Here is a 57,671-nt window from a genome sequence, read left to right as displayed (position 1 = left end):
ATCAATTTGATAAAAAGTGGCTCGATGAATTAAATACACTTGAAAATGCCTATGTATCAGCCACAGGACATGAAATCAGCCATGACGATCACTATCGTTATTTCAGTATTTCTGAAAGTGCTGAACAAGAATTAATTCGCGCAACCAATGAATTACATTTAATGTATTTACATGCTACTGATAAAGTCTTAAAAGATGATCGCTTATTAGTTAATTTTAATATTCCTGAAATATTATGGCCCAGACTCCGACTGTCATGGCAACAACGTCGCTATCAAATGATCACAGGACGATTAGATTTTTGTATGGATGAACGAGGTTTTAAAGTTTACGAGTATAACGCTGATTCCGCTTCTTGTCATACTGAAGCTGGACATATATTAGAAAAGTGGGCGATTCAAGCAGGATTAAATGTTGGTGTGAACCCAAGTTGTGGTTTACTCAATTCTTTGGCTAACTGTTGGACACATAGCGATGCACAAGCTTTTGTTCATATCATGCAAGATAATGATAGTGAGGAAAATTATCACGCCTTGTTTATGCAAACAGCCTTAACTCAAGCAGGGTTTAATAGCAAGATTCTACGTGGACTTAATGGGTTAAGATGGGATAAGCAAGGTCGATTAGTCGATGATGAAGAGCGGCAAGTCACATGTGTGTGGAAAACATGGGCATGGGAAACCGTTTTAGAGCAACTACGAGAAGAAAGTGAAGCTCAAATTGCCGGTTTACCAATTCGTACTTGGCATCCTGAAAATGCTGTAAGGTTAATTGATGTGCTTTTACGACCTGAAGTGTCAGTCTTTGAGCCTCTGTGGACAGTTATTCCGAGTAACAAAGCTATTTTGCCTGTTTTGTGGTCTTTATTTCCTAATCACCGTTATTTATTAGAATCAACGTTCAAACTTAATGATAGCTTGATTAAAAAAGGTTATGCCATCAAACCAATAGCAGGGCGTCGTGGAAGTGATATTCAATTAGTTAGTAGTCAAGAACAAATTCTCGATAAAACCGTAGGGCAGTTTGCTAAGCAAGAAAATATTTACCAAGAACTTTGGTGTTTGCCGAAAGTTGATGATCGTTATCTACAATTATGTACCTTTACAGTAGGCGGGCATTATGGAGGAGCATGTTTACGTTCTGATCCCTCTTTAGTTATAAGAGGTGAAAGTGATATGCAACCATTACGAGTTTTAACTGATGAAGAGTTTTTAAAACAATTACAATAATCCCCTTCATCATCAACAGTAATCGAAATTGAGAGGATAAAAAAATAGATTGGAAACGTTGGCTGATATGGATGCTTGGTTTGTTGCCTTTATTATTGCTTGTATTTGCAATATTTAGGTTACGAGGATGTTGGCAAATTGGATATTTCGGTCCATCAGGAGATTGCAAAGAAAATAATATCAATCAACTTTCGTTAACCGATAAAAAACAAGATATAAAAGAGGTGATGGCGAAAGATCCCGTGATTGATAGGCAAATTGATGTAAATAATGGCACAAAAAATAATGCAAAGTATACAGTTGAAACCAACGGTGTACCTATTAGTACTGATGTTTTAGTAGATGCTCTTAATACGGTTGATTCAAATGTAATACCAAATAATATTGAAAATAATGGTGGTATTAATCAAGTTTCAAACACTTTAAGTAATAAAAATGACAAAGTTGGTAACTTGTACTTAGCAAAGCCAGATAAAAAAGTCGATAATTTAACTTTATCTCCAGCTCAAGTAACACAAAGATCAACTAACTTTTTGAATGGACAATGGTCTGTGAGTGGAGGTATTCAAGATAAGGCTACAGGTAAACCATTACAATTGAGCTATGAATTTAAAAATAGGAATGGTCAAGTTACTGTTACTCGTAGCGATGGAGTTAAATGTCTAGGTCAAGTTGATAGTGGTATTCAAAATGCTAACTTGAGTATTGTCGGTAATAACCAAGCTATTTGTAGTGATAATACCAAATATCAATTACCTAAGATTCAGTGTAAATTAGGCAACAATAATCAAGCTGATTGTCAGGGAATTTATGACAACGGGGCTTTGTTCCCCATTACGATGAAAAAACAATAAGGTTGTATATGCTTCCAGAAACACATAACTATGGTCAAGAAGTTACACTTATAATGAATTTTGGAATTCAATTTATTGATTTTTAGTTAAAAATAGATTGAAAAGATAGTCAATGGCGCAATAAAATTAATGGTAGTTTTATCGATCCTTCTGAAAGTGGGGCACTAGTTAGATTAATTGAAGATAGCAATAATGGTAAATTTTTTGAACCGGGTAATCACTTTTTTATAGTTACCCCTACACCAGAGATTAGTGTTGACCAATCACTAAAAATGTATGATGGTATTTGGTTGCCTGTTTCTGTTTTAAGATCAATACCCCTTGAACGCTTTGATATAGGATCTCATAACTGGAGACGTGTAAGAATTGTTAGCATTCCAGAAGGAGACGAACCTGATGACAATACACATCGTGTAACTTTTGCATTTGATACTAAAATCTTTGCAAATATGCAATACGTTGTTTATTTAGCTCCTAATGAGAATGATGTAAAAAAAGGTTCAGTATTTAGTCTGGCACATTGCTCAGATCAGATTTCTTGGTATCTAGAGCTAAAATGGATAACAAGTTGGTTAATTGACTTATTCCAAGAATTAGCTCCTCAGCCAGAACGACTAAAATTACATAAAGAGAATATTGAATTAGAAATAATTAAGAAATCTTATTATGGCCATTATCTGAACATTCTTAATTTGCTTGTAGATTCAATACAACTACCAACAATCAAAATTGTATCAAATTCTCGAAAATTTTTTTGGAGATGGTGGAATGTGTTATTATTAACTCTATTATTATCCGCATTAGGCGCTTCATTGTTCTTTTTTTATCCATTTAGCAAGGATAAATTCTCAGAAACCATACCGAAAATTATTATTATTTCTCCTGTATTGATTAGAAAAAACACTTTAACCAATTATTGAACCTTCTAAAGAAGAACCTAGATTCATAGAAGAATTGAAGTATGAAAAGTTACCAATTGAAGATACAAACTCTGGTATCAGGATAGAAAAGGCACCTAAACCATCGCTAGAAAACAAAAATTTCACGAATTGTATTACTAAAGAAGAGATACAAAATAATCCTAATCCATCAAGAATGATCATTGTGTTTGATAACTCTTTATCCATGATGGCAACGTTAGTTGAACCGCCTCACGAAGTAGAACAGTTTTTAGAATATATAAGTTACGGTTATCCAAATTATATATCAGAATAAGAATAAAAAAACCAGACATTTGTCTGGTTTTTTTATTTATTTTATTGAAAAAACAATTTTAAAAATCTAGATTAGCTGCCTTTAAGGCATTTTCTTCAATAAACAATCGGCGAGGTTCAACCTCATCACCCATTAATGTGGTAAAAAGTTGATCTGCTTCTATAGCATCTTTGATAGTCACTTGTAACATACGGCGACTAGTTGGATCCATGGTGGTTTCCCATAGTTGTTCGGGATTCATTTCTCCGAGACCTTTATAACGTTGAATAGTAAGTCCCCGACGAGATTCGCGGATTAGCCAATTAACCGCTTCTTCAAAGGAATTAACAGGCTGTTTACGCTCTCCCCGTTGAATAAATGCACTCTCTTCAAGAAGATCTTTTAATTGCGATCCTAAATGGCAAATATTTCGATATTCATTACTATGAATAAATACTTGGTCTAATGCATAATTAGTATCAACGCCATGTGTTCTTACTTTTATGATTGGTATATATAATTGCGTTTTTTCATTAAAAGAGGCCGAATAACCATAGCTACTACCGTGTTGTTCTTTACTTGATAATTTTTCTACAATGGTTTTTGCCCAATTTTCAGCTTTTTGTTGGTCTTTTAGTATATTTTCTTCTAATACTTCATGATAAACCATTTCAGAAAGCAGCGCTTTAGGGTAGCGTCGTTCCATTTTAGTAATTAGCTTCTCAACTTTTTGATATTCAGCAATAAGCTTTTCTAATGCTTCGCCAGCTAATGCTGGTGCATGATCATTAACATGTAATGATGCATCTTCAAGAGCTAAGGCGATTTGAAATTGAGTCATCGCATCATCATCTTTAATATATTGTTCTTGCTTGCCTTTTTTTACTTTATATAAAGGTGGCTGAGCTATATAAACATAACCACGTTCAATAATTTCTGGCATTTGACGATAAAAGAACGTTAATAGCAATGTACGAATGTGTGAACCATCGACGTCGGCATCGGTCATGATAATGATACTATGATAACGCATTTTATCAGGATTATATTCGTCACGACCAATTCCGCAACCTAGAGCGGTAATTAATGTTGCTACTTCTTGAGAAGAAAGCATTTTATCAAAACGTGCTTTTTCAACATTTAGAATTTTACCTTTAAGCGGTAAAATGGCTTGATTTTTACGGTTACGACCTTGTTTTGCCGATCCACCTGCAGAATCCCCTTCCACTAAGTAAAGTTCTGAAAGTGCAGGATCTTTTTCTTGGCAATCAGCGAGTTTCCCCGGTAGTCCTCCTAAATCTAAGGCGCCTTTCCGACGGGTCATTTCACGTGCTTTACGTGCAGCTTCACGGGCTCTAGCTGCATCAATGATTTTACCAACAACAATTTTGGCATCCGATGGGTTCTCAAGTAAGTATTCAGCTAATTTTTCACCCATAACAGATTCTACTGCTGATTTAACTTCTGATGAAACCAATTTATCTTTGGTTTGTGATGAAAATTTAGGATCTGGAACTTTTACAGATACTACAGCAATTAAACCTTCACGAGCATCATCTCCCGTGGCACTGATTTTTGCTTTTTTACTGTATCCTTCTGTTTCCATATAATTATTAAGCGTTCGAGTCATGGCGCCTCGAAAACCAGCTAAGTGTGTACCACCATCCCTCTGCGGAATATTATTAGTAAAACAATAGATATTTTCCTGATATCCATCGTTCCACTGTAATGCTATTTCAACACCAATGCCGTCTTTTTCAGTACTAAAATAAAAGATTTTAGGATGAATAGGATTTTTATTTTTGTTTAAGTATTCAACAAATGCTTTAATCCCGCCTTCATAGTGATAATGTTCACTTTTACCGGTACGTTCATCAAGTAGTCTTATCGATACACCTGAATTTAAAAATGATAGTTCTCGTAGACGTTTAGCTAAAATTTCATAGATAAACTCAATATTAGTAAAAGTTTCTGGACTTGGCCAAAAACGAACATACGTACCTGATTCCGTTGTTTCACCAATAACTTTAAGCGGTTCTTGTGGAACCCCAAGTTTATAGATTTGGCGATGAATCTTTCCATCACGGTAAATAATTAATTCTAATTTGTTTGATAAGGCATTAACAACCGAAACACCTACACCATGTAAACCACCAGAAACTTTATAAGAATTATCATCAAATTTACCACCAGCATGCAATACAGTCATGATAACTTCAGCTGCTGAAATTCCTTCTTCTTCATGAATGCCTGTTGGAATACCTCGACCATCATCTCGCACAGAAACAGAGTTATCAGGATGAATAGTGACTTCAATATGATGACAATAACCGGCTAATGCTTCGTCTATGGCATTATCGACTACTTCAAAAACCATATGGTGAAGTCCTGTTCCATCATCAGTATCACCAATATACATCCCTGGACGTTTTCGGACAGCATCAAGCCCTTTGAGTACTTTAATACTAGAAGAATCGTAAGAATTAGACATGAATTTCTCGACTTATTTGATTGTTTATATCGTTCTGTATATCTAAGAAATTATACCAGATTTTATGTGAAAAATCTTATCATTTTCATTGATCATATGGGTAATCTGATCTTGGCTAACTGCAGTAATAAATACTTGTGAATTAGCTAATTTTAAACGTTTTGCCAATAATTCTCGTTTGGTATTGTCCAATTCTGAAGCGAAATCATCTATCAAGTAAACGCAAGGTTGTGAGTTTTGTTTTGAATAGTACTCACCTTGAGAAAGACGTAAAGCGCACATTAATAATTTTAACTGACCTCGAGACAACATATCTTCAACGGGAATATTATCAATACGTAATCGAATATCAGCTTTATGAGGTCCAACCGATGTATAATTAATGAATTTGTCTCTTTCATATTGTTTATTTAATATTTCTGAATATTCAATACCGTGTTCCCAGCCTTGATAATATTGACAATTAATTTGATATTCAGGTAAAAAATCCTGACAAGTATGAATAATCTCTGGAAAAATATGTTGTGAATAATTTGCTCTAATCTGACTTATTTTCTCAGCTATTGGGGTTAGTTCTTTATCCCAAGGTAGTAATTGATTATAGCTATTACATTGTTTAAGTAAAGCATTACGTTGTTTTAACAAACGCTTCAAATTGTTCCAAAGATAAATAAATTCGGGATAATGATGAAAGCATCCCCAATCAATAAATGAACGCCGATATTTTGGGCCTCCAGTTAATAAATCAAAACCTTCAGGTGTAATTAACTGAATTGGCAATAGTTTAGCCAAATCTGTTAACCGGAAACCTTCATCACCATCAATTTTTATTTTATTATCATTATTACGATTTTTTGCTAGACCAATTGTTCGAATTTGCTGATTGATTGATTTAATTTGGCTGAATAAAACTAATTCTGGTTGTTCGTGTTGTATAATTCGATTGGATTGAATATGTCTAAATGCACGTCCATGTCCAAGCATATAAATGGCTTCAAGTAGACTGGTTTTACCACTACCGTTATCACCTATGATATAGTTGAAATGATGAGATAATGATAACTCAGCATTATCAATATTACGAAAATGATGAATTTTGATTTGTGAAATTGTCATATTAATGAATAAAGCTTCTGATCATCGTCAGAAGCTAAATGAGATTTGATTATAAACGCATTGGCATAACAACATAAGTGGCTGATTGGTCATTAATGTCTTCAATCTGAACACTTGATGTTGCATCAGTTAATAAAAGCTGTACGCTATCACATTTTAATGTATTTAATATATCTAATAAATACGTTACGTTAAAGCCAATTTCAAGTTCTGCTGATTCATATTTTACATCAATTAACTCTTCGGCTTCTTCTTGTTCTGGATTATTTGCTGTGATTTTTATTTGATTATTATGTACATACAATCTTATTCCGCGGAATTTTTCATTAGATAAAATTGCTACGCGAGATAAAGCATTCCTTAATTCATCACAAGATACTTCTAGAGGTTTATCTGGATTTCGAGGTAGTACTCGTTTGTAGTCTGGAAATCTTCCATCAATTAATTTTGAAGTAAAAGTAAAATCACCAAGATTAACACGTAAATTATTATTACCAATTTGTATGTTAATCGGTTCCTCATTATCACCAACAAGTTTCGCAAGTTCAATGACGCCTTTTCTTGGAAGAATAACTGAGCAAGCAGTAGAAATATTTTGCCCAACAGGCTGAGCACAAAATGCTAAGCGGTGACCATCAGTCGCAACCGATTTTAATAAACCATCTTCAATTTCAAATAGCATACCATTTAAATAATACCTTACATCTTGATTAGCCATTGAGAATTGAACTGCATCAATAAGTCGTTTTATGGTTTTTTGTGGAACGGAAAGATCAATATCACTTTGCCAATTTTCAAGATTAGGGAAATCGCTAGCAGGTAGTGTTGTTAATGAAAATTTACTTCGACCTGATTGAATAATTAATCGGTTATCGTCAACAGTTATTGAAATTTGAGCATTGCTGGGTAAATTACGACAGATATCGAGAAATTTTTTCGCGGGAACTGTTGTTGCACCCGGTTCGCTTGCTTCAATCAAAGGTAAATGAGAAATCATTTCAATTTCAAGATCTGTACTTGTCATTGATAAAACATTATCACTCACTTGTAATAATAAATTACCTAAAATTGGTAGTGTTGGGCGACTACTTAGTGGTGCGCTAACAAGTTGCAATGGTTTGATAAGTTTTTCGCGATCGATAATAAATTTCATAATGTTGATTCTTTTTTAGGTTGATAATGTTCGTATTAAATTGGAATAATCTTCTTTAATATCGTTGTTTTCTTCTTTTAATTCTGCGATTTTACGACATGCATGTAATACTGTTGTATGATCTCTTCCTCCAAATCCATCACCAATTTCAGGAAGACTTTTGTTTGTTAATTCTTTCGCTAATGCCATTGCAACTTGACGTGGTCTTGCAACAGATCGTGAACGACGTTTTGATAACAAATCAGATACTTTGATTTTATAATACTCAGCAACTGTCTTTTGTATATTTTCAATAGTAACAAGTTTCTCTTGCAAGGCGAGTAAATCTTTTAGAGCATCTTTTACAAAATCAATAGTAATTGATTTGCCAGTAAAATTAGCGTTAGCAATAACGCGATTAAGCGCCCCTTCTAATTCACGCACATTGGAACGTAAACGTTTAGCAATAAAAAAAGCAACCTCTTCAAGCAGTTTAATATTATTTTCTTCTGCTTTCTTCATTAAAATTGCCACACGGGTTTCAAGTTCCGGTGGCTCTATTGCTATTGTTAATCCCCAGCCAAAACGTGATTTTAAACGATCCTCTACGCCATTTATCTCTTTTGGATAGCGATCTGAAGTTAATATAATTTGTTGGTTACCCTCTAGTAATGAATTAAAAGTATGAAAGAATTCTTCTTGAGAACGTTCTTTATTCGCAAAAAATTGTATATCATCAATAAGTAATGCATCAACAGAACGATAATAGTTTTTAAACTCTTCAATTGCATTATTTTGTAAGGCTTTTACCATATCTTGCACAAAACGTTCTGAATGCATATAAACAACTTTTGCATTATCTTTTTCATCAATTATTTGATTACCAACAGCATGCAATAAATGAGTTTTGCCTAATCCAGTTGAACCGTATAAAAACAATGGGTTATAAGCCTTGCCTGGATTCTGGGCAACTTGTTTAGCAGCAGCAACAGCAAGTTGATTAGATTTGCCTTCAACAAAGCTATTAAATGTGTGCTTATGATTAATACCTGAGTGATAAGCGTGATTGCTATTAGTTTCTTTAGTCATTTTCCAAGCAGGAACAAGTTCTGCTTTTGGTTGTTCATTTTTGATTTTTTTATCCATCGAAAGTGTTGAACCAACTTCGAGATGCAATTTCAAAGAATCATTATTAAAATGCTTATTTAGTAATTGAGATATTGTTGTTAAATATTTATTTCTGACCCAATCTAACACAAATCTGTTAGGGGCATAAATATAGAGTTTGTTATCAACCATTTCCGCTTGCAATGGTCGAATCCATAAATTAAATTCAGTTGTTGGAAGTTCTTCTTGTAATTGAGAAAGACAATCTTGCCAAATAGCGGTAGGCACAGCAACTCCTTTAATTTTAATTACTAACAATGCTTCTGTAATTATAATCTTTTTTGTGGGTAATTTATAGATAGGGGTGACTATATAATTTGATGAATAAAAATTATATAGATAAAAAAACCCAGTTTAACTGGGTTTTTCAAGTAGAAGTAATAATTAATTTGTTGTATCAATAACTTTAACTTCTTGAATATTACGTGCTTTAACTTCAATTTCAACACGACGATCTGGTGCTAAACATGCTTTTAAGTTAGCGCCACGAAGTGCATTACATTTAGTACCTGTAACTGGTTGTGTTTTACCCACACCACGTGCACTGATTAGATCAGCTGGAACACCTTTTTCTACTAGGTATTTCATTACTGAATGTGCGCGTTGCTCAGAAAGTTTTTGATTATAGGTATCTGAACCAATACGGTCAGTATGACCAATTACAACGATAGCGCTTTGAGTTGGGTTAATTTTAACAAGTGATGTTAATAAGTTGTCTAATGCTTGACGACCTTCAGCTTTTAAGTCAGATTTCGCATAGGCAAATAATACATCTTCATTTAATACATAACGATTTTCTTGTGTTTTAACTTCAACTTCGGGTGCTGCTACAACAGGTGAACCTAAACGGTAAGTAATACCTAAAGTTAATAAACCGGCGTCTGGTGATGCATTAGTTTTAGTGTGGATATGTTGAACATATTGATATTCTAAACGAGTAGAGAAGTCTTCATCAAAGCGATAGTCAAGACCTAATGCATAAACAGGAGATAAGTCAGTTTTAGTTCCGCCGTGTCCATTTACATCTTTAACTAAGCCGCTATTTTTCCACTTAGCAATAGTTACCATTCCACCTGCACGAGCATAAATATCAAGGTCATCAGAAATGAATGATATTGGATAACTTAATTTACCAGTTAAAGAAACACCTTGTGCTGAAACTTTACTGTGACCTAGATCACTGTGAGTGCCTTGATAATTGTAAGTCTTTTTATATTTAGCAGAACCCAACCAGTCATATCCTAATTCAAATGCAAGATAAGGATTTGCTTGGAAACCAAGAAAAGCACCGCCGCCGATATTGCTACGATCAGAAGTGCTAACACCAACGTTAGAGTTTTCACGAATTTTATTTGCATCTAATCTGTAGAGTTCTGACCAACCTAATTTAGCACCTGTATAAAAAGTGTTATCTTCATATGCTGCATTAGCTGCAGTAGCTGTTAAGCTTGCAACTGCAATTGCTAGAGCTAGAGTTGTTTTTTTCATTTTTTTGCCTCAACTTTAATGTTGTTATAGACGATGTTTAGTTTCCTTTTGTTTAAATTTCACTTTAAATAAAAGAACAATTACTTATTGTTGTATTAATTATGCTATACATAATCCTAGTTGATTATAGCATATCTTGTATACAAATCTATATCTAATGATATCGCCTTTAAAAAATTTAAACAATGTTATCAAAATATTTTGTTAATCACTGTAGTAAAATCATTTACCGTATTGGATAACACTTTTGACATAATAAAAAAGTCAGCTTCAAGTCGTTTATCAAATTCATCTGAGCTTATATCTTCATTTTCATCTAGTATTATAGAATCAAATTTTATTCGTTTAAATGTTAGGTCAGAATTGACGATAAAGTTAACACCTCTCTCATCGACAATTTTCATTTTTGTAATCCATTTACCCGAATCAAAATGAACGCGCATTTCATCGCTTGTGATTTCTTGATTTTTACAGCTGATAATTCCATTACCTTCGAGCGGATCTTTTAGTTCAGCTTGATCACCTAATATAAAGGGTGAAAAATTAAGCTTTTCTTTAACCCATGAGGTCATAATCTGTTCAAGTGGTTTGTCAATTGATAGTGGAGTTAATGCTAATGAACCAAGTTCTTTGCGTAAAATCGCGAGAATATCTTCAGCTTGTTTAAAACTACTACAATCAACAATAATACGTTTATTTTCAGTATCAATCCAAAGCCAATAATGGTTATATTTACTAAAAGCCCTTGGCATTAAGTCAATTAAAACTTCATCTTTTAAGCTAGCCTTCTCGTTTTTTGTAAGTCTTCTACTTAGAGCTTGTTCTTGTTTATCAATTTTTTCTAATAAAGTTTGTTTAATGACTGGCGCTGGTAATATTTTGGTTTCTTTTTTTATACGTAATAATAAATGACCTTGCATATCGACAATAAAATCATTTTGGTTATTGTCATGATAGGGTGAAACCCAGCCCATTTTTGTTGTATCTAAGTTGCCACATGGGGTAAACATTTGAGATTTAATTGCTTTTTCAATAGCATCTTTATTGAGTAACGTGTCATTATTTAATTGATAAATAATGGCATTTTTAAACCAAAGCATGGATTTATCGTTCCTAAAATGTGTTTATGGTTATTATTTTAGCATGTTTAGTTTTTATTAACTGCCTGTAAATTGTAAAACAGTCATAGTTTTATTATTGTGCTTAGATTCAGCATGTTTCTAAGGTTAGAATTTATAAGATATGCCCATATAAACTGATGTTACTGTACTATTATCAACCATTGGACTGTCCGCAGCATCACCAGTTAATTTATCAATATGTACACTACCAAATGTAGCAATGTTGTCAGTTAATAAATATTGTGCTCCTATTTCAGCGTAAGGCGTAAATGAGCTGTCAACATTAAAGTAATGTAATTTTGAACGCGATGATTCTTTATGAGAAATACCATAGTAATAATCGTTATGTTTGCTGTTTGCCCAATTTACACCTATAGTTGGAACAATTATTAAGTTACCTTGCATATAAGGAATACTATAATCAGCATTGGCTAATAAACTATTACTTTCATCTAGTATATCAGCTCCTATACTACTAGAAAAACTTCCAAAATTAGTATCTATAGAGTATTCAATTTCAGCCAATAGGGTTGAGTGACGGTTATCAAGAAGTTTTAATTGATGATTATTGGAGTCATTTGGTTTGAATTCGTTAGATAAGTAACGTGCTCCAATGGATAAACTTTGATTATTTGTATTATAAGCATAAATGCCAGCTGATAAATCATCGATAAAAAATAGACCATTGTCATAATCAATATGAGGAACTGGATAAAACTTTGAACTGTAACTTTTATACGGAGAATTCCCCCAACCAATACCTAATCCAATAGATGTTGGATTGGCAGATACAGTTGGTATAGTTGATAAAGTAATTATTGATAAAATAGGAATTGAACAAAATGTTTTTTTCATCTTTTTTATATCCATTTAAGTAATAACGCTATCATCTAATCGAATATTATTCATCTGGAGTCTTGGTCACACAATCAATACATTAATTGTACATTGTAACAAATGAATTTCCTTAATAATAATGCCACATTTTGTCATATTTGAATATGGATTAGTGAGATAAATTATGAGTAAACCAACTTTAGAAATGATTAATAGTCGGCCCGACGATGCAACGTTATTGGCTGATGAAGCAAAATATTGTTCATTTGGTGATACCGTGCATTATGTTGAACCACCAAAGATTTTTGATGGCTGTGAAGGTAGTTACATGTATGATAAAGAAGGTAAAGCCTTCCTTGATTTACAAATGTGGTACTCTGCTTGTAACTTTGGTTATGCTAATGAACGTTTAAATAACGTACTTAAAAAGCAAATTGATACTTTACCACAATGCGCTAGCCAGTATTTACATCCTACTAAAATCGAATTAGCCAAAACAATTGCTCAAGGTATGGAGCAGCGATTCGGTTACCAAGGGCGAGTTCATTTTAATGTTGGTGGTTCACAATGTATTGAAGATTCATTAAAAGTCGTTCGTAATGCTACTGGTGGTAAATCTCTGATGTTTGCATTTCAAGGTGGTTACCATGGCCGTACTTTGGGTGCATCTTCAATTACCTCAAGCTACCGTTACCGTCGTCGTTATGGTCACTTTGGTGATCGTGCAATGTTTGTACCATTCCCATATCCGTTTCGTCGTCCAAAAGGAATGACAGCAGAAGAATATGGTGAACATTTAGTTGCTGAGTTTGCTCGTTTATTTGAAACTGAATATCACGGTGTATGGGATCCAAAAGTAGGACAGGCTGAATATGCTGCATTTTATGCCGAACCGTTACAAGCAACGGGTGGTTATATTGTTCCTCCACGTAATTACTTTAAAGGTCTGAAAAAAGTTTTAGATCAATATGGTATTTTATTAGTTGTTGATGAAATTCAAATGGGCTTTTATCGTACTGGTAAATTATGGTCAATTGAGCATTTTGATGTTAAACCTGATGTGGTGGTATTTGCGAAAGCATTAACTAATGGTTTAAATCCATTAGGTGGCTTATGGGCTCGTGAAGAGTTAATCAATCCGGAAGTATTCCCAGTTGGCTCAACTCACTCTACGTTTGCTTCAAATCCTTTAGGTACTGCAGTTGGTTTAGAAGTATTAAAAATGACTTCTGAAACAGATTACGAAAAAATGGTAATGGATAGCGGAGCATACTTCCTTGAAGGATTAAAAACACTAGAGAAGAAACATAAAGAGATAGGCGAAGTTGATGGTCTAGGTCTTGCACTTCGCGCTGAAATTTGTACCGAAGATGGATTTACCGCTAACAAAGCCTTAGTTGATAAAATGGTAGATATTGGTATGTCAGGTGATCTTGATTGGAAAGGTAACAAAATGGGCTTGGTGCTCGATATTGGTGGTTACTATAAAAATGTTATCACCTTTGCTCCATCATTACATATTTCTCGTCAAGAAATCGATCAAGGTATCGAATTGCTCGATCAATTAATCACACGAGCAAAAAAAGAACTTTAATCCTTTAATTCTATTCTTCCTGCCAACTTTTGTTGGCAGGTTGCGTTTTATAGCCAACCATTTATTAAATTTATGAAATACATCAATCAGTTAGAAAAAAATGAATTAATAAACAGCTTTTTAACTTATCCGCCACAGGATTTTTCAGCTTGGTTAAGTGATGATGATGTGCCTGTTTTTTCTGCCAAGTTTGATTTACTTACAACTGCAAATGATGATTTTAAATATAAAATTCAAAAATTTCCTTTTTATAAAAAATGGAAACATTGGTTACAGCCAAGAACCTGTTTTGTTGGGACAACTGTTTCGGAATATACGTTATTAACAGATAAGGTTGATGCTAATCAATTAGCTAAACATCTTAAAACAACTTATGCCAAACAATATCCTTTTATGATTGTTAAAGATCTTCCTTTAGCATCCCCGTTATTAAGTGAATACGATAACCACTATTCAGAGCAGCTTATTGAAGCGTTAAAAGAACAAGGCTATATCGAAGTTGAAGGACAAGCATTAGCTTGGTTACCTATTGATTTTATTGATATAAACGAATTTTTCTCGCGTTTTTCGTATAGTCGACGAAAAAATTTTAGAAGAAAACTAAAATCACGCGATAAATTAGACATTAATATTTTGCATAGTGGGGATGAATGCTTTTTTAATCAAGATGTTCAAGACGAATATTATCAACTTTATCTTAATGTTTATCAGCAAAGCGAAATACATTTTGATTTATTAACTAAACCATTTTTTATTCAATTATTGCAAAGTAAAGCAGCCAAAGCCCATATTTTTACTTATCACAATAATGGAGTATTTATTGGTTTTAATATCTGTTTTGAAGTAAATAATATGCTGATTGATAAATATATCGGCATGGTTTATCCAAAAGCAAGAGAACTAAATCTTTACTTCGTAAGCTGGTTTGTAAATCTTGAATATGCGTTGCAACAAGGATTTAATTATTATATTGCAGGTTGGACAGATCCTGAAGTAAAAGCATCATTGGGTGCTAAATTCACATTTACTAAACATTTAGTATATATTCGTAATCCATTATTACGTGTAATATTACGTAAATTGATTGGTCACTTTGAAAGTGACAAGGAGAAAGTAGCATGACCTGTCCTATTATACTCAATTTCGATAAAAGTGTAGGTAAGATAAACAATGCTAAAACCATCGATGTGACTGAGTGGCAGGATGCCATTCGCTTTGGCTGTACTGAGAAAAAATTCTTTCACTTTAAAAAAGTGTTGCAACAATCCCTACCTGATAAATATGGAACGGTGTTAATGGGAAGTGGAGATTTTCATCATGTTTCGTTATTATTGATTGAACGTTTAGCTAAAGAATATTCAGCTAGCAATCCCATTCAAGTTGTCGTTTTTGATAATCATCCTGACAATATGCGTTATTTATTTGGAATACATTGCGGATCATGGATTAGTTACGTGGCAAGTTTACCTTTTGTTAGCCGCGTACATGTTTTAGGTATTTCATCTCAAGACATTGGTCTTTCTCATTTTTGGGAAAACAGATGGTCACCGCTATTCCATAAAAAACTGACTTATTGGAGTTTAGATGTCAATGTTACTTGGGCAAAAAAAATTGGCTTAAGTCATGCTTTTCGCCATTTTGCTACCCCTGATGATCTTATTGCTAGCTTTCTTTCAGAACAATATCATAGCGCACAACCTGTTTATTTATCGATTGATAAAGATGCATTAAGTGAAGAAGTTGTACATACCAATTGGGATCAGGGTAAATTACAAACATATCATATCCTTGATACTATCACCTCAATCAAACCAAGGCTTGTTGGTAGTGATATTACAGGGGAACTTTCTATATGGAAACCGACAAATTGGTTTAAACGTTTTCTTAGTTCACTAGATAAGCAACCCAGCATATCATCTGATGATCTTATCAATTGGCAGAAAGAGCAACATCAGCTTAATCTAACGTTATTGAAAGCTATTTCAGGATAAACTATTGTCAAAAAGTTTGAGGAAATGTAGGTGTTTGAGTATAAAACTTAGACCTACTTTTCCAAAGATCTGAAAAAAATTTAAGGATGATGTTTAGAAGAATTCTGTTTAGATAATTTGCCTTCTGCTAATGCTAAAAACAAAATTCCTGAAACAATTAGAATTGTACCGATTAATTTAAATAACGTAATAGGTTCCTGAAATAACCAGATTGATGCAATCATTACCGTTACTACTTCAAAGTGAGATGCGGCAAATGCTGGACCGACTGGTGCTTTTTTTAATAACGTCATCCAGGTGAAAAAAGTAAGAATATATCCTGTTATTGATATATAAATCCATGGGTTAGTAAAAACCCGCACTAACCAATCCATACTCATTTCTAGAGGTTGGGCATGGATAGCGGTTAATTTAAAACTACATTGTGCAATAGTATCAAAAAAAAGTAATACTGAAAAACCGATAAGATAGAATCTAGCCATATTTAAGACATTCCTACAAAAATGACGCCAGTAGTAATTAATAGCATGCCAATTAAACGATAAAAGGTAAGCAGCTCTTTGAAAATAATACGTCCAACAATCATAATAGTAATAATATTAAATGAGGCTAGCAATACACCTTGTGAAAGGGGAACTAAAGTTAAAAATGCCAACCATAATAAAAATTCTGCAACATAAGAGATAATGCCAATCCAAATCCAATGATTTTTTGCCAAATCTAGCCAATAATACCAACCATCACGATTATTTGGTGAGATGGCAGCAAATTTAAAAGCGACTTGTCCTAAAGTATCAAAACAGATGTTACTAACCCAAAGTATCATTACTAATGGTGACATTATGACTCTATTCCTTTTGCTATATTATTGAAGAATGTAATGCACTCTTTAATCACTTCCCGACGTTGACTATCAATTGTTATTAAATGATAACTGTCATTTAAGATCACTAGTTTTTTGGAGCCAGAAACGTTTTTTTCAACTAGTTTTGCATTGGTTTCAATATTGGCGATATCATCATTACCTGAGTGCATAATTAAACATGGTGAAACAACATTAGGCAGTTGAGCGCGTACATCCTTGGCAAGTAATTGCATTTCGGCAAGTGCTGGGAAGGGATTTCCTGCAAGTCCTGCTGAAGCTGCATCACCACTTAACATGCTTTCAGATACGACGGCTCGAATCCGTTCATCTTTAAGTCCATATGGTGGTTTTTCAATAAAAGACACTTTTTGGAAAATTCTTAATTTTTTAAAATAAACCAACAAAAAGAAGAATTTTTTTGCCCAAAAAGGCATACTCCAGCCATCGTAATAAAAAGTTGGTGCTAAAACGCCAACACCCTTAATTTGTTCTGGTCTATCAGCGGCTAGTTTCAGTGCTAAAAGTGCACCCATTGATAATCCAGCAACATAAACATTATCAACATGTTGAGCTAAGTAATCAGCCCCTTCTTGTACACTTTGGTACCAATCTTGCCATGATGTTTTACAAAGATCAGCTTCGGTACCACAATGACCGGCTAGTTGAATAGCATAAACTGTAAATCCAGCTTTATGTAAACCATTAGCTAAAATTCGCATTTCATTCGGCGTACCAGTTAAGCCATGAATTAGAAGTACACCATTTTTATTACCAGGTAAAAAATAAGATAAATCTTGCATTGTACTCATTATTATGCCTTTACTATTTTACTATCATGATGGGAATTAAAGAATGTTGTGCTTGTTCTAATGCTTTGGTTACATCAGCAAAACTATTGATAGCACAGTGCGCAATCTTATTTTTTTTACAGTAATTCACTAGTTTGTCTTTGGCAAAAACATAATCAACATTATGTGATACACAGTAGTCTGAGGTACCATCTCCTACAAAAAGTATTTGGGGGAAATATTGTTGCTTTTTAACATGATTACATTTGCAATTACCACTTTGTTTAATACAATCCTTATTGGCATAAGGAAATTCAAGTCGCCAACTACGGTTATTATCATGAAGCAACTTATTGGCAAAAATAGGCAAATGTTCAATTCCATGACGTTTTAATACAAACTGTATTGCGTAATCTAACCCATCACTCACAACATGAACAGGAATATTCTTTTGTTCGGTATAATTAATAAACGATTTAAACATTGGATCGATTTCAATCTTGGAGAGAACTTGATTGAGTTCCTCTAAACTGGCATCCATTAGAGCAATTTGTTTACTCATGCATTCTTGAGAGCCAATTTTGCCATTAACCCACATTTCTTCAAGCTCATCACAACCATCTTGCCCGAAATAACTCAGTAAAGTATCGGTTACATCATTAACACTGATGGTTCCATCAAAATCACATAAGACAATAGGAGTCTGATGCTGAGTATAAGATGGATAAAAAAGATGGTCAGCCATCGATGAAAAAGTATTCATTTTAAAATCAAAATAGTCTAATTGTAGATAATGGCGCAAATTTTCTCATAAAGTAGTTTTAAACTTTGTGGGCTCTTTGTATATATTTTGTAACGAGGGTGAAATTGTCTGTATAATGAGGTTCACTCGGTATAAGCTATAGTAATGAGAATCGATAATGAGCGAACGTATATTAATCATTGAAGACGATCCAAGATTAGCCAACCTCATACAAGTATACCTTGTTCGGCAAGGGTATACCGTTGATTGGCATAATAGTGGTGAAGGAGCAGAAGAAAAAATTCGTCAACTCAATCCAGATTTGGTCATATTAGATGTAATGTTGCCACAAAAATCAGGTTTTGATATTTGTCGTGATATACGAGGCTGGTTCGCCAATTATATTTTAATCATGACAGCCAGTGAAGATAACATCGATGAAATTGTCGGACTTGAACTTGGTGCTGATGATTATTTGGCAAAACCAGTTGAACCAAGATTATTACTTGCTCGAATACGTGCCTTGTTACGACGTAAACAGATAGAAAATGAAAAAGATTGTGGCAAAGAATGGGTTATGCCCTTAAATAACAAAACCCTTATTTTTGATAACTTAGTGATAGATGGCGAAAATAGGAAAGTAGTATTACAAGAACAAGAGATAGATTTAACTACCGCGGAATTTGATCTTCTATGGTTATTGGCTAATAATGCTGGAAACATATTATCAAGGGATGATATTTTTTCTCAAGTGCGTGGTATTGATTTTGATGGTAGCGATCGTTCTATTGATTCCCGTATATCAAGACTTCGCCGTAAATTGCTCGATGATCCTGACAATCCATCACGAATTAAAACGGTTCGAGGAAAAGGTTACTTATTCATGCGTGAGGGGGATAGTCATTGAGTCAATTATTAGCCAAACCACTATTTTTTAATAGACGAATTGTATTTTATCTCGTTATATTACTTTCTTTGCAGTGTATCATTGCTTATGGAGCTTTATTGGTATTTGATTCTTTACCTTCCTCATTAACTGATATGCCCGATGATCATCTTGTATTTCGTGAGTCACAACGAGGTACAGTAAACTTAATTCGTATGAGAATTAACGAAAATAAAAATCGTCCTTTGCAAGAAGTTGTTGACGAGTTGCAACCTTATTTTGGCTACCCAATAGAAATTTTACCAATCAATACGGTTTTACCGCATTCAGTTTTTCAAGAATTAAAAAATCTTGGTTTTTCTTTTGATAGTGATAAAGAAGTTGTCTACATTGATTTAAATGATGGTAATTTATTACAGTTAGGTCCTATCGTAATGCGCGATATATTACAGTCTAACACTATGTCATTAAGTGTTTTTTTAATTATTTGGGCGTTATTTAGTGCGATCATCTTTTTTATTCTAATCTATTTTGCTTTTAGTGCAGTTTGGAAAGATTTAGTAAATATAAGACAAACTGCAGAACAGCTTGGGCAGGGCAATTTAAAAGCCAGAACTGAAAACGTTAAAGGCTGGTTATTCAAACCACTCGCAAAAGTTCTAAATAATATGGGAACACACATAGAACATTTAGTTGGTACGAACCAAACTATCTCGCATGCTATGGCACACGAACTGCGCACACCACTTGCCCGTATGCGATTTGAGCTTAGTATGCTTGAAGAATCTAATGATGAACAAGAAAAATTGCTTCTACAAAAAGGTATGAGTGATGATATTAACGAATTAGAAACCTTAATCAGTGCCAGCTTAAATTACTTTAAAATGCAACAGAGTAATATTGAGTTAAACTTAACTCAAGTTTCATTAAAACAATGGGTTGAAAAAGTCTGTCAGTCCTTAGCATTATTTAAACCAAAAGGATTTGAATTAGTGTGCAATAGTCAGGATGTTTTAGCTATCATTGATACTAATTTAGCAGAAACAATTGTTAAAAATTTACTTCTAAATGCATTTAAATATGCTACGCATAAAGCAGTATTAAATATTACAAAACAGAAAAATAGCGTAGTAATTGAAATTGATGATGATGGACCAGGCGTTCCGTTTGAAGCACGTGAAAAGATTTTTATGCCCTTTGCTAGACTAGATACCAGTCGAACACGTTCTACTGGTGGTTATGGCCTTGGTTTAGCATATGTCAAATTAATGGCAGAATTTCATGATGGTAATGCTTTCGTCGTTACTAGCCCTCTTGGAGGAGCAAGGTTTGTGATTTCATTAAAGTCTAACGATTGTTAATCATTTTCTTATAATTAATGCGTTATTATTAAATATGATCATAATTATTAAGTTTCAATAAGTTATTTTTTGCAGTTTATCATAAGATAATATTTACTTTATTGAACAGTGAGGTAAATATTATGACAAATAAGTCAATGCATTCAATTCCAAAATTTTATTGGATCAAGTTTGTGATAATTTTTCTTTTTGGATTGTAATGTTATTTATGCTGGAAGATCTGTTTTAATTCCTTTAGTATGAGAATTACAATCCCAGTTTGGTTTAAATAAAGCACAAAATGGGGGGCATGATAAGTTTGTTTTTTTCGCTTATACAATATTTCAAATACCATCACTTGTTCCTGGCGATATATTGGTAAAATTAGTTTAAATACCGTGTTGATAGCTTTAGTTTCTGATAATGCATCAAAAGCATCATTAAGTACTGTATTTGGACTGTATAGTTTTTTTGTATGGCTGCATCAATCTGTGCTCCTTATTTTTCAGACTTGATTGCCGATAAAACGGTAAGTTTAAATAGTGGTTTTTACTTAGCTGCAGTTATTACTATGGTTGGAATAACTGCAATGCTATTTGTCAAAGAAGGACCAACTGTTTATTAGATTTAATGTATCGTGGTGATTTTAATGATTTTTAATCATTCTTTCTTGTTGATTATCTTGTCAGAAATATTAGGTAAAGCATAAATTTTAGTAAAACATAGTGTTTTATCGGAATAAAAAGTCTGCTTTTTTTCCATTTCAGAAAAAGAAAAAATTTGTTATATTCTTTAGTCAAAATGATAAAAAGTGACAGAACAAATTTTTAAATTCGTCATTGAAATATAAAATCAGAGGTTTTTTATGAGCGGTTCACTACCGGCTGAGACTGATAATCGTCCAACAAATTTTATTCGCCAAATTATAGATGCAGATCTTGCAGCAGGAAAATATAAAACAACACATACTCGTTTTCCACCGGAGCCAAATGGTTATTTACATATAGGTCATGCTAAATCAATATGTTTAAACTTTGGCCTAGCTCAGGATTATCAGGGTAAATGTAATTTACGTTTTGATGATACTAATCCAGTTAAAGAAGATATTGAATATGTTGAGTCAATTAAAGAAGATGTACGCTGGTTAGGTTTTGAGTGGGATGGTGAAATTTGTTATTCATCTGATTATTTCGACCGTTTATATGAGTATGCTATTGAGCTTATCGAAAAAGGACTCGCTTATGTTGATGAACTATCAGCTGATGAAATTCGTGAATATCGAGGAACGCTAACTCAACCAGGTAAAAATAGTCCTTACCGCAACCGTAGTGTTGATGAAAATTTGGCACTTTTTAAACAAATGAGAGAAGGTATCTTTGCTGAAGGGAAGGCTTGTTTACGCGCTAAAATCGATATGACATCTCCATTCATTGTCATGCGCGATCCTGTTTTATATCGCATTAAATTTGCAGAGCATCACCAAACAGGTAATAAGTGGTGTATCTATCCAATGTACGATTTTACCCATTGTATTTCCGATGCGATTGAAAATATTACCCATTCTCTCTGTACACTTGAGTTCCAAGATAATCGGCGTTTATATGATTGGGTGTTGGATAACATTACAATTGAGGCTCGTCCGCATCAGTATGAGTTTTCTCGTTTAAATTTAGAGTATGCAATAACTTCTAAACGTAAACTGACGTTGTTAGTGACAGAAAAAATTGTTGATGGTTGGAATGATCCACGTATGCCTACTGTTTCAGGCCTACGTCGCCGTGGATATACACCAGCCTCGATTCGTGAATTTTGCCGTCGTATTGGCGTAACTAAACAAGAAAATACCGTTGAGATGAGTACGCTTGAGTTTTGTATTCGTGAAGATCTTAATGAGAATGCCCCACGTGCTATGGCAGTGCTTGATCCTGTTAAAATAGTAATTGAGAACTTTTCAGAAACACTTGATGAAGTATTAAGCATGCCTAATCATCCTAATCGTCCAGAGTTAGGTAATCGTGAAGTGACTTTTACTCGTGAAATTTATATCGATCGTGCTGATTTTAGAGAAGAAGCTAATAAAAATTATAAGCGTTTAGTTTTAGGAAAAGAAGTTCGTTTGCGTAATGCTTATGTAATTCGTGCTGATCGCGTTGAAAAAGACTCAGAAGGTAATATCCAAACGATCTATTGTACTTATGATCCTACTACATTAAATAAAAATCCAGAAGATGGGCGTAAAATTAAAGGTGTAATTCATTGGGTGTCAGCTAAATTTGCAAAACCAGCTGAAATTCGTCTTTACGATCGTTTGTTTAATACGCCAAATCCTGGATCAGCCGATGACTTTTTATCGACCATTAATCCTAATTCTTTATTGATTAAAAGAGGTTTTGTTGAGCCAAGTTTACAATATGCAGAGATCGGTAAGGCTTTTCAGTTTGAACGTGAAGGTTACTTTTGTTTAGACAGCAAATATGCCTCAGATGATAATTTGGTATTCAATCGAACTGTCGGATTGAGAGATAGTTGGAACGATGCTTAAACAATAACATGACATTCGCCGACTTAGGTCGGCGGATTATTAAAATTTAATCTTTAATCTTCAAATTTAAATAATTTTGTTTGTTGATCTAGATAGTTAAGTAAATCAGGTATTCTATATTTACCTGACATTGATTTTACATTTTCCGCAGCCTTTTCTAATGATATACCTAAAGCAGTGACATATAAAGGATGTTTACTTTGCCCTCGAGCTACTTCGATTAAGTATTCACTATTTTCATAAAAAGGTTTTTTCGCTACTCCAATAATGGGTATTTTTTTATCTAAAGCATTATATAAATATCCACCTAATCCTATCTTACCGTTATTCAAGTGCACATATCCATCAATAACAATTGTGGTAATTTTGCTTAAATCGATTTTATTTAAAAGTGACATTATACAAGGTAGTTCTCGTTGATAAAACTGACCTGATTGATAAGGGGCAACATTATTTTGATAATCAATAATGATTCTTTCAATATCACATTTATTATCAGCCCAATGATTAAATAAAATTCCTACAGATTTTGCTTGGTTATTTATGTAATAAACATCAATTGCAAGAATCATTTACCTTAATTTTCCTCTCAATATATTATTCAGTAAACACAACTTATAAATTTTACGATTCATTAAATAACATGATACCATTATTCATTATCATTTCTCTATTATTTATTTGATATTCAATACTTATCATAAAGTTAGGCAACTTAATGCATGATTATCCACACAATATAAACTGTTTTTAAGATAGCCATAATGTGCAGTTTCTTTTATACTATTGCTCTATTTTTTACCTATTTTGGTCTTAAAAAGAGTAATTAGCATGAAAATTTTAGCTGGTTCTTCTGCTTTATCCGCATTTCGTATTAGTAAAATCTTATCTATTTGTCATGAAAAATCCATTCCCGTTATTAGCCTTGAAGCTCAATTTATCCATTTTATTGATTCAATTGATGAGTTTACAGTTGAGCAACAATCAATACTTGAAAAATTATTAAAATATGGTCCGAAATCTGTTCACGTAGATGAAGATTGTAATACCAATAGACAACTCTTTTTAGTCACGCCTCGTGCTGGCACGATTTCTCCATGGTCCTCAAAAGCAACTGATATTGCTCATAACTGTGGTTTAACACAAATTCATCGTATTGAGCGGGGTATTGCTTATTACATTGCAACAAGTTTGCCAATGACTCAATCTCAAAAAGATGAATTTGCCGAGTTAATTCATGATCGTATGATGGAAGCCGTATTAACCAGATTTGATCAAGCAGAACAATTATTTAAAGTTGATGAACCAGCACCAGTAATTGTTGTGGATTTGTTAGGTCAAGGACGACAGGCACTCGAGGAGACTAATATCAAGTTAGGTTTAGCGTTAGCATCTGATGAAATTGATTATTTAGTTGAAAGTTTTAAAAAATTAAATCGTAATCCAACAGATATTGAACTGTATATGTTTGCGCAAGCAAATTCAGAGCATTGTCGACATAAAATTTTCAATGCAGATTGGATTATTGATGGTATTAAGCAGCCTAAATCATTGTTTAAAATGATAAAGAACACCTTTGAAAATGTACCTGATTATGTTTCATCTGCTTATAAAGATAATGCCGCGGTTATGGAAGGTTCTAAAGTAGGTAGATTTTTTGCTGATTATGGAAATCGAACCTACAATTATCATCAGGAATATGTAGATATTTTAATGAAGGTTGAAACGCATAATCATCCAACAGCGATATCACCTTGGCCAGGTGCGGCAACAGGTAGTGGTGGTGAGATCCGTGACGAAGGTGCAACAGGAAAAGGTGCCAAACCGAAAGCTGGATTAGTTGGCTTTTCAGTTTCAAATTTACGAATCCCAAATTTTGAACAACCATGGGAACAAGATTTTGGCAAACCTGACAGAATAGTGAGCGCTTTTGACATTATGATGGATGGACCTTTAGGAGGTGCCGCATTTAATAATGAGTTTGGGCGTCCTGCATTGTTAGGCTATTTTCGTACATATGAGGAAAAAGTAAATAGCTTTAATGGTGAAGAAGTTAGAGGATATCATAAACCTATTATGTTAGCCGGTGGTTTGGGAAATATTCGCCGTGAACATATCCAAAAAGGGGAATTCCCTATTGGTTCCAAATTAATTGTTCTTGGTGGCTCTGCCATGAATATCGGTTTGGGAGGAGGAGCAGCCTCTTCAATGACATCTGGGCAATCTAATGCTGATCTTGATTTTGCATCAGTTCAACGTGATAACGCTGAAATGGAACGGCGTTGCCAAGAAGTGATAGATCGTTGCTGGCAACTTGGTGATGAAAATCCTATTTTGTTTATCCATGATGTCGGTGCAGGTGGCTTGTCTAACGCTATGCCGGAACTGGTTAGTGATGGTGGCTGTGGGGGGCAGTTTGAATTACGTAAAATATTAAGTGATGAATCAGGTATGTCGCCGTTGGAAATTTGGTGTAATGAATCACAAGAGCGTTATGTGCTGGCTATTCATCCAGAAAGTCTTGAGTTATTTGATGAATTTTGTAAACGTGAACGTACACCTTATGCAGTTATCGGAGAGGCTACATTAAATAAAGCGGTAGTTTTACATGATGAACATTTTAATAATAATCCGATAGATTTACCTTTAGATGTTTTACTTGGTAAACCCCCTAAAATGCTACGAGAGGTTAAGTCTCGACAAGCTCATGGTGATAATTTTTCACCAAATGACATTAATTTATATGACGCGGTTAAACGCGTTTTACATTTGCCAACGATTGCTGAAAAAACTTTTTTAATTACGATTGGTGACCGTTCGGTAACAGGAATGGTTGTTCGCGATCAAATGGTTGGACCTTGGCAAGTACCCGTTGCCGATTGTGCAGTGACAACAGCAAGTTTAGACAGTTATTATGGTGAGGCTATGTCGATTGGTGAGCGTGCTCCTGTTGCACTACTTAATTACGCTGCATCAGCAAGATTAGCTGTTGGTGAAGCAATTACCAATATTGCAGCGACCAACATTGGCGATATTAAACGGATTAAGCTTTCGGCTAATTGGATGGCTGCTGCAGGTCATCCAGGTGAAGATGCCGGTCTGTATGAAGCAGTTAAGGCTATTGGCGAAGAATTATGTCCAGCTTTAGGGTTGGCGATTCCTGTTGGTAAAGATTCAATGTCAATGAAAACAACATGGCAACAAGATGGTGAACAAAAAGCAGTAATTTCACCATTGTCGCTAGTAATTTCCGCATTTGCTCGAGTTGAAGATGTTCGTAAAACTGTCACACCTCAATTATGCACAGATAAAGATAATTTATTATTGCTTATTGATTTATCCAAAGGTCATCAAGCATTGGGGGCAACTGCATTAGCACAAGTTTATCGTCATTTAGGGCAAAAAACAGCTGATGTTCATGATGCTAATGAATTAGCATCTTTTTATCAAGCTATCCAAACATTAATCGCGGACAGTTTGCTAGTCTCTTACCATGACCGTTCAGATGGTGGTTTATTAGTTACCCTGGCGGAAATGGCTTTTGCTGGGCATTGTGGTATTGATGTCGATATTCATACGCTTGGTAGTGATGTGATTGCTTCTCTATTTAATGAGGAACTGGGGGCCGTTATTCAAATTCGTGGAAAGGATTTAGATAGGGTAATGGCATGCTTTAAGCAGTTTGAACTTTCTCATGCGATTCATACGCTAGGTAAAGCAAAAGCAGGACAGCAATTCATTATACGTAATAATATAGCAGTAGTTTATAGCGAATCTCGTTTAACATTAAGAACATGGTGGGCTGAAACCACATGGCAAATGCAACGTTTACGTGATAATCCAGCGTGTGCCGATCAAGAACATCAAGCCAAACAAAATAATGATGATCCGGGCTTGAATGTATGGCTTACGTTTGATCCAATGCAAGACCTTGCCGCACCTTATATATTAAAAGGAGTGAAACCGAAAGTTGCGATTTTACGTGAACAAGGTATTAACTCTCATGTTGAAATGGCCGCTGCATTTAATCGAGCTGGTTTTGAATCAATTGATGTCCATATGACTGATTTATTATCTGGTCAGGTGACTTTAGATCAATTTCATACTCTTGTTGCTTGCGGTGGTTTCTCATATGGTGATGTTTTAGGTGCTGGAGAGGGATGGGCTAAATCAATTTTATTTAATGAGCAAGCTAGATATGAATTTGAACAATTTTTTCATCGTAATGATACTTTATCATTAGGTGTCTGTAATGGTTGTCAAATGATGTCAAATTTAAAAGATCTAATTCCTGGTGCTGATTTATGGCCACGTTTTGTGCGTAATTTATCAGAACGATTTGAAGGACGTTTTAGTTTGGTACAAATTCAATCTAGCCCTTCATTATTTTTTACTGATATGGCGGGTTCGCATATGCCAATTGCAGTATCACATGGGGAAGGGCGAGTTGAAATTCGAGATGATGCTCACTTATCTGAATTAGAAACATCAGGATTAATTACAGTACGTTACATTGATCATTTCGGCAATGTAACACAGCAGTATCCTGCTAATCCAAATGGCTCACCAAATGGTATTACGGCTGTGACTTCAAGTGATGGCCGTGCAACCATTATGATGCCTCACCCTGAACGAGTATTTAGAACAGTAACTAATTCATGGCATCCTGATAATTGGGGGGAAGACAGTCCATGGATGCGAATATTCCGCAATGCACGTAAGCAGTTGGGTTAAAATATAAAAACCGCCGAAATTTGTCGGCGGTTATTTGTTAAAATAAAATGGCTACATTAAGCGCTTGCATCTTGTTTTTGTCTTGCTACAAGAGGATTTGCTAAAGTATTTGCCATTTTTCTAAGTAATATGTCTGTTTCATCCCAGTTGATACAAGCATCAGTCACTGAAACACCATATTTAAAGTTTTCTTTTGATTGTTCGGAAGATTGATTACCTTCAACTAGATTACTTTCAATCATCACACCAATAATTGAATTATTTCCAAGTTTGATTTGCTCAATAATTGAATCTGCAACAATTGGTTGATTACGATAATTCTTATTAGAATTTGCATGACTACAGTCAATCATTAAATTCGGTAATAACCCCGCTTGTTTCATCTGTATTTCACATAGTGCAACATTTTCAGCATTATAATTTGGAGCTTTACCTCCACGTAAGATCACATGTCCATGAGAATTACCGACAGTTTGTAAAACTGTTACTTGTCCTTGCTGGTTAATACCTACAAAACGGTGAGGCATAGAAGCTGATTTCATAGCATTAATTGCGACATCTAAATTGCCATCGGTACCATTTTTAAAACCAACTGGCATGGATAAACCAGATGCCATTTCACGATGGGTTTGTGATTCTGTTGTTCTTGCACCTATAGCAGACCAGCTAATTAAATCGGCAATGTATTGTGGTGTGTTTGGATCTAATGCCTCGGTTGCGATAGGTAAACCGATTTTAGTGATATCAAGTAATAATTTACGGGCTTTTTTGAGTCCGTACTCAATGTCAAATGAACTATCCATATGTGGATCATTTATCATACCTTTCCAACCAACGGTTGTTCTAGGTTTTTCAAAGTAAACACGCATAACAATAAATAAATCATTGCTAACTTCGTCAGATAATTTTTTTAGTTTATGCGCATATTCAATTGCTGCTTGAGGATCATGAATAGAACATGGACCACAGACAATGAGTAATCGGGGATCTTTTCTCTCTAAAATATCAACTACAGTTTTTCGTGACGAAGCAATTTGGTTTTCTAATTCTGGAGAAAGTGGGTAAAGTTGTTTTATTTCATTAGGGGTGATTAGCATATGTTCATCTCTAATTCGAACATTATTCAACGTATCTTTTAACATTTTTATTTTCCTTATGAAAAATCTTTTAAATATTTTATATGTAAAATATTAATTACATAAACGCCTACTATGTAAACACAAAATTACATAATAGTAAATAGAATTTTTTGTTTTTATTTCATAATGATGGTTTCATAATATTATATATGTAATATATAAAGCTGTTTTTTATAAATGAGTGAATTTATAAGTTATCTTTTTGTTGTGTAAATAAAATTTTACAAATAGCTTACTTGTTAAATTTTTATGGATAATAGAGATTGATGGTGACTGGTTTTTGTTAAAAAATAATTGTAATGTGTAAAATTGTGAATTTAGGAACAATCAACAATGCTTCAACAAAAACGATTTATTCATATAATGGGTACTATTATTGAAATATGGTTGTTAGACGATAATGCAGAAGTTTTATTAGATGCAGCAGAAAATCAGTTAATGGATTACGATCGTCGTTTTAGTGCTAATAATCCTAAATCAGAATTAATGAATATCAATCAAAATGCTGGGATTAAATTTGTACCAGTATCAGCAGACCTTTTTACATTAATTAAGATTGGAAAAATCCAAAGCACTATTGATAATAGTTTTTTAAATATTGCGATAGGACCTTTAATACAAACTTGGCGAATTGGTTTTAATGATGCTAGATATCCTTCTGATAAAGAAATAAAACAGCAATTAAAGTTTATTAATCCTAATAATATTATTTTAGATGAATCCAATAATTCTGTTTTTCTCACTCAACCAGAAATGGCTATTGATTTAGGTGCATTAGCTAAAGGTTTTTTTGCTGATAAGATAATTGAGTTTTTTAAACAACAAAGTGCCAAAGCAGCATTTATTAATTTAGGTGGAAATGTTTTAACTTTTGGTGATTGTCCTTTTCATGATGATGGATACTGGCGAGTGGGTATTCAGAATCCTTTTCAACCAAGAGGAAATATTATCACTGCACTAAAAATAAAAAATCAGTCAGTGGTTACATCTGGTATTTATGAACGAACATTTAGTTATAATGGCAAAACCTATCATCATATTTTTGATAGTCGAACTGGATATCCAGTAGAAACCGATCTAACCAGTATTACTATTGTGTCAAAAAACTCGCTTAATGGAGAAATTTGGACTACACAGCTTTATGGGGCAAGTGCTCAGTATGCTATAAAGGCTATAAATAAAATACCTGATATTGAAGGAATGATTGTTACGATTAATCATAAGTTTGCTTGTTCAGATGGTTTGCTTATTGAATGAATCATTTATAGATTAAATAAGTATTAATTAAATGGCTTGGCTTCATGATTAAGTGATGAGATAAAAATATCAACAAGCGCCCTTTTAGAAGAATTTAAAGCTCTATTTGCAGAATATGCAATAAAGTAATTAAGAGAAATGAGATCTAAAGGAAGTGGTAATAAGTTATAAGCTTGATCATTTTTTTTATTGCAAATATTAACACTTTCTGGAATGAAAGTAATACCTATCCCTTTTTTGGCTAACTCAACAAGTGTAAAAATATTACTACTTTCAAGAATTATTTGGGGTTCAATTTTATATTTTTGAATTAGATATTCAATCTGATGACGAATTGCCGATCCATGTGCTGTTAAAATAAGCTTTTCTTGCAGTAACATTTTTATAACATCATTATTACATTCAAGTATTTTTGGATTTTTTTGATAAAGTTTTGAGCTTTGAGGGATCAGCGCATAATAGCAATGTTTGCCACAGGTATGGCTAATTAAGTTTTGTGATATTGTTTCAGGATTTTGCCCAATAAAAAAATCTAACGTATTATTTTCTGTTTTTTCTTCAAGATTTGTTGGAGTATATTCATGTAATTCAATTTTTACATTTGGATATTTTTGCATAAATTCTGGCAAAAAAAGTGGCAGCAAATAGGTACCTAAACAAGGTAAAACACCTATTTGAATTACTTCATAATTTGTATCAGTGTACTTTTTTATTTTTCTTTTAAATTGTTCTTCTTTGTCTACCAGTGAAGCTAAATATTGATAATAAATCTTACCTGCTTCAGTTAATTGTAAGGGTACCGTTTGACGATTAATGATTTCAATACCAATTTGATTTTCTACTTTTATTATTGTTTGCGTTAAATATGATTGAGAAATATAAAGATTTTTTGCTGCTTTGGTGTAATTTCCATGTTTAAGTAAAACATCAATGTATTGCATCATATTTAATGAATTTATTTTAGTCATTTTATCTCTCATTTCCTGTTTTACTTTGTTATAACAAATTACTTATAACTCTATAATTAATCAGCTATTTCACAAATGTATTTTTCTGTTCTAAACTAACTTTGATATGCATATCACTCAAATATAAACATGCTAAATCTAATAATTAAATATACAACTGTTTTGTAGGATTTCTAAATAATTTATTCTAAAAAAATGAAATATTAATAAAATTTGTACTGATAATTACTAAGTGAGGTTTTAAAGTGAAATTTATTGGCATAGTTGGCACGAATTCGGATCGTTCAACTAATAGGAAATTACTCCATTTTATGAAAACGCATTTTGCGCACAAAGCAGAAATTGAAGTTTGTGAAATTAAGTCATTGCCTGCATTTAATGAGCCTGAAGATAAAACTCCTCCTTCAACAGTAAAAGAGTTATCAGATAAAATTGAAGCAGTTGATGGGGTGATTATTGCCACACCAGAATATGATCATTCAATTACTGCGGCCTTAAAAAGTGCTATTGAGTGGTTGTCTTACACAACTCGCCCACTAATTAATAAATGTGTGATGATTGTAGGAGCTTCCCATGGATCGTTAGGTTCTTCAAGAGCACAGGCGCATTTACGGCAAATTTTAGATGCTCCAGAGCTAAAAGCACGAATTATGCCAAGTTCAGAATTCCTTTTAGGGCATTCGCTCCAAGCTTTTGATGAAAATGGTGTTCTTATTTATCCCGATAAAGTTAAAGAATTAGAGGAATGTTTCGAAGAATTCATTTTGTTTGTTACATTCACTAATGAATTACTTAAAAAATCACAATGTAATACAGAAAAAAATAAGAAATTCAATTGGAAAAAAGCAGCTAAAGAAGGAGCGTTATAATGAAATTAATCGGAATTGTTGGAACAAATGCTCAGAAGTCTTATAACCGTTTACTACTACAATTTATGCAAAAACATTTTGCTGATAAAGCCGAAATTGAACTATTAGAATTGATTGATGTGCCAATGTTTAATGAATCAGATGATCAATCTAATAATCCGATTATTCAGAATTTTAATAATAAAATTATACAGGCTGATGGCGTGATCATTGCTACTCCTGAACATAATCATTCTATTCCATCAGCTCTAAAAAGCATTATTGAATGGCTATCATTTAATTTACATCCATTTGATGGCAAACCAGTGATGATTGTAGGTGCTGCTTATGATGTACAAGGTTCATCAAGAGCACAATTACATTTAAGACAAATCCTCGATGCGCCGGGAGTGAATGCCAATGTTATGCCAGGATCTGAATTTTTACTTGGACGAGCGCATGAAGCATTTGATGAAAAGGGTGATCTTAAATCAGAACGTACAATTGATTTCTTAGACAGCTGTTTTTTCAGGTTTACTCGCTTTACTCAAGTATTAAGCTTACTTAATGTTCCAGAAGAAATCTCTTTTAAACCTGGAAGATACTGTGTTACTGCACCAGGCCATAATGGTGATTTACCGATGGTGGTTATGTTGTCAAATGATCGTATTGAGTCGATTGATATTGATATAGAGGGTGAATCTGAAGGCATTGCTGATGTGGTATTTAAACGTATTCCATCACAAATCCTTGAAGGGCAAACCCTTAATGTAGATATTTTATCAGGTGCATCTGTTACTAGTAATGGCGTGATTGATGGTGTAGCTAAAGCAATTAAGTTGGCTGGTGGTAACCCTGATGTATTACGTAAACGACCAAAAGCTCCAAGTGCGATTGATAATAGCGATGTGCAATATGAAACCGATGTGGTTGTGGTGGGTGCTGGTGGTGCTGGTTTATCTGCAGCAGCAAGTGTTATACAAGAGGGGAAAAAAGTTATAGTGGTTGAGAAGTTCCCTGCCGTTGGTGGTAATACAGTACGTACGGGAGGGCCAATGAATGCGGCTAATCCTAAATGGCAAAATACGTTTAGCGCCATGGCTGGTGAAAGTCATACTTTACAAGAAATCGCGACAATCAATGAGTCAGCTATTGATACTCAATACCTTGATGATTTTAAAATATTAAAGCAGCAGATTAATGATTATCTGGCTGAAAATAGAGATAAGACTGGGTATTTATTTGATTCTGCATTATTGCATCGTATTCAAACTTACCTTGGGGGTAAAAGAACGGATCAATTAGGCAATGTCATTTATGGTCAATACGATTTAGTGAAAATTTTAACTGATGAAGCTTTAGATTCCGTTAAATGGTTGGAAAATATTGGTGTTGAATTTGATAAACATGATGTGACCATGCCTGTTGGAGCATTATGGCGTAGAGGTCATAAACCAATAAAGAGTGAAGGCTATGCTTATATCTCAGCTTTACAAAAATATGTCGAAGTTCATGGCGGTATAATCATTACAGATACAGCAGTAAAAGAATTAATTGTTGAAAAAGGGCAAGTTGTTGGGATAATAGGCAGTGGTTTAAATGGTAAGAAAGTTACAGTGAAAGCTGATGCGGTTATTTTAGCTTCTGGTGGTTTTGGTGCTAATACGAAAATGTTAAAAGAATATAATACCTATTGGACAGAAATTGATGATGATATTAAAACATCAAATTCGCCTGCTATTACAGGTGATGGTATTATTTTAGGACAAAGTGTTGGAGCTGATCTTGTTGGTATGGGATTTTCCCAAATGATGCCAGTTTCTGATCCTGAAACCGGTGCGTTATTTAGTGGATTGCAAGTTCCCCCACAAAACTTCATTATGGTTAATAAGCAAGGTAAGCGTTTCGTGAATGAGTATGGCAGTAGAGATAAACTTACCCAAGCTGCAATTGATAATGGTGGGTTATTTTATCTAATTGCTGATGAAGAAATTAAGAAAACTGCTTATAACACGTCTCAAGAAAAAATTGACAAACAAATTGCGGCTGGCACGCTATTTTGTGCTAATACTTTAGAAGAGTTAGCACAAAAACTGGGTATGGATGCAAAAGTCTTAAAACAAACTATAACTAATTATAATAATTATGTTGATGCCGGAAACGATCCTGAATTTGGCAAAGATGTTTTTGATTTGAAAGTCCATATTCCGCCATTTTATGCTACTCCGAGAAAACCCGCTGTTCATCATACTATGGGAGGTTTAAAAATCGACAAGCAAACACATGTATTAGATAAATCAGGACAAAAAATTACAGGTTTATATGCCGCAGGTGAAGTTGCAGGTGGTATTCACGCAGGTAATAGACTTGGCGGTAATTCATTAACCGATATTTTTACTTTTGGTCGAATTGCTGGCAAAACTGCATCAAAGGATATAAATCAAAGAGTGAAGTCTAATCATGGTGAATGAAAAGTATTATATTAATAGATAGATTGTTCAAGTTGCATCAACATCAATATTGCTTTGTACTGGTGCTATATATACTTTTAATGTTTCTACAGGAACTTTATGTATTGAGAAAATTTGGAGTATGTCTAATTTTATGGTTGCAGTTGGCATAAATTCTGCTGTTGGACCAATTCCTATGATACTAAGTGGTTTTGAACAAGGGTTAGCTTATTTAGGCTGCTTAAGCAATAAAATTAAATTTTTCAAAGAGAAACGTGGGTTTGCATTAGGTACTATTATTGCTGATATTATTGGTCAATAATGGTGGAAATTATACTAAAGCATTTTATATTGCAATTGCGGTTGTGTTGTTGGGTGTAGTATTCGATCTGATTTATAAACAGATTAAAAATAAGAGGGTAAAAATAAAAGGTGTCCTGTATAACACCTTTTATTTTATAAATAATGTCTAATATTAAAAATAGCAATTTAAACTTGCTGTATCGATTTAAACACCATTTCTTTTTCAATTCCATCAATAATTTCAGCATGACCAATTTTTGTGGGAATCACTAGGCGTAATTGCCCTGATAGAACTTTTTTGTCGCGCATCATATGTGGAAGATATGATTCTATGGACATTTGTGTGGGTCTTATTACTGGTAGTTTAGCTTTAATCAATAAGTTTTTTATACGATCAATTTCGGTATCTGTTAACTTATTTAATAATTTGGCGGTTTGAGCTGCCATAAGTATACCAACGCTGACAGCTTCACCATGTAACCAATTACCATATCCAAGTTCAGCCTCAATTGCATGCCCATAAGTGTGTCCTAGGTTTAATATTGCACGCATATCTTGTTCAGTTTCATCAGCTGCAACTATTTGGGCTTTGAGTTGGCAACAGCGATAAATACAGTAACTGAGCGCTTTAAGATCTAGATTGAGTAAGTCTTCAATATATATTTCCAACCAATTAAAGAAGTCTGCATCTAAAATAATACCATATTTTATGACTTCGGCCAGACCTGAGGAAAATTCACGTTGTGGTAAGGTTTTTAAGCAATTAAGATCAATAACAACGGATTGAGGTTGATAAAAGGCGCCAATCATATTTTTACCTAATGGATGGTTAATCGCTGTTTTGCCGCCAACCGAAGAATCAACTTGCGATAACAGTGTTGTAGGAACTTGAATAAACTTTATTCCTCGTTGGTAAGCAGATGCAGCAAAACCTACAACATCACCGATTACACCACCTCCTAATGCAATTAGGATACTGTTACGCGTATGATTATTAGCAAGCAAAGCGGTTAAAATAGTATTCCATGTTTCTATGGTTTTATATTTTTCCCCATCTGGAACAATGATGGAGTCGGTTTTCACACCATGTTTTCCTAGCATATCAATTAATGATTGTAAATAAAGTGGGGCAATAGTTTCATTGGTAGCAATTAACACACGTTGACCTGCCTGAAGATTAAAATGGTGGAATTCATTTAGTAGATTTTCGCCAATAATTATAGGATAACTACGTTTGGCTAGTGCCACATTTAAGATTTTTTGCATAATAATTTCCAGTCAAGTCAAAGCTAATTTATTACTTCATGTTAACGATAAAAAAGTGGCAGCGCAACTTAGAATCATTTAAACTTAACGCCAATTTTATTTGAGATTTTGAATTTTATATGTCTTTATCTATTGTTTTAGCACAAAAGAATTGGTGTGTTGGCGATATAGAAGGTAATACTCAACAAATTGTTGAGTTGATACATAGCCATTCATCGAATGACCTTATTATTTTTTCAGAGCTTGCTATCTGCGGTTATCCGCCCGAAGATTTAATTTATCGTGCTGATTTTAAAGATCGGTGTCAGAAAGCGCTATCTTTAGTCCAGCAGGCGAGTGTCGATTGTGCTGTAATTGTCGGTCATCCACATTGGCAAGATGGACATATCTTTAATGCATTATCTTTTTTTTATGAAGAAAAGTTATTAACCCGATATCACAAACAACTACTACCTAATTATGATGTTTTTGATGAGAAGCGTTATTTTACTTCCGATAATCAGAGCTGTATTGTCGAATTTAAAGGTAAAAAAATTGGGTTATTAATCTGTGAAGATCTTTGGCAAGATCAGCCTATCGATCAAATTAGTGCTCAGAATGCAGATTTGGTAATCACTATTAATGCTTCTCCTTATGATTATGAAAAACAACAGCGACGACAAGCTTTAATCAAAGATCATGCCATTAGAACCCGATTACCCATTGTTTATGTTAATCAAGTTGGTGGTCAAGATGAACTTATCTTTGATGGCAGTTCTTTTGTTTGTAATCAATACGGTGATATTGTTTGCCAACTAAAATCTTTTGTTGAGCAAATTACTTGTTTTGAATTAGGTGTACCTACTAACCAAACTACCATTGCTGAAGATAAAAATCTTCTTTTAGCGTCGATATATGATGCATTGGTTCTTGCAACACGTGATTACATTACCAAAAATGGTTTTCAAGGCGCAGTATTAGGTCTTTCTGGGGGCATTGATTCAGCGTTAACACTAGCTATTGCGGTTGATGCATTAGGTAAAGATAAAGTGCAGGCTGTTATGATGCCATTCCGTTATACGGCTGATATTAGTATTGCTGATGCTAAAGAAGAAGCTGAATTATTAGGTGTGGAATTTGATATTGTTTCGATTGAACCGATGTTTGATGCGTTTATGTCATCTTTAAAACCCATGTTTTCCGGTACACAAAAAGATACTACAGAAGAAAATTTGCAAGCACGTTGCCGTGGCGTTATTTTAATGGCTTTGTCCAATAAACGACGACGCCTAGTATTAACAACGGGTAATAAAAGCGAAATGTCAGTGGGTTATGCTACGCTTTATGGAGATATGGCCGGCGGCTTTGATGTACTTAAAGATGTACCTAAAACAATGGTGTTTGCATTATCAAAATATCGAAATACTCGCTCGTATGTTATTCCTGAAAGAGTAATTACTCGCCCTCCTTCAGCTGAATTAGCTCCAGATCAAAAAGACCAAGATAGTTTACCACCATATGATATTTTAGATGGAATATTGAAAGGTTATGTTGAACAAGATTTTTCCGTTGAACAGCTTATTGAGCAAGGTTATGATGAAATTACAGTAAGGCGTGTTATTAAATTAGTTGATATTAATGAGTATAAAAGGCGTCAATCAGCTGTCGGTCCAAAAATCACAATGCGTAATTTTGGAAAAGGCAGACGTTATCCAATAACATCTGCATTTGGATTTAAAAATTGGTGATCTCGAATTGAGGAAAATAAGTATGAAAAAAATTGAAGCTATTATCAAACCATTCAAATTAGATGATATTCGAGAAGCGTTAGCCGATCAGGGTATAACAGGTATGACCGTCACTGAAGTTAAAGGTTTTGGTCGTCAAAAAGGGCATACAGAACTTTATCGTGGAGCTGAATATATGGTGGATTTTTTACCTAAAGTAAAAATTGAGCTAGTAGTTTCTGACGATATTTTAGAAATGTGTATCGAAACCATTATGAAAACTGCACAGACTGGCAAAATCGGTGATGGTAAAATTTTTGTTTATAATGTCGAGCAAGTTATTCGTATTCGTACCGGTGAAACGGATGATTCAGCAATTTAGTTAAATTTATTTGATATCAGGGCGTTCTTGTTTTAGTAATTCTACTGTTACAATGCCTTGAATTGAACAAATTAACAGATTCATATTTGCGCCTTTTTCAAGTAATAACAACTTTTCAGTTGTATCCGGTGCAGGAATGGTTTTTACACCTACTACCGTACCGGTATTTTCATTCCACACATGTATTTCATCGTTAATATTACGAATCATCGGATTAGCAATATAAAGTAAATTGTCTTCCATATTTTTCCAATCAATGAAATTTAATGCATCTTTAATTTGGTTAATATCATTATCAATAATAAAGCCCCAAAAATAATATTTTCCCATTTTTCCTAGATCCATGGCACTATCATAGTAACCTTTAATTGTTAAATTTTTATAAATCATAGGAATTTTGAAATAAGTATAGTTTTTATTGGTATCTGTACGATTTTCGACAGAAATATAAGCTTTATTCTTATCAAAAGTTTGGATCTCTGTATATTTTTGCAATTCACTTTTGTTAGCATAAACTTCTTTGAAAAAATTAGGATTACAAAGAGTCAATGATTGTATTAATGCAAGTTTATCTGCAGTTGCAGCAGATGAACAAAACAAAACAAACAAAATAACAGCAATTTTGATCATGTTAATGTGAATTGACAATAATTGAAACCATATAATTCATAGTGTGTTGATTGTATAATTTTTACAACATAATAACAATGTTAAAGTATCTTTTCTTTTTAAAGAATTATTAAGATTTGTTTATTTATAATTAGTTTTATTTTTGAAACGAATATTAGAAAGATAAAAATTTATTTTATCAAGTATTAATCTCATTTATGTTTATTTATGGAAGATAGATCCCAGAATTATGAATTTATAAAAAAAACAGTTTTATTATTAAACTATTTACTATAACTTAATTTAAGCAGTAAGTTATCTATGTTATTAAATTAATTAAGTTAAGTGGAGATAAATTATGAGTTCAACATTTGCAAATAAAATCCTGAAGGATTTATCTTCCTTTGATAATATTTCAATCAAAACATTTTTTGGGGGTTTTAGTATTAATAGCAAAGGAGTAATGTTCGGATGGATTGGTGAACAAGAGTTTTATTTAAGAGGTCATTCACATTATCGCTCGATTTTTATTGATATGGGCATGACAACTTTAACCTTACCTTCAGGGATTTTGACAAAATCATTAGATTATTACAAGGTAAGTGATGAATTATTTGAAGATACACAAACTTTTCATTCCATGGTTAAAATGGTTATTAAATATGCTCAGTTAGAACAGAGTGAGAAAATTAAGCTAAAAAATCAGCGAATTAAAACACTTCCCAATATAACATTATCATTAGAAAAGTTACTATTTAGTGTTGGTATTACCAATATAGAAATATTTTATAGAGTAGGATATTTAGAAGCATATCATAGGATAAAAAATAAAAACTCTCGTATTTCAGGTAATGTTTTATTTATTTTATTTGGCTCATTGAATCAACGCCATGTTGCATCGTTATCTAAGGCAACTAAAAAACAGATTGAATTAGCCTATGAAGATTTTTTAAAAAACAAAAATAAAAATTAATTATTTATTAATCTATAAGTTAAATAAATATATTAATTTTGATAACAGTTATCTTAATTATGATTGATTTTTTAAGATAACTGTATATTGCTTATAATAATATTACAAAGTTTATATTATTATGTTATGTGGATGATCTTCTACGTGGAGTACGTTTAAACGTTTTTGGTATTGGTAAGTCAACTAATAATGCAGATGGATCATATTGACTAACTGGAATAGTATGATCAATTGCTTTTTCAATTGCTGGTAAATTTTGAGAATAACGTTCACAAGCAAGTGAAATTGAGTAACCTTCAGCCCCTGCACGCCCTGTTCTTCCAATTCTATGACGGTAGTCATCACAATCATCAGGTAGATCATAATTAAAAACATGGGTAACATCAGGAATATGTAAACCACGCGCAGCAACATCCGTTGCAACTAAAATATCTAGATCTCCACGAGTAAACTGTTCTAAAATTGACAAACGTTTTTTCTGAGCAATATCACCTGTTAATAGTCCCACACGATGACCGTCTGCAATTAAATGTCGCCATATTTTTTCACAGGTGACTTTAGTATTGGCAAATACAATGCAGCGATCAGGCCATTCTTCTTCAATAAGTGTCTGTAGTAGGGCAAGTTTGTCTTCATTGGATGGAAAAAATAGTTCTTCTTTGATTCGATGACCAATTTTTTGTTCAGGTTCAACCTCAACGTATTGTGGATTATTCATGTGCTCAAAAGCTAATTCACGTACGTTATGTGTTAATGTTGCTGAAAATAACATAGTCAATCGTTTTGAAGGGGAAGACATATGTTTAAAAATCCAGCGTACATCACGGATAAATCCTAAATCAAACATACGATCAGCCTCATCCAAAACGGCAACCTGTATTGCTTCTAAATTTATATAATTTTGTTTAGCATAGTCGATTAAACGACCTGTGGTAGCGATTAAAATATCTACGCCAGCTGATAACATTTTTAACTGTTTATCATAGCCATCACCGCCGAAAGCTAGCCCTAACTTAAGACCTGTTTCTTCAGATAATACTTCTGCATCATGATAAATTTGTACCACAAGCTCTCTAGTTGGAGCTATAATAATTGCTCTAGGTTGATTTGCTTTATGATCCGCTAATGGTTCATGATTTAATAAATGATTAAAAGTTGAGGCTAAAAAAGCAATAGTTTTACCTGTTCCTGTCTGTCCTTGCCCAGCTATATCAACTCCATTTGTTGTTAACGGTAATGTTTGTTCTTGAATTGGCGTACAATAAGTAAAGCCTTTCTTATCAAGTGCTTTTATTACTAAAGGATGTAATGGAAATTGACTAAAAGTTGTTTTGGTAAGATAAGATGGAATCATTATGGTTTCAAATGTAATTATCAAAGTTTGAGAATTATAGCATATTAGTCATACAGACATCACTAATAATTATGCCCTATTATACTAATTACTAGTGGAAAAATAGAAAATTTATTAATATTATAAATATAAAATATTTATTGGGGGATAAACAAATGAGTAATAATATTGTTACACTTTCTGAAGCGACATTTGACAAACAAATCAATGATGCTGAAAAACCGATATTGGTTGATTTTTGGGCTGAATGGTGTGGACCTTGTAAAATGATAGCACCAATTTTAGAAGAAATCGCAGAAGAATATAGTAATGAAATGATTTTTGCTAAAGTAAATATTGAGGAAAATCCCAACATTGCCCCTAAATTTAATATACGTGGAATTCCTACACTATTAATTTTCAAACATGGTAAAGTTGTTGCAACACAAGTGGGAGCCTTAACTAAAGCACAACTTAAAAGCTTTATTGATGACCAACTTTAATTGTGTTAATTAGTTATTACAAATAATAAGAGTAATAAAATTACTCTTATTATTTCATTTTAAATACATATATCTCTATACATTAACTATAATTAAGTATAGACATAGTACCTTTTTTAGTGTACATTGCTAACCTCTTACAAGAACTCCTTTCTGCAATCCATTGTTTTTATTGATTAAGTGGGTGAATAGTTTATATCTAAGCGCATATTATCATCAAAAATTAATAATTGATTGCGTTTGTTTATTGCCAGAAAGAGGTTTTTTATAAGTAAATTAAAAGAAATATACAAAAAATAGCGGTAATTGCAAACATATCAATTTTATCCTCAAGAATTTTTAAAATTATGAATTTAACTGAATTAAAAAACACTTCTGTCTCCGAGCTTGTAACGCTTGGTGAAAAAACAATGGGTCTTGAAAATCTTGCTCGTCTTAGAAAACAAGACATTATTTTTGCGATTTTAAAGCAGCATGCTAAAAGTGGAGAAGATATTTTTGGCGATGGCGTACTTGAAATTTTGCAAGATGGGTTTGGTTTTTTACGTTCTGCCGATAGCTCATATTTAGCTGGGCCTGACGATATTTATGTATCGCCAAGTCAAATTAGGCGATTTAATTTAAGAACAGGTGATACGATTGCGGGTAAAATCAGACCACCAAAAGAAGGCGAACGTTATTTTGCCTTGCTTAAAGTTAACGAAGTTAATCATGATAAACCTGAAGATGCTCGCAACAAAATCCTCTTTGAAAACTTAACCCCACTTCATCCAAACTCTCGATTACGTATGGAACGCGGTAATGGTTCTACCGAAGATATTACTGCCAGAGTACTTGATTTAGCTTCACCTATTGGTAAAGGTCAGCGTGGTTTGATTGTAGCACCTCCAAAAGCAGGTAAAACCATGCTTCTGCAGAATATTGCACAAAGTTTGGCGGTAAATCATCCTGAGTGTGAACTTGTAGTCTTGATGATTGATGAACGTCCAGAAGAAGTTACTGAAATGCAACGTCTGGTAAAAGGCGAAGTTGTTGCATCAACCTTTGATGAACCTGCTGCAAGACATGTTCAAGTTGCGGAAATGGTCATTGAACGAGCTAAACGTTTAGTAGAACATAAAAAAGATGTCATTATTTTACTCGATTCGATTACTCGTCTAGCTCGTGCTTATAATACGGTTGTACCATCATCCGGTAAAGTATTAACTGGTGGTGTAGATGCAAATGCATTACATCGACCAAAACGTTTTTTTGGTGCCGCACGTAATGTAGAAGAAGGTGGTAGTTTAACTATTATTGCAACTGCGCTAATTGATACTGGTTCAAAAATGGATGAAGTTATTTACGAAGAGTTTAAAGGTACCGGTAATATGGAAGTGCACTTATCTCGTAAAATAGCAGAACGACGTGTATTTCCTGCAATTGACTTTAATCGCTCTGGCACTCGTAAAGAAGATTTAATGACTTCACCAGATGAATTGCAGAAAATGTGGATTTTGCGCAAAATTCTTAACCCAATGGGTGAAATTGACGCGATGGAGTTTTTAATTGATAAACTTGCCATGACTAAAACGAATGATGAGTTTTTTGAAATGATGAAACGTTCATGATTTGCGTAATTAGCACTCAGTATAATTAAAGTTGCCAAAAAAGCCGTATTATATTCTGATACGGTTTTTTTGTGGCAAAATATAGCGTAATTTAAATAATTTTTAGGTATTGTTAAAAAGCCTTAATATTTAAGGTGATATATAGATTTAATATAGGAGCCAAATCATGTCTAAACAACAAATCGGTGTTATTGGAATGGCAGTTATGGGGCGTAACCTTGCGCTCAATATTGAAAGTCGTGGATTTTCTGTTGCTATCTATAATCGCTCTAAAGATAAAACAGAACAAGTAATGGCAGAGCATTCTGATAAGCAATTGGTTCCTTACTTCACTATTGAAGATTTTGTAAATTCTTTAGAAAAACCTCGCCGTATCCTTATTATGGTTCAAGCTGGTAAGGGAACAGATGCCGTTATTAATGAGCTACGACCGCTATTAGATAAAGGTGATATTATTATTGATGGTGGTAATGCGTATTTTGAAGATACTATTCGCCGAAATAAAGTGTTATCTGATGAAGGTTTTAACTTTATTGGTGCAGGTGTTTCTGGTGGTGAAGAAGGTGCATTAAAAGGTCCTTCAATTATGCCTGGAGGTCAAAAAGAAGCATATGCATTAGTTGCACCGATATTAGAAAAAATAGCTGCTAAAGCTAATGGAGAACCATGTGTGGCTTATATTGGTCCAAATGGCGCAGGTCATTATGTGAAAATGGCACATAATGGTATTGAATATGGTGATATGCAACTTATAGCTGAAAGTTATTCAGTTCTAAAACATGTTGTAGGTTTAACTAATGATGAGCTAGCTAACGTTTTTTGTGATTGGAATGAAGGTGAGTTAAATAGCTATTTAATTGAGATCACAGCTGATATTTTTAAATTTAAAGATGAGGATGGTAATTATCTTATTGATGTGATTTTAGATGCAGCGGGTAATAAAGGTACGGGTAAATGGACGAGTCAAAGTGCCTTAGATCTTGGGGAACCTTTATCATTGATAACTGAATCGGTATTTGCTCGTTATCTTTCTGCAATCAAAGATCAACGTATGGCTGCATCAAAAGTATTAACAGGTCCTAAACACGATCCTTATGCTGGTGACAAGAAAGAATTGATAGAAAAAGTGCGTAAATCACTTTATATGGGTAAAATTATTTCTTATGCTCAAGGATTTGCACAGTTAAAGGCTGCATCTCATAAATATCACTGGGATTTAAATTATGGAGAGATAGCTAAAATCTTCAGAGCTGGATGTATTATTCGTGCGCAATTCTTGCAAAAAATTACTGATGCCTATGCTAATAATAATCAGATTGATAATTTATTATTAGCACCTTATTTCAATCACACTGTTGAAGTTTATCAACAGTCATTGCGTGATGTTGTCTCTTTAGCTATTCAACAGGGTATTGCTGTGCCAACGCTTTCGGCAGCTATAGCTTATTATGATAGTTATCGTTCAGCAGTATTACCCGCTAATTTAATTCAAGCACAGCGAGATTATTTTGGTGCTCACACTTATCAACGTATTGATAAAGAGGGTATTTTTCATACCGATTGGCTCAATATTGAGTCATAATTATTTTTAATCCAAGTAATAACAGTTGCTAAAAGAGTGCAAGATTATCTCGCACTCTTATAAAAATTGTCTTTTTATCATCCAATAAATTCATTCAAATTTTTTAAGTTATCCATAAAAAGACTTGTTGTTCTTGAACTTTGCTTTGTCAAGTAATATTATTTACTAAAAAATCTGGAAAAACACAATATATGGTGTATAATTTATTTGTATTTACTATATATAGTGTTATCTTAGCAATGTGAAAATCTCGATCTATATCAAATAAAGTCTAATATTCTTATAAAAAAATCAATTGTTTTAATCATTACAATTAACATGAGTATTAATATTGATATAAATCTTATGCAAACTGCTATTTATTAATGAATGTTGAGGAGTATATATGCCTGTAGTAATTAAACGTGATGGTTATCAGACCGCATTTAATGAAGATCGAATCAGAGATGCTATCATTAAGGCAGCAGTTGCTGCTAATGTTAAAGATCCTAATTATTGTGCTGCTGTTGCCCAAGATATTACTAATCAAATGGCTGATCGTGAAAGTGTTGATATTAATGAAATCCAAAATGCAGTTGAAAATCAGCTAATGTCAGGCCCTTATAAAAAGTTAGCAAGAACCTATATAGAGTATAGACATGATCGTGATCGAGAGCGTGAACAACGCAGTCGTTTAACTCAAGATATTCGTGGTTTAATTGAACAAAGTAATGTTGCAATATTAAATGAAAATGCTAATAAAGATAGTAAGGTTATTCCTACACAACGCGACTTGCTCGCGGGAATTGTAGCAAAGCATTATGCAAAACAATATCTATTACCTAAAGAAATTTCGCAAGCCCATGATTGTGGTGAAATTCATTATCATGATCTTGATTATGCACCATTTTTTCCAATGTTTAACTGTATGCTAATTGATTTAGATGGCATGTTAACAAATGGCTTCAAAATGGGAAATGCTGAAATTGAACCGCCAAAATCAATTGCGACTGCTACAGCAGTAACTGCACAAATTATTGCTCAAGTTGCTAGTCATATTTATGGCGGAACAACTATAAATCGTATTGATGAAATTTTAGCAAAATTTGTCACTATCAGTTATCAAAAACATAAACAAGTAGCTGAAGAATGGAATATACCTAATCCAGAAGCTTATGCTGAAAGTCGAACTAAAAAAGAGTGTTATGATGCTTTTCAATCTTTAGAATATGAAGTTAATACGTTACATACTGCTAATGGACAAACTCCGTTCGTTACTTTCGGCTTCGGTCTAGGAACTAGCTGGGAGTCACGTTTAATTCAAGAGTCCATTCTCAAAGTTCGTATAAAAGGTTTAGGTAAAAATCATAAAACGGCTGTTTTTCCAAAATTAGTTTTTGCAATTAAAGATGGAATTAATCATAAAAAAAACGATATCAATTATGACATTAAACAACTTGCATTAGAGTGTGCGAGCAAACGTATGTATCCAGATATACTAAATTACGATAAAGTTGTTGAAGTCACTGGTTCATTCAAAACTCCAATGGGTTGTCGAAGCTTTTTAGGAGTTTATGAAGAAGATGGTCATAAAATTCATGATGGGCGTAATAACTTGGGAGTAATTAGTTTAAATCTTCCGCGTATTGCAATTGAATCGCGTGGCGACGAATTGCAGTTTTGGAAAATTTTAGATAAACGTTTAGCTCTATGCAAAAAAGCCTTAATGACACGTATAGCTCGTTTAGAAGGTGTTAAAGCTCGTGTAGCACCTATTTTATATATGGAAGGAGCTTGTGGTGTGCGATTAAAAGAAGATGATAGTGTGTCTGAAATATTCAAAAATGGCCGTGCTTCTATTTCATTGGGCTATATTGGTATTCATGAAACCTTAAATGCACTTTATGGTAATCAAACGCACCCATTTGATAATGAAACATTACGTCAAAAAGGCATTGCTATTGTTAAACACTTACGTAAAGCAGTAGAACAATGGAAGGATGAGACTGGTTATGGTTTTAGTTTGTATAGTACACCAAGCGAAAATTTATGTGACCGTTTTTGTCGACTCGATACTGCCGAGTTTGGCATCATTTCTGGTGTCACTGATAAAGGTTATTATACTAATAGTTTTCATCTTGATGTTGAAAAAAAAGTCAATCCATATGAAAAAATTGAGTTTGAGAAAGCTTATCCACCAGTAGCAAGTGGCGGATTTATCTGTTATGGAGAATATCCTAATATGATAAATAATATTAAAGCATTAGAAGATGTTTGGGATTATAGCTATAGTCGAGTACCTTATTATGGTACCAATACCCCAATTGATGAGTGTTATGAATGTGGTTATATGGGGGAATTCTCTTGTACCAGTAAAGGCTTTGTTTGTCCAAGTTGTGGTAATCATGATTCCTCTAAAGTCTCTGTGACTCGTCGTGTGTGTGGTTACTTAGGTAGCCCTGATGCTCGTCCATTTAATGCAGGAAAACAAGAAGAAGTAAAACGTCGAGTTAAGCATCTAAATAATGGTCAAATTGGTTAATCATAGTTTTAAAAAATATGAATTATCATCGCTATTATCCTGTTGATGTTGTAAATGGGGAAGGGACCCGCTGTGTACTTTTTGTTGCTGGCTGTGTACATCAATGTCCAGGTTGTTATAACAAAAGTACATGGGGAATTCATTCAGGTTCGCCGTTTACACAATCACTTGAAGATCAGATTATTAAAGATTTACAAGATACAGAAATAAAACGTCAAGGATTATCACTTTCTGGTGGTGATCCTTTACATCCAAAGAATGTTCCAGCAATATTAAAACTAGTTAAACGTGTTAAATCTGAATGTGATAACAAAGATATTTGGCTATGGACTGGATATAAACTTGATGAACTCAATGCCGAACAGCAAGAAGTTATATCTTATATTGATGTACTAATTGATGGTAAATTTATTCAACAACTAGCTGATCCTCGACTATTATGGCGAGGAAGCAGCAATCAAATCATTTATCGTTTTAAATAAAGCGTTAAGATTATTGTTGAGACTTATGTAAGTTTAAAAGATAGGATATTGCTTCTCGATAATTAATCTCAAGATTTTCACTACTTGATGATGTGATATGCAAATCAGTAATTTTGCCATTATCAATACCATAAACCCAACCGTGTAAATTTATTCTGTGTCCGCGTTGCCATGCAGATTGAATAATTGTTGAATGACCTAAATTGTAAACTTGTTCAATAACATTAAGCTCACATAAAATATCTAATCTGATTTTTGGTGGAAACTCACCAATGAGCGAACTATTACGAAACCATAAATCACGAATATGTAGCAACCAATTATTAATTAATCCTATGTCAGGATTTTCGACTGCAGTGCGTATACCGCCACATCCTAAATGTCCACACACTATAATATCTTCAATTTTTAGCACATCAACGGCATATTGCACAACAGATAAACAATTAAGATCTGTATGGATAACTAAATTACCGACATTTCGATGAACAAACAACTCACCGGGTTTTAGCTTAATTAATTTTTCTGCAGGAACTCGGCTATCTGAACAACCAATCCATAAAAATTTTGGATTTTGAGCAATAGCAAGTTGTTTAAAAAATTCGGGATCTTCTTGTTCTATTTTTTCTGACCATTCGTGATTAAAACGGATTAAATCGTTAACACTAAACTTCACAACAATTCCTTATGTATTTATTATTGAGTTATTTTATTGATATAAATTCAATATTAATTAATTCGTTCTTATATGTTGAATCTTACTTTTCATAATCAGCTTTCGCCAAATTGGCGTAGTGAATATTTTGGCTTTAATAATTTTGCTATATAATTTAAGGCGTAATGGTATTGTTTTTTGATAATATCGCTTATTTGGTTTTGATTGACCACTGTTTAATATTTTGCTTAAAATCTCAGCGCTGTCAAGAGCGTAGCTGATTCCCTCTAAAGAACTTGCACTGATAAATCCTGCCGCCTCACCTATTAAGAATATATTTTCATTGCCAGTATAAAAGTCACGGAAACGATTAGGATAGATAACTAGACATTTTTCAGATTTCACCGATTCGCTAAGTATAAAGCCTTGTTGTGTTAATTTTTGTTTTAATTGTTCAAAATATTTATTGGCATTTTTTTTGGGAAATGCTCCACCAAGTATAAAATACCCATCTTTAGACATACTCCAAGCATAGCAATTAGTTAATTGGTTATCAAAAATACAAGAATAAAAAGGATTTGTATGTTTTTCAATAAACCATTGTTGAATTGCTACATATTGCCTAATGGAATGATTTGGATAGCGCATTCGTCTAACAATCGAATTTGCTCCATCAGAACCAATTACATACCGAGAGGTAACATTATGTTCAATCTCATTTTCATCGACAAAAGTAATTTGATAACCATCAATGATTCTTCTTACTTCTTTACACAGCGTATTATGTAATACTGTAACTGTTGAAGGAATAAGTGATTTTAACCATAGATCAAACTTATGTCTATCAAAACTAATATAGCTACGTTGATAGTTACGAACTAATTTAGTTTGTAAATCTATAGTTTTGACACTGAAAATTTGTGGGTTGGTTAAAATATCAGTTGGAATATTTAATTTTTGTCTAGCAAAAGATTTTTGAGCATCATTTGCCAATAATCCTCCACAAGGTTTATGAAAACCTTTATCACCAGTTTGATCTTTTTTATCTAAAGCAATAATCTTAAAAGATGGGTTAAGTAAACGTGCTAACGTACTACCTGCAGGACCTAGGCCAATGATTGCAATATCGTAATCCATATTATTATATTACTTACTTAATAAATTTGAAAAATTCCGTCATATTATCATATATAAAATAAAAAGTGACTATTATGGTTATACTGTTTCTAATTTAGGATTTTGTAAAGATCTTTCAGGTTAACTATACATTTCAGTATAAAATAGATAGTGAATTAATCGATGAAATAGATGTTATCTTTTATTGGGTTAAACAAATATGCATTAATTTTTAGTCAGCAATAGTTTTTAAAAATGCTTGATTCAAATCGTCAAATGGCAAAATACGACTAATTACTACTAATCGAGATATTTTTTCAGAAGGATCTTGCCATGAAGAACCATAATCGAAACCAACAATTTTATGCACGCCTTGAACAATCAAGCGTTGTGGGTTGTCTTTAATAGCTAATACACCTTTATACCGTAACATGTCATTACCATATTGTTCAACCAAGTTTTCCATAAATAAGCCTATCTTTTTCAAATCAAGTTCGCCAGCTTCAAAAAGATAGGAGCAGATATTATCTTCCCAAGATTGAGGTTGCTTCTCTAATGGGAGAATTTTAAAGCTTGTTTCAACATTTTTTATTGAATTGATAACAAAAAAACCTTTATTAATAATTAAATCGTCATTTAAATCAAATGAATGAATGTCAATCCATTGTGATTTTGGTAATTGTCCATTTATTGCTACAACAATTGCTGCTTTATTATTAATTCTATTAATTCTATTAATAATTTCATTTTTTTGCTCTTCACTTACACAATCAGTTTTAGTAATTATAATGCGATCAGCAAATCCAATTTGTGAAAGTACTACTCGGTGTTGTTCTAGATGCTGCAAAATATGTTGAGCATCGACTAAGGTAATAATCGCATCAAGTTTAATTGTTTCACGAATCAAGCCATCAATAAAAAATGTTTGAATAATTGGCGCTGGATTGGCAAGTCCTGTGGTTTCAATAATAAGACGATCAAATGTTAATTTGCCAGCTGTTCGCTGTGCGTGCAATTTATGAAGGGCATCCGTAAGTTCGCCTTGAACGGTACAGCAGATACAACCATTTGTCATCTCAACAATTTGAATATCACAATTGACATTTAATAAATCGCTATCAAGGTTTACTTGACCAAATTCATTTTCAATAATAATTATTTTTTCATTACAATTATTCTCTAATAAATGATTAATTAATGTCGTTTTACCCGAACCGAGAAATCCTGTTAGTAAAGTGACAGGTAGGGGATGCGGAATGATTGGGTTGCTCATTTGCTATCTCTCAATTTTAACAGCATTTAAATCCACCTTTACCACTGTAACGTGCATCTTGGCGTTCTTTGAAAAATTCCTCGTAAGTCATAGGTGTTTGTTCAGGATGGGTTAGTTTCATGTGTTGAACATAGTTATCGTAATCAGGAATACCGACCATAAGCTTAGCAGCTTGACCGAGATATTTTCCTGCTTTGGTAAGTGAATCAAACATGTTTTATCTCTTATTATTTTGAAAAAGAACATTAAGAGTTTTAATTTTCTCTTAATCAACTATATTAATAATTAGAACATTTTTCAATATAAGACGCTATATAACTTGAGTCAATCATTGATTTGAAGTAATTTATAAAATTACATAAAAATGATAATAATATTGTGTGAAATCTATCCTAATCCCTTTTAATGATTTAAATATATTTTTACTAAATTGATTTATATATTATTAAATAACTTTTATAATATTGCCTAATTTATTATTTATTAGAGTTTAATAATGGAAAAGTTTCTCCTTAAAGGTCCAACTTCTTTAAACGGTGAAGTGATTATTTCTGGCGCTAAAAATGCTGCTTTACCTATTTTATTTGCGGTCATCTTAGCTGAAAAGCCGGTAGAACTAAAAAATGTACCTAAGTTGAAAGATATTGATACTACATTGGAATTACTAAGCCAGTTAGGTGTGAAATGTCAACGTAATGGTTCTGTTCAGCTTAATGCTGCTCATCTTAACAATTATTGTGCACCTTATGAATTAGTGAAAACAATGCGTGCTTCCATTTGGGCTTTGGGACCATTGGTAGCTCGTTTTGGTCAAGGACAGGTTTCATTACCTGGAGGTTGTGCAATTGGCGCAAGACCTGTTGATCTTCATATTACTGGACTTCAACAATTAGGTGCTACAATTGTTTTGGATGAAGGATATGTTAAAGCTTCTGTAGATGGTCGATTGAAAGGAGCTCATATTGTTATGGATAAAGTGAGTGTAGGTGCTACAGTGACGATTATGTCTGCTGCAACTTTAGCCGAAGGTAAAACGATAATTGAAAATGCAGCATGTGAGCCTGAAATTGTTGATACAGCTAAATTTTTAAATATGCTTGGTGCAAAAATTACAGGTGCTGGAACAATGCGTATTGAAATTGAAGGTGTTAAAAATTTAGGTGGTGGTACGCATGAAATTGTTTCAGATCGAATTGAGACAGGAACTTTTTTAGTAGCCGCTGCTATTTCAAAAGGAAAAATTACTTGTCGCAAAACTGATCCAAACTTGTTAGATGCCGTTATATCAAAATTAAAAGAAGCAGGTGCAGATATTGAAGTTGGCGAAGATTGGATTTGTTTAGATATGCAAAATAAACGAGCAAAAGCTGTAAATATTCATACTGCGCCACATCCAGGTTTTCCTACCGATATGCAAGCACAATTTTCATTATTGAATATGGTCGCTGAAGGTACTGGAATTATTAAAGAAACAATTTTTGAAAATCGATTTATGCATGTGCCAGAATTAATTCGTATGGGTGCTAGAGCAGAAATTGAAGGTAATACATTAATTACACATGGCGTAGAAAAACTGAGTGGCACACAAGTGATGGCGACAGATTTACGAGCATCGGCAAGTTTAGTGTTGGCTGGTTGTATTGCAGAAGGTTCTACAATGGTTGATCGTATTTACCATATTGATAGAGGTTATGACAATATTGAAGAAAAGCTAAGAAGTTTAGGAGCCAATATTGAAAGAATAAAATAAAATTCATCATAATTAAAATTAAATAGATTCTTAATTGGTTAAAAGGAGTACCATAATGATGAAACAAGCGATGATCTTTTTATCAGATGGCTGCGAAGAAACAGAAGCAGTAACAACAATTGATTTACTAACCAGAGCAGGTATTAAAGTCATTACTGCGAGTATCTCAGATTGTTGCGAAGTTAAATGTTCTCGTGGAGTAACAATTTTAGCTCAAAAAACGATTTCAGATGTTCAATATGAGAATTTTGATGTGGTTATTTTACCAGGTGGGGTTAAAGGAGCTGAAAATTTTCGAGATTGCACGTTATTAATCGAAATATTGAAAAAAACTCATCACGTTGGCGGCGTTATTGCGGCAATATGCGCTTCTCCAGCAATAGTTTTACAACATCATAATTTATTTCCAAAGGCATATATGACTGGTTACCCATCTACAAAAGATGCATTTAAACTTTGGAAAACGGATAGAGTATATTTTGATGAGCAAAATAAAGTTATCACGAGTCAAGGTCCTGCTACATCAATAGATTTTGCTTTGAAAATTATTGATGTTTTAGTCGGGCGAAAAAAGGCAGCTGAGGTTGCTCAGCAATTAGTCCTTCCATTGGGGATTGAATCCTATCAATAAAAAGGTACCAAATGTCAAATTCACATTTGTACGATAAATTAGTTAAAAGATCTACATTGATTGCTGTTTTAACATCTATTTTTCTAATATTCTTAAAATTTATTACCTGTTGGATAACGGGTTCAATAAGTTTATTTGCGTCATTATTAGACTCAAGTATTGATTTACTTGCTTCAGGACTTAATTTCTTTTTGGTACGTTATGCTATGAAACCTGCCGATGATGATCATACTTTCGGTCATGGTAAAGCTGAATCACTTGCAGCACTGGCACAAAGTACATTTATTATAGGTTCAGCGACAATTTTATTGCTTTCTAGTATTAAATCTATTGTTCATCCTAGTGAGCTACAAGCTCCATTGTTGGGGATTATTGTTTCAGCCATATCTGCGGTATTTACTTGTTTACTTGTTTTATATCAAAGATATGTTGTGAAACTAACTCAAAGTAAGGCAATTCAAGCTGATATGCTACATTATTCTTCTGATATGTTAATGAATATTACTGTCATCATTGCACTCTTTTTAAGCTGGTATGGAATTTCTTTTGCTGATGCTGCATTTGCTTTTTTGATTGCTTTATATATTTGTTATAATGCTTATAAGATTGCTTACAATGCTATACAAGATTTACTTGATAGAGCATTGCCAGAAAGTGATAACGAGAAGATTGCTAATATTGTTGCATCCTATCCGAATGTTCATGGTTTTCATGATTTGAAAACTAGGCAAGCAGGTCCGATAAAATTCATTCAATTGCATATAGAACTTGATGATAATATGCCTTTAGTTAAAGCACACGCTATAGCGGATTCAATTGAAAAGCGTATTGCTGAACTCTTTTCTCCTGCGACAGTAATTATTCATCAAGATCCCATTTCGGTTGTACCAATTGAAATAATGTCGTAGAAAAAAACACCAAAAATACCTTTTATCATCTATTGTTAGAAATCTGTTAAGACTCTATAATAATCAGAAGTTAATTATTAGGAGTTATTTTCTATGGTAAAAAAAATAGGTATTTTGACTAGTGGTGGTGATGCACCAGGGATGAATGCAGCCATTCGAGGTGTGGTTAGAACTGCTTTAACAGAAGGGTTGGAAGTTTTTGGTGTATATGATGGTTATTTAGGTCTTTGTGAAGATCGAATTACTCAGTTAGAACGTTCTAGCGTGTCAGATATCATTACTCGTGGTGGTACGTTTTTAGGTTCTGCCAGATTCCCAGAGTTTAAAGATAAAACAGTAAGACAAAAAGCTATTGAGAATTTGAAAAAACATCAAATTGATGCTTTAGTTGTTATTGGTGGTGATGGTTCTTATATGGGCGCCATGCGTTTAACAGAAGAAGGTTTTCCATGTATTGGTTTACCAGGTACCATTGATAATGATATTCGAGGAACCGATTATACGATTGGTTATTTCACAGCATTAAGTACTGCTGTTGAAGCTATTGATAGATTGCGTGATACTTGTTCTTCACATCATCGAATATCTGTGATTGAAATTATGGGGCGAGATTGCGGTGATTTAACATTAAATGCGGCAGTTGCTGGTGGTTGTGAATTCATGATTATTCCAGAAATGTCTTATACAAAAGAAGATTTAATTGAAGAAATTAAATTAGGTTTTGCAAAAGGTAAAAAACATGCAATTGTAACCGTTACAGAGCATATGTGTGACGTAAATCAACTTGCAGCTGATATAGAAGCAGCCGTTCACCATGAAACTCGTGCTACAGTATTAGGTCATGTTCAACGAGGTGGCACTCCTGTTCCTTATGATCGTATTTTAGGTTCACGTATGGGTGCTTATGCTGTTGAATTATTATTACAAGGTCATGCAGGAAGAAGTGTAGGCGTTCAAAATGGCAAATTAGTACATCATGATATAATAGATGCTATTAATAATATGAAGCGCCCATTTGATGTAGATCTTTATAATATTGCAAAACGTTTATTTTAGTTATTAATATTATGTCGATCAAACAATCTGCATAAATATAAGTAATAAGAAAGCATTGTTTAATAAGTGAATGATTGATAAAACAATATTTCAATCATTCACTTATTAATTTTTTTAATGTTCAGCTGACTTTATACTATCAATAAACTTAATTTTTCTGTTTGATAATAATTTTATAGATACATTGTTAATATTTATTTTTTACTCAATTTATTAAATTTCAGATCCCAAATAAATAGTTTAAATAGCAGGAAGAGATTATGTCATTAAGTTATTTAGAAGATATTGATCGTTTCTATGTCTGTGATGCAAAACATCAACAGATAGCCGAGATGACTTTTACTCGTCTAGGACAAAATCAAGCTACTATTAATCACACTTATATAGCTCCTGATTATCGAGGTCAAGGCATTGCTGAAAAATTATTAGATCTTGTTGTAAAAAAGTTACAACAAGAAAACCGTAAAATTATTCCTATTTGTTCTTTTGCTATTAAAAAATTAAACGAACAAAATTAATTCTAGTTATTAAAAAAATTTAAATATTTCAATTATCAAATTGTCAAGCCTTATTTTAAATATTATTTTTTATAAATGCTAGTTCCAGTTATTCGAATATGTGCTAATGTATCGCTATATTAATTACCATAGTATTTTGATTTTAAGATGGAATCTGCGAAACCTCAAAAAATTTATTCTATTCACGTATTGCGTGGTGTTGCAATTATTATGATTGTTTTTAGTCATTGTTTAGGTGTATTTAAAAACTCTAATCTAATTGCGAATAGTTATTTATTTTCTTTTTTAAATTTGTTTGCATTTAATTTCACAACCTTTTTTGTATTGATTGCTGGTTTTTTGTTTCAACATTTAACATACAAATTTGATACTAAAACATACTATTTATCAAAATTTAAAACAATTATATGTCCTTATATTTCAGTGTCTATTTTTTGTTTTTTCTTTTATCACTATCAATATCTATCGGGATTACCATGGTACTCATCAACAGAACCTAGCGTTATCAGCTCAATAATTAGGATGATGTTAACTGGCGAGCAGCTTTTACCCCTATGGTTTATCCCAATGATAATTATTGTATATCTAATGGGACCACTTTTTTTTTATTGGTCAAAAAAGAATTTAATTGTGACTGGTTTAATAGCTATGTTTTGGGTGGTGATATTTACTAAACCTGATTTTACTAAGCCTCTTCAAAATTTATTGCATTATGGTCCCGTTTATCTAGTCGGTATGATGCTTAAACAAAATTATGAAACTATTATGAAGTCTGTGAAAGATAACTTGTTATTAATTATCTTTCTCTTTGGTTTATGTTTTTTTGTTCCTTTTGCATATCGTTATATGAATTACTTTGGTATTCAGAATCTTTATTTTGATACTTTGCAAAAAATTATTTTATTTATACTAGCTCTCTATTTTTTAGATAGATTAAATCATAAAGTAAATGAAGGAAAAATTTATAAATTCTTTTCCTATATGGCAAATGTGAGTTTTCCTATCTATTTTATTCATGAAATAATAGTATTAGAGCTTGAGTATCAACTTTATATATCACCAATAGGTGATATTATTAAAACAAGTAATGGTGAATTAGCCTCATTAGGAGCAGTAACTTTTTTAGTATTAACTTTAGTGATTAGTACCATAATTGCTAACATAATTAAATTAGTTTTCAAAGATAAAGCAAAATATCTTATTGGAGGAATGCGTTAAAATCGATTAATTAACTTATAAAATTAATCGTTTTTAAGATAAATTTGCTTATTTGGAATCATTGTATGTCCATTAGGTTCCCAGCCCTATGGAATTTATGATTTATTAAATATTATTTTTAAATTAGCAGTAAAAAATTACCACCCACTGATTATCATATGGGTGGAACTTAATTCTTTTCAAAAATAATTACGACTCTATTATTGAAGTTATAGTGAATGTTTTCCTACTTCATACATTAAAATACTAATAGGCATCTAATTTTTTCGTTCTACTATGTTATATCGAGAATTGAAAATTTGTCCCACTTAAAATTCACTTGTTTATGATGGCTAATAACATGTTTTTTATTATTTAATTTGATCTTATTTTAACAAGCTTAAAAATATTCCACAAAAGAAATAGGATAAAAAAAACGCAAACAGAAAAAAAATAGCAATAAACACTTGCAGTAAAATTTAAAGTGCCTATAATGCGCATCCACTGACACGGCGTCATCGACA

General features: G+C 33.1%; 49 protein-coding genes and 1 pseudogene (1 of these 50 running past the window's edge). 29 read left to right on the top strand and 21 right to left on the bottom strand.

From position 1 onward, the window contains the following. The 3 genes and pseudogenes from gss to J3U19_RS03685 all read left to right on the top strand — a co-directional run. Positions 1-1,229 carry the 3' portion of a bifunctional glutathionylspermidine amidase/synthase gene (gene gss / locus J3U19_RS03695; RefSeq protein WP_267345461.1) on the top strand. The gene continues 655 nt to the left of window position 1, outside the view, so the window shows 1,229 of its 1,884 coding nt (coding positions 656-1,884); its start codon lies beyond the left edge, outside the window; the stop codon is at positions 1,227-1,229. A 44-nt stretch (positions 1,230-1,273) separates the two neighbouring features. Next, entirely contained in the window at positions 1,274-2,083 is an 810-nt protein-coding gene (locus J3U19_RS03690; protein ID WP_324123790.1) for an SrfA family protein, read from the top strand. A gap of 122 nt (positions 2,084-2,205) precedes the next feature. Further along, a pseudogene (locus J3U19_RS03685) lies at positions 2,206-3,003 on the top strand (virulence factor SrfB); the annotation flags it as partial. Between the two features lie 353 nt (positions 3,004-3,356). Here the strand turns inward: J3U19_RS03685 and gyrB are convergent. From gyrB to J3U19_RS03650, 7 genes are all read right to left on the bottom strand, one after another. Further along, positions 3,357-5,768, bottom strand: coding sequence for a DNA topoisomerase (ATP-hydrolyzing) subunit B (gene gyrB / locus J3U19_RS03680; RefSeq protein WP_267340354.1), 2,412 nt, complete (start codon positions 5,766-5,768; stop codon positions 3,357-3,359). 42 nt (positions 5,769-5,810) lie between these two features. Next, entirely contained in the window at positions 5,811-6,884 is a 1,074-nt protein-coding gene (gene recF / locus J3U19_RS03675) for a DNA replication/repair protein RecF (protein WP_267340355.1), read from the bottom strand. A gap of 49 nt (positions 6,885-6,933) precedes the next feature. Further along, complete coding sequence (gene dnaN / locus J3U19_RS03670) at positions 6,934-8,037, bottom strand: DNA polymerase III subunit beta (RefSeq protein WP_267340356.1); 1,104 nt, start codon at positions 8,035-8,037, stop codon at positions 6,934-6,936. 15 nt (positions 8,038-8,052) lie between these two features. Continuing rightward, on the bottom strand, positions 8,053-9,411 hold the full coding sequence (gene dnaA / locus J3U19_RS03665; protein WP_267340358.1) for a chromosomal replication initiator protein DnaA: 1,359 nt from the start codon (positions 9,409-9,411) through the stop codon (positions 8,053-8,055). A gap of 156 nt (positions 9,412-9,567) precedes the next feature. After that, entirely contained in the window at positions 9,568-10,671 is a 1,104-nt protein-coding gene (ompA, locus tag J3U19_RS03660; RefSeq protein WP_267340359.1) for a porin OmpA, read from the bottom strand. Between the two features lie 191 nt (positions 10,672-10,862). Further along, positions 10,863-11,771 (bottom strand): recombination-associated protein RdgC, encoded by a 909-nt coding sequence (locus J3U19_RS03655; protein ID WP_267340360.1) that lies wholly within the window; start codon positions 11,769-11,771, stop codon positions 10,863-10,865. A 126-nt stretch (positions 11,772-11,897) separates the two neighbouring features. Further along, entirely contained in the window at positions 11,898-12,647 is a 750-nt protein-coding gene (locus J3U19_RS03650; protein WP_267340361.1) for a MipA/OmpV family protein, read from the bottom strand. Between the two features lie 166 nt (positions 12,648-12,813). Here J3U19_RS03650 and J3U19_RS03645 point away from each other — a divergent pair, with 166 nt between their 5' ends. The 3 genes from J3U19_RS03645 (at position 12,814) to J3U19_RS03635 (ending at position 16,214) form a co-directional block, all read left to right on the top strand. Next, positions 12,814-14,223, top strand: coding sequence for an aspartate aminotransferase family protein (locus J3U19_RS03645; RefSeq protein ID WP_267340362.1), 1,410 nt, complete (start codon positions 12,814-12,816; stop codon positions 14,221-14,223). 72 nt (positions 14,224-14,295) lie between these two features. Further along, positions 14,296-15,345 (top strand): peptidogalycan biosysnthesis protein, encoded by a 1,050-nt coding sequence (locus tag J3U19_RS03640; RefSeq protein ID WP_267345460.1) that lies wholly within the window; start codon positions 14,296-14,298, stop codon positions 15,343-15,345. Beyond that, positions 15,342-16,214, top strand: coding sequence for an arginase family protein (locus tag J3U19_RS03635; protein WP_267345459.1), 873 nt, complete (start codon positions 15,342-15,344; stop codon positions 16,212-16,214). Before J3U19_RS03640 ends, J3U19_RS03635 begins: the two co-directional genes overlap by 4 nt. A gap of 80 nt (positions 16,215-16,294) precedes the next feature. Here J3U19_RS03635 and J3U19_RS03630 read toward each other — a convergent pair whose 3' ends face one another. The 4 genes from J3U19_RS03630 to J3U19_RS03615 are packed head-to-tail and all read right to left on the bottom strand — an operon-like array spanning position 16,295 to position 18,630. Then, positions 16,295-16,696: a DMT family transporter gene (locus J3U19_RS03630; RefSeq protein ID WP_267340367.1), complete on the bottom strand. Its 402-nt coding sequence runs from the start codon at positions 16,694-16,696 to the stop codon at positions 16,295-16,297. A 2-nt stretch (positions 16,697-16,698) separates the two neighbouring features. Beyond that, positions 16,699-17,055 carry an EamA family transporter gene (locus tag J3U19_RS03625; RefSeq protein WP_267340369.1) on the bottom strand — a complete coding sequence of 119 codons (357 nt, stop codon included), beginning with the start codon at positions 17,053-17,055 and terminating at the stop codon, positions 16,699-16,701. After that, positions 17,055-17,888, bottom strand: coding sequence for an alpha/beta hydrolase (locus J3U19_RS03620; RefSeq protein WP_267340371.1), 834 nt, complete (start codon positions 17,886-17,888; stop codon positions 17,055-17,057). Before J3U19_RS03620 ends, J3U19_RS03625 begins: the two co-directional genes overlap by 1 nt. Before the next feature lie 13 nt (positions 17,889-17,901). Further along, positions 17,902-18,630, bottom strand: a complete 729-nt coding sequence (locus J3U19_RS03615; protein WP_267340373.1) for an MtnX-like HAD-IB family phosphatase — start codon at positions 18,628-18,630, stop codon at positions 17,902-17,904. Between the two features lie 157 nt (positions 18,631-18,787). On the opposite strand from J3U19_RS03615, the gene J3U19_RS03610 reads away from it, so the two are divergent. The 4 genes from J3U19_RS03610 (at position 18,788) to glnS (ending at position 23,377) form a co-directional block, all read left to right on the top strand. Then, entirely contained in the window at positions 18,788-19,516 is a 729-nt protein-coding gene (locus tag J3U19_RS03610; protein ID WP_267340374.1) for a response regulator transcription factor, read from the top strand. After that, the gene (locus tag J3U19_RS03605) at positions 19,513-20,856 is read left to right on the top strand and encodes an ATP-binding protein (RefSeq protein WP_267340375.1); all 1,344 of its coding nucleotides are present in this window, start codon (positions 19,513-19,515) and stop codon (positions 20,854-20,856) included. Before J3U19_RS03610 ends, J3U19_RS03605 begins: the two co-directional genes overlap by 4 nt. Before the next feature lie 454 nt (positions 20,857-21,310). Continuing rightward, on the top strand, positions 21,311-21,460 hold the full coding sequence (locus J3U19_RS03600; RefSeq protein WP_267340377.1) for a hypothetical protein: 150 nt from the start codon (positions 21,311-21,313) through the stop codon (positions 21,458-21,460). Between the two features lie 240 nt (positions 21,461-21,700). After that, the gene (gene glnS / locus J3U19_RS03595; RefSeq protein WP_267340378.1) at positions 21,701-23,377 is read left to right on the top strand and encodes a glutamine--tRNA ligase; all 1,677 of its coding nucleotides are present in this window, start codon (positions 21,701-21,703) and stop codon (positions 23,375-23,377) included. A gap of 53 nt (positions 23,378-23,430) precedes the next feature. On the opposite strand, the gene J3U19_RS03590 is transcribed toward glnS, so the two are convergent. Then, positions 23,431-23,949 carry an endonuclease V gene (locus J3U19_RS03590; protein WP_267340380.1) on the bottom strand — a complete coding sequence of 173 codons (519 nt, stop codon included), beginning with the start codon at positions 23,947-23,949 and terminating at the stop codon, positions 23,431-23,433. A 259-nt stretch (positions 23,950-24,208) separates the two neighbouring features. Here J3U19_RS03590 and purL point away from each other — a divergent pair, with 259 nt between their 5' ends. Next, entirely contained in the window at positions 24,209-28,111 is a 3,903-nt protein-coding gene (purL, locus tag J3U19_RS03585; RefSeq protein WP_267340381.1) for a phosphoribosylformylglycinamidine synthase, read from the top strand. Between the two features lie 56 nt (positions 28,112-28,167). Here the strand turns inward: purL and J3U19_RS03580 are convergent, their stop codons facing one another. Next, positions 28,168-29,253: a 3-deoxy-7-phosphoheptulonate synthase gene (locus J3U19_RS03580; protein WP_267340382.1), complete on the bottom strand. Its 1,086-nt coding sequence runs from the start codon at positions 29,251-29,253 to the stop codon at positions 28,168-28,170. Between the two features lie 330 nt (positions 29,254-29,583). Here J3U19_RS03580 and J3U19_RS03575 point away from each other — a divergent pair, with 330 nt between their 5' ends. Next, positions 29,584-30,507, top strand: a complete 924-nt coding sequence (locus J3U19_RS03575; protein ID WP_267340384.1) for an FAD:protein FMN transferase — start codon at positions 29,584-29,586, stop codon at positions 30,505-30,507. A gap of 23 nt (positions 30,508-30,530) precedes the next feature. Here J3U19_RS03575 and J3U19_RS03570 read toward each other — a convergent pair whose 3' ends face one another. Then, entirely contained in the window at positions 30,531-31,475 is a 945-nt protein-coding gene (locus J3U19_RS03570) for a LysR family transcriptional regulator (protein ID WP_267345458.1), read from the bottom strand. Between the two features lie 245 nt (positions 31,476-31,720). Here J3U19_RS03570 and J3U19_RS03565 point away from each other — a divergent pair, with 245 nt between their 5' ends. From J3U19_RS03565 to J3U19_RS03550, 3 genes are all read left to right on the top strand, one after another. Next, the gene (locus tag J3U19_RS03565; protein ID WP_267340386.1) at positions 31,721-32,344 is read left to right on the top strand and encodes an NADPH-dependent FMN reductase; all 624 of its coding nucleotides are present in this window, start codon (positions 31,721-31,723) and stop codon (positions 32,342-32,344) included. Further along, positions 32,344-34,794 (top strand): flavocytochrome c, encoded by a 2,451-nt coding sequence (locus J3U19_RS03555; protein ID WP_324123812.1) that lies wholly within the window; start codon positions 32,344-32,346, stop codon positions 34,792-34,794. Before J3U19_RS03565 ends, J3U19_RS03555 begins: the two co-directional genes overlap by 1 nt. Positions 34,795-34,915: 121 nt before the next feature. After that, on the top strand, positions 34,916-35,095 hold the full coding sequence (locus tag J3U19_RS03550) for a hypothetical protein (RefSeq protein WP_267340388.1): 180 nt from the start codon (positions 34,916-34,918) through the stop codon (positions 35,093-35,095). Positions 35,096-35,262: 167 nt separating this feature from the next. Here the strand turns inward: J3U19_RS03550 and aroB are convergent, their stop codons facing one another. Next, positions 35,263-36,342, bottom strand: a complete 1,080-nt coding sequence (gene aroB, locus J3U19_RS03545) for a 3-dehydroquinate synthase (RefSeq protein WP_267340389.1) — start codon at positions 36,340-36,342, stop codon at positions 35,263-35,265. A gap of 119 nt (positions 36,343-36,461) precedes the next feature. On the opposite strand from aroB, the gene J3U19_RS03540 reads away from it, so the two are divergent. Then, on the top strand, positions 36,462-38,069 hold the full coding sequence (locus tag J3U19_RS03540; RefSeq protein WP_267345457.1) for an NAD+ synthase: 1,608 nt from the start codon (positions 36,462-36,464) through the stop codon (positions 38,067-38,069). Between the two features lie 22 nt (positions 38,070-38,091). Beyond that, positions 38,092-38,430 (top strand): nitrogen regulatory protein P-II, encoded by a 339-nt coding sequence (gene glnB / locus J3U19_RS03535; RefSeq protein ID WP_267340391.1) that lies wholly within the window; start codon positions 38,092-38,094, stop codon positions 38,428-38,430. A 6-nt stretch (positions 38,431-38,436) separates the two neighbouring features. Here glnB and J3U19_RS03530 read toward each other — a convergent pair whose 3' ends face one another. Continuing rightward, positions 38,437-39,078: a hypothetical protein gene (locus J3U19_RS03530; protein ID WP_267340393.1), complete on the bottom strand. Its 642-nt coding sequence runs from the start codon at positions 39,076-39,078 to the stop codon at positions 38,437-38,439. A gap of 319 nt (positions 39,079-39,397) precedes the next feature. Here J3U19_RS03530 and J3U19_RS03525 point away from each other — a divergent pair, with 319 nt between their 5' ends. Continuing rightward, positions 39,398-40,012 (top strand): TfoX/Sxy family protein, encoded by a 615-nt coding sequence (locus J3U19_RS03525; protein WP_267340394.1) that lies wholly within the window; start codon positions 39,398-39,400, stop codon positions 40,010-40,012. A gap of 124 nt (positions 40,013-40,136) precedes the next feature. Here J3U19_RS03525 and rhlB read toward each other — a convergent pair whose 3' ends face one another. Then, complete coding sequence (gene rhlB, locus J3U19_RS03520; protein WP_267340395.1) at positions 40,137-41,366, bottom strand: ATP-dependent RNA helicase RhlB; 1,230 nt, start codon at positions 41,364-41,366, stop codon at positions 40,137-40,139. Between the two features lie 155 nt (positions 41,367-41,521). On the opposite strand from rhlB, the gene trxA reads away from it, so the two are divergent. The 5 genes from trxA (at position 41,522) to nrdG (ending at position 48,043) form a co-directional block, all read left to right on the top strand. Next, on the top strand, positions 41,522-41,848 hold the full coding sequence (gene trxA, locus J3U19_RS03515; RefSeq protein WP_267340396.1) for a thioredoxin TrxA: 327 nt from the start codon (positions 41,522-41,524) through the stop codon (positions 41,846-41,848). Between the two features lie 347 nt (positions 41,849-42,195). Beyond that, a complete protein-coding gene (gene rho, locus J3U19_RS03510) occupies positions 42,196-43,458 on the top strand; it encodes a transcription termination factor Rho (protein WP_065565045.1) in 1,263 nt (420 codons plus the stop codon). 166 nt (positions 43,459-43,624) lie between these two features. Continuing rightward, positions 43,625-45,040 (top strand): NADP-dependent phosphogluconate dehydrogenase, encoded by a 1,416-nt coding sequence (gene gndA / locus J3U19_RS03505; RefSeq protein ID WP_267345456.1) that lies wholly within the window; start codon positions 43,625-43,627, stop codon positions 45,038-45,040. A gap of 385 nt (positions 45,041-45,425) precedes the next feature. Next, positions 45,426-47,561: an anaerobic ribonucleoside-triphosphate reductase gene (nrdD, locus tag J3U19_RS03500; protein ID WP_267340400.1), complete on the top strand. Its 2,136-nt coding sequence runs from the start codon at positions 45,426-45,428 to the stop codon at positions 47,559-47,561. Positions 47,562-47,578: 17 nt separating this feature from the next. After that, positions 47,579-48,043 carry an anaerobic ribonucleoside-triphosphate reductase-activating protein gene (gene nrdG, locus J3U19_RS03495; RefSeq protein ID WP_267340401.1) on the top strand — a complete coding sequence of 155 codons (465 nt, stop codon included), beginning with the start codon at positions 47,579-47,581 and terminating at the stop codon, positions 48,041-48,043. Positions 48,044-48,053: 10 nt separating this feature from the next. Here nrdG and can read toward each other — a convergent pair whose 3' ends face one another. The 4 genes from can to J3U19_RS03475 form a co-directional block, all read right to left on the bottom strand. Beyond that, positions 48,054-48,719 carry a carbonate dehydratase gene (gene can, locus J3U19_RS03490; RefSeq protein ID WP_267340403.1) on the bottom strand — a complete coding sequence of 222 codons (666 nt, stop codon included), beginning with the start codon at positions 48,717-48,719 and terminating at the stop codon, positions 48,054-48,056. 57 nt (positions 48,720-48,776) lie between these two features. Next, entirely contained in the window at positions 48,777-49,835 is a 1,059-nt protein-coding gene (locus tag J3U19_RS03485; RefSeq protein WP_267340405.1) for an FAD-binding protein, read from the bottom strand. A 211-nt stretch (positions 49,836-50,046) separates the two neighbouring features. Further along, a complete protein-coding gene (locus J3U19_RS03480) occupies positions 50,047-51,087 on the bottom strand; it encodes a CobW family GTP-binding protein (RefSeq protein ID WP_267345455.1) in 1,041 nt (346 codons plus the stop codon). A 16-nt stretch (positions 51,088-51,103) separates the two neighbouring features. Then, positions 51,104-51,301 (bottom strand): YbdD/YjiX family protein, encoded by a 198-nt coding sequence (locus tag J3U19_RS03475; RefSeq protein ID WP_267340407.1) that lies wholly within the window; start codon positions 51,299-51,301, stop codon positions 51,104-51,106. Positions 51,302-51,583: 282 nt separating this feature from the next. Here J3U19_RS03475 and murA point away from each other — a divergent pair, with 282 nt between their 5' ends. From murA to J3U19_RS03445, 6 genes are all read left to right on the top strand, one after another. Next, a complete protein-coding gene (gene murA / locus J3U19_RS03470; protein WP_267340409.1) occupies positions 51,584-52,837 on the top strand; it encodes a UDP-N-acetylglucosamine 1-carboxyvinyltransferase in 1,254 nt (417 codons plus the stop codon). 55 nt (positions 52,838-52,892) lie between these two features. After that, positions 52,893-53,468 carry a DJ-1 family glyoxalase III gene (locus tag J3U19_RS03465; RefSeq protein ID WP_267340410.1) on the top strand — a complete coding sequence of 192 codons (576 nt, stop codon included), beginning with the start codon at positions 52,893-52,895 and terminating at the stop codon, positions 53,466-53,468. An 11-nt stretch (positions 53,469-53,479) separates the two neighbouring features. Next, positions 53,480-54,376, top strand: a complete 897-nt coding sequence (locus tag J3U19_RS03460) for a cation diffusion facilitator family transporter (RefSeq protein WP_267340411.1) — start codon at positions 53,480-53,482, stop codon at positions 54,374-54,376. A 93-nt stretch (positions 54,377-54,469) separates the two neighbouring features. Beyond that, positions 54,470-55,432 carry a 6-phosphofructokinase gene (pfkA, locus tag J3U19_RS03455; protein WP_267340412.1) on the top strand — a complete coding sequence of 321 codons (963 nt, stop codon included), beginning with the start codon at positions 54,470-54,472 and terminating at the stop codon, positions 55,430-55,432. Positions 55,433-55,692: 260 nt separating this feature from the next. Further along, complete coding sequence (locus tag J3U19_RS03450) at positions 55,693-55,950, top strand: GNAT family N-acetyltransferase (protein ID WP_267340413.1); 258 nt, start codon at positions 55,693-55,695, stop codon at positions 55,948-55,950. Positions 55,951-56,097: 147 nt separating this feature from the next. Beyond that, the gene (locus J3U19_RS03445) at positions 56,098-57,168 is read left to right on the top strand and encodes an acyltransferase family protein (RefSeq protein WP_267340414.1); all 1,071 of its coding nucleotides are present in this window, start codon (positions 56,098-56,100) and stop codon (positions 57,166-57,168) included. Positions 57,169-57,671 lie beyond the last annotated feature (503 nt).

It is taken from the genome of Gilliamella sp. B2828 (genome assembly GCF_026537125.1).
Taxonomy (GTDB): Bacteria; Pseudomonadota; Gammaproteobacteria; order Enterobacterales; family Orbaceae; genus Gilliamella.
Note: the sequence above shows the minus strand (reverse complement) of the source record. Positions and strands in the feature narration are given on the sequence as shown.

Bases quoted from the DNA above. Each gene is read 5' to 3' on its own strand.
- gyrB (WP_267340354.1), bottom strand. From the start codon at position 5,768: ATGTCTAATTCTTACGATTCTTCTAGTATTAAAGTACTCAAAGGGCTT.
- recF (WP_267340355.1), bottom strand. From the start codon at position 6,884: ATGACAATTTCACAAATCAAAATTCATCATTTTCGTAATATTGATAAT.
- dnaN (WP_267340356.1), bottom strand. From the start codon at position 8,037: ATGAAATTTATTATCGATCGCGAAAAACTTATCAAACCATTGCAACTT.
- ompA (WP_267340359.1), bottom strand. From the start codon at position 10,671: ATGAAAAAAACAACTCTAGCTCTAGCAATTGCAGTTGCAAGCTTAACA.
- J3U19_RS03655 (WP_267340360.1), bottom strand. From the start codon at position 11,771: ATGCTTTGGTTTAAAAATGCCATTATTTATCAATTAAATAATGACACG.
- J3U19_RS03650 (WP_267340361.1), bottom strand. From the start codon at position 12,647: ATGAAAAAAACATTTTGTTCAATTCCTATTTTATCAATAATTACTTTA.
- J3U19_RS03645 (WP_267340362.1), top strand. From the start codon at position 12,814: ATGAGTAAACCAACTTTAGAAATGATTAATAGTCGGCCCGACGATGCA.
- J3U19_RS03640 (WP_267345460.1), top strand. From the start codon at position 14,296: ATGAAATACATCAATCAGTTAGAAAAAAATGAATTAATAAACAGCTTT.
- J3U19_RS03635 (WP_267345459.1), top strand. From the start codon at position 15,342: ATGACCTGTCCTATTATACTCAATTTCGATAAAAGTGTAGGTAAGATA.
- J3U19_RS03630 (WP_267340367.1), bottom strand. From the start codon at position 16,696: ATGGCTAGATTCTATCTTATCGGTTTTTCAGTATTACTTTTTTTTGAT.
- J3U19_RS03625 (WP_267340369.1), bottom strand. From the start codon at position 17,055: ATGTCACCATTAGTAATGATACTTTGGGTTAGTAACATCTGTTTTGAT.
- J3U19_RS03620 (WP_267340371.1), bottom strand. From the start codon at position 17,888: ATGAGTACAATGCAAGATTTATCTTATTTTTTACCTGGTAATAAAAAT.
- J3U19_RS03615 (WP_267340373.1), bottom strand. From the start codon at position 18,630: ATGAATACTTTTTCATCGATGGCTGACCATCTTTTTTATCCATCTTAT.
- J3U19_RS03610 (WP_267340374.1), top strand. From the start codon at position 18,788: ATGAGCGAACGTATATTAATCATTGAAGACGATCCAAGATTAGCCAAC.
- J3U19_RS03600 (WP_267340377.1), top strand. From the start codon at position 21,311: ATGGCTGCATCAATCTGTGCTCCTTATTTTTCAGACTTGATTGCCGAT.
- glnS (WP_267340378.1), top strand. From the start codon at position 21,701: ATGAGCGGTTCACTACCGGCTGAGACTGATAATCGTCCAACAAATTTT.
- J3U19_RS03590 (WP_267340380.1), bottom strand. From the start codon at position 23,949: ATGATTCTTGCAATTGATGTTTATTACATAAATAACCAAGCAAAATCT.
- purL (WP_267340381.1), top strand. From the start codon at position 24,209: ATGAAAATTTTAGCTGGTTCTTCTGCTTTATCCGCATTTCGTATTAGT.
- J3U19_RS03580 (WP_267340382.1), bottom strand. From the start codon at position 29,253: ATGTTAAAAGATACGTTGAATAATGTTCGAATTAGAGATGAACATATG.
- J3U19_RS03575 (WP_267340384.1), top strand. From the start codon at position 29,584: ATGCTTCAACAAAAACGATTTATTCATATAATGGGTACTATTATTGAA.
- J3U19_RS03570 (WP_267345458.1), bottom strand. From the start codon at position 31,475: ATGACTAAAATAAATTCATTAAATATGATGCAATACATTGATGTTTTA.
- J3U19_RS03555 (WP_324123812.1), top strand. From the start codon at position 32,344: ATGAAATTAATCGGAATTGTTGGAACAAATGCTCAGAAGTCTTATAAC.
- J3U19_RS03550 (WP_267340388.1), top strand. From the start codon at position 34,916: ATGTCTAATTTTATGGTTGCAGTTGGCATAAATTCTGCTGTTGGACCA.
- aroB (WP_267340389.1), bottom strand. From the start codon at position 36,342: ATGCAAAAAATCTTAAATGTGGCACTAGCCAAACGTAGTTATCCTATA.
- J3U19_RS03540 (WP_267345457.1), top strand. From the start codon at position 36,462: ATGTCTTTATCTATTGTTTTAGCACAAAAGAATTGGTGTGTTGGCGAT.
- glnB (WP_267340391.1), top strand. From the start codon at position 38,092: ATGAAAAAAATTGAAGCTATTATCAAACCATTCAAATTAGATGATATT.
- J3U19_RS03525 (WP_267340394.1), top strand. From the start codon at position 39,398: ATGAGTTCAACATTTGCAAATAAAATCCTGAAGGATTTATCTTCCTTT.
- rhlB (WP_267340395.1), bottom strand. From the start codon at position 41,366: ATGATTCCATCTTATCTTACCAAAACAACTTTTAGTCAATTTCCATTA.
- trxA (WP_267340396.1), top strand. From the start codon at position 41,522: ATGAGTAATAATATTGTTACACTTTCTGAAGCGACATTTGACAAACAA.
- rho (WP_065565045.1), top strand. From the start codon at position 42,196: ATGAATTTAACTGAATTAAAAAACACTTCTGTCTCCGAGCTTGTAACG.
- gndA (WP_267345456.1), top strand. From the start codon at position 43,625: ATGTCTAAACAACAAATCGGTGTTATTGGAATGGCAGTTATGGGGCGT.
- nrdD (WP_267340400.1), top strand. From the start codon at position 45,426: ATGCCTGTAGTAATTAAACGTGATGGTTATCAGACCGCATTTAATGAA.
- nrdG (WP_267340401.1), top strand. From the start codon at position 47,579: ATGAATTATCATCGCTATTATCCTGTTGATGTTGTAAATGGGGAAGGG.
- J3U19_RS03485 (WP_267340405.1), bottom strand. From the start codon at position 49,835: ATGGATTACGATATTGCAATCATTGGCCTAGGTCCTGCAGGTAGTACG.
- J3U19_RS03480 (WP_267345455.1), bottom strand. From the start codon at position 51,087: ATGAGCAACCCAATCATTCCGCATCCCCTACCTGTCACTTTACTAACA.
- J3U19_RS03475 (WP_267340407.1), bottom strand. From the start codon at position 51,301: ATGTTTGATTCACTTACCAAAGCAGGAAAATATCTCGGTCAAGCTGCT.
- murA (WP_267340409.1), top strand. From the start codon at position 51,584: ATGGAAAAGTTTCTCCTTAAAGGTCCAACTTCTTTAAACGGTGAAGTG.
- J3U19_RS03465 (WP_267340410.1), top strand. From the start codon at position 52,893: ATGATGAAACAAGCGATGATCTTTTTATCAGATGGCTGCGAAGAAACA.
- J3U19_RS03460 (WP_267340411.1), top strand. From the start codon at position 53,480: ATGTCAAATTCACATTTGTACGATAAATTAGTTAAAAGATCTACATTG.
- pfkA (WP_267340412.1), top strand. From the start codon at position 54,470: ATGGTAAAAAAAATAGGTATTTTGACTAGTGGTGGTGATGCACCAGGG.
- J3U19_RS03450 (WP_267340413.1), top strand. From the start codon at position 55,693: ATGTCATTAAGTTATTTAGAAGATATTGATCGTTTCTATGTCTGTGAT.
- J3U19_RS03445 (WP_267340414.1), top strand. From the start codon at position 56,098: ATGGAATCTGCGAAACCTCAAAAAATTTATTCTATTCACGTATTGCGT.